Consider the following 41,262-nt stretch of genomic DNA (forward strand, 5'->3'; position numbering starts at 1 on the left):
AGCGGTGTTCCACTGCAAGGTCCTTGATGGCGATTTCCGTTGGCTCCTTCGGCAGGATGCCGTGTCTCAGCGCCCCAATTACAGCCGCTGCAGAGGGGCCTCCGAAGCTCAAGTAGTACCCCCATGGCATTCGACTGAAGGAATCAAGCGCCATGGTCAGAGTAGGTCTCCCTAAGGGCAACCAGGTGCGCTCGTCGACGAGAAACAGGTCCATAGGCGTGTGATCGATCTCGATCCGCTCCAGGATGCGCGTGGTCTTGACGCCTGCCTTGCCGACCCGAAAGCGCCGATCCGCACTGGCCTTGCCCTCCTTGAGCACGGTCATCTCATAGAGGTCGGCTCTGGCCAACATCCGATACGCGGTTCGTTCGCAGGGTGGAACGCACGGTGTGGCTGACAGCGACTGCCGGTTCTCGATCTCGATCTTTGCCAGCAAGCGCGAATAGATGTTCTTTACCGTTGCCAAGGGCGAGGTGTTGTATGCCTCTGCTGTTGCCTCTGACAACAGCTCATGCACCCTTGTGCCTTGGCGTGGCCTCTTGCTGCCACGCAGATCGAACCTGGGAACGAGAGCTCGCGAATCTTTCGCCGCCATGAATCGCTTGTGCCAACGGTAGATCGTGATCACGCTGGGAGGCTTTGCGTCGCTGATCCTTTCCGCGACTTGCTCAATGATCGGCACCAGGTAGTCGGGCGTGAACACCGGCTTGCCCTCGGCGCAGATGGCCTCCAGGTAGCTGCGGCGGCGTTTGGCCTCCTTTTGCACCTCCGCAGGGAGTTGGTCCAGTGGTCTGGAGTAGGTCGGTATCGACTTGGGGGACCGTTCCTCGGTAGTCGAGGCAGAGATCAACCCTTGTGCAAAGTCATCCAGCAACTGCTGTCGCTGCACAAGGGATAGGGAGCCATCGGGGATGGTTTCCAGAAGTACTTCGCCGTTGGGCTGCAACCTGTCGATCCGAAAGGTCCCGCCTTGCCACTCAAAAACCATGTTCTTGCGCAAGCCAAAACCAGCCATCGTCTGCCTCCGTTGTGTGAGTCAATAGGGTCTCGGGCGAAAGGGGTGCATCAAGGCGGCAACGCAGCAGCCCGGCCATGAGCAAGCTGTAGGGATCAGCGCCGTGTGCTGCCAATACCTGGGTAGCCCGGGCCAGGCTCGCGGGAAGGTCCATCGCGCATCGGTGCAAGGCAGACTGTGCAAACGCGCTGGTCAGGCGAACGCGCATCGCCTGGTGGCAAATCGCTCGCACGTTGGTCTGTCTGGGTTCTTGCCGCAGCACTTCATCGGTCAGGACGACGAAGGCCTGGCCGCTGCGTTTGAGGTGCGCGGCCACGCATTGCAGCTTGTGCCGAATGTCTTCCCTCGCAAGAAAAACGGCAGGCTTCACTTCGACCCAGATGCTTGTGCCGCATTGCAGAGTCACTTCCAGATCGGGGGTATATCTGCGCACACGACCCCCATCGGGGAAGGTGATGGTGGTCGGCTGCTCCCGATACCTGACCACTTGAGGTGAGGCTTCCAGAAGGTAGATGGCGTCAAGTTCGAGCAGACCCTCGTGGTGCACCAGGCGCCCGTTTTTTCTGCTGGGAAACTTGCCCCGCATGATCCCGCCGGAAGGGCTGATCACCTGCCGCGCGCGACGGTGGTTGTCGCCCACGGGCGTTCGCCCGTTCCAATGACCGCTCCACAGGTTTGTGGTCATGGGTGTTCTCCTGGCCATGGAGCGGGCAGCACCGCGCCCTCCGCCATGGCAATGACAGTTGGATATGACTGTTTTTGGGCGTAGCTACGCCCGCATCGGGCTATCTCAGCCGATGAAAACAGTGGTTTGGGGAGGGGAGCGGTCTTGACGCTGGGAAATGCGTCCGCGATACTGAAGGTGTCATCCGAGGTATCGACAGATGCTTCACCCAACGGGGCAAGCCGCAAGGTTTGTCCCGTTTTCTACATGGGCGCCTCCATGCTGGTTCGGCGCTTCAGTCGGCGCGCTGGTTCGCGGGATTCGTGCATGGTGCCGCGCAACGCCAGCACCTCTCGGATCATTCGCACTTGCGCGGGCGTGAGGTGCTCAATCTCGCCGCGTAGATCGCTGAGGAGCCGGTAGATGTCGGCGGGGGCATCCGGCTCGATCACAAGCTTGCGGTGTGACTCCTGGGCTGCGGCGCGCAAGGCTTCCTGTTCTTCCTTGGTCAGCGGGATTGCCGCTGTCAGGCGCTCCACGAACTCATCGGTGGGCGGTCCCTTCAGTCCAACTTCGAGCGCGGATATGTAACTTTGCTCGTAGCCGACGAGCTTTGCTAATTCGACTTGGCGAAGGCCATGCCTAACTCGGATGGAATGCAGGGACTCAGAGAACGGGCTCATGACCCGAAATTCTGGACCGAACTCTCGGTCGTGTAAATATAAAAAAGTCGTTATAGATCAGTGAGGTACGGAGCTTGGAGGCAAAAAGTTGAGTATTTGCAAATTTCGTCATTTCAGCATTTTTACATTTAATCATTGGTGCGTTTGATGCGATCTTTTGATTGCTGCGGCTGCGCTTTTCCTATTGCTATAGAAATGTGAACACAAGAACTGAGACTCGCACGAAGTTTCATAATGTAAAAGTCTCTGTTTTGCCGTAATTTCAGAAGAGCTGTCAATCCGGGGGGTGTTGGCGGATCGCCATGAGCAGAGCAGGTCAGTCCCTGCAGCGATGACCTGATGTGTCTCCGCACTAGTTCACAGCGCCACCCTTCGCCTTGACATTGGTCCTCGCTGGGTGGATTGGTGACGTCCACTCCTTCGGCTGCTGTCATGCCTGGACCTGTAGGTGCATGCTAGTTCGGCGGACGGCGCACTGAGCTATGCCGCAAACGTTTAAAGACCGCAGCCACCTGCGCTCGCTACGCCTAAACCAAGAAGACGGTTCTTACCGAAGGAAGATGTCCGCTTGGTCATCTAGGCGCGCTTTGACGCGCTCCCAGTCCGGCATGTACAGCGTCAAGGTTCGGTAGAAGGCGCTGCTATGGTTGTAATGCTTCAGGTGGCACATCTCGTGAAGCAGCACATAGTCAATGGCCTCACGCTGCGCAGCCACCAGCCGCGGATTGAGTGTCAGTCGACCCGATGGGGAGCAGCTGCCCCATTGGCGGGTCATGAACTGCAAGCGAAACGACGGCACCTCGCGAACCCACCTCAACGGCTCGGAAATAACGTTGAGGCGTATCGCGAAAACTTCCCGAGCCCGTTCGCGATACCAAGTGTCGATACACGCGCGGATCTGATCGACGTCGTGGCAAGGCACATTCACCACCACAAACGCTCCACGCAACTTTGCCTCGGCAGCGCTCGCCGGCTCAACCACAACCTTGAGCCGATATCGCTTGCCAAGGTAGTGGATGGACTCTCCGCTCACGTACTCGCGCGGCAGCACATGCACCATCCGCGCCTTGGCAGCAGCGACATGCTGACTGATCCAGCGCGAGCGCTTGCGGACCGCCGCCAGGACGTCGGCTAACGGGGTTGACGGTGGCGCGTCGACCTGCACGCGGCCATCTGGCTCAACGTGGATCGCTACCCGCGGAACAACGCGTGTGGTTTGCCGCCGCAACGTGAAAGCAATCTGCTCATCACCGTACGCCACTCGGTGCTGACCATCGAAACCCAACGTCTCCATGGTCAAGCCTTGCTGAGGCCGATGCGGGTGATCTGGATGACTTGTTCCACCACCTGCTTGGCGTTGTCCAGCCCCAGGCTGCCAAAGAGCAGTGGCAGCAGCCCCTTGCGAATCGCTGCCTCGATGTTCTGGGGGTTGAGTGAGTTCTCAGCGACTGCATCCTTGACCACGGTGTCGATGGCCAGGGACTGCTGCACCAAGCGCTCAAGGGCCTGGGATTCCAGAGCGGCAAAGCTGTCTTCACCCAGCACCAAGCGGATGGCACCAAAGTAGGCCTTGGCATGTGGGTTGGCTGCCAGCTCATCCGGCGTACCGGGCGTCGCCCGCGACGCCACCTGTTCCTCGAAAGACTTGAACAAGGCGTACTGTTTCAGCGGGTGGTCGAACATTGCCTCCGCCTCGGCAATCGCCTGGCGCAGCAACTCACCGAACACCTTCTGTGCGTACGGATCCTCAGCGAGTTCTTGCTCGATGGTCTTCCGCAGCCGGGTCCGGATCATGTCCGTCTCATTGCGGGTCTTCTCTTCCGACCAGTCCTCAGGCTTCTCGGCCTGGCCTAACTGATGCACCAGATAGACGCCCTCGGGGTCGCGCACCTCGGTACCGATGACCTGCTTGTCGACCAGCTTGCGGATCTGCTCTTCGTAGACGCTGTAGTCCACCGTCTCCATGGCATCTCGGCGAGCCGTTTGGCGCAGTTCTGTGAAGAAGCGCAGATCACTCTTGTACCGTGTAATCAGTTCCTCTGCAAAGCTCTTGTCCTCGAAGAAGCTCCGCGAAGACAGTGCCGTCTGAAGGCACAGGCCGAAAGCGGTGAGCGCATCGTAGAAGTCGTCGCGCAGCTTCTGCCGCTCGTCGTACTCGGTGCCGTCGGCGTCCTTCACGAAGCGAGGGGCGAGCACCTGCCGATACTGCTCGCGGTCCAGCTTGTTGGTGACCGACCTGAAGAAGGACCACAGCTGCTCGTGAAGCGCCGGCAGGCGCTTGTACTCGGTGCTGAACTGGTGGTACAGCCCTTCGAGGTCCTGAACATCGAACCCACCTTGCGTCCGCGACTCCAAGTCTTGATAGGCGCGAATGGCAGTGTCCAGTTCCTTCAGGATGCCGCGATAGTCCACCAGCACGCCATAGCGCTTGGCATCGTGCAAGCGGTTCACCCGCGCGACCGCCTGGATCAGGTTGTGCCCCTTGAGCGGCTTGTCGATGTACAGCACCGTGTTGCGTGGTTCATCGAAGCCCGTCAGCAGCTTGTCCACGACGATCAGCAGGTCTGGCGCTCCGTCAGTGCCAAAGTCACCGATCACCTGCTTCTCGTAGGCTTCAGGGTCGTTGCCGCAGGTGGCCATGGCCTGCTTCCACCACTTCTGGACTTCAGGCAGCGTGTCCTCGTCGACTTCCGAGTTGCCCTCGCGGGTGTCGGGTGCCGAGATCACGATCGCGCTCGTCACCAGGCCTGTCTCGTCCAACGCCTTCTTGTAGCGAATCGCATCCAGCTTGCTGTCGGTTGCGACTTGGGCCTTCAGACCTAGGCCCAGCTTCTTGATGTTCTCGTTGAAGTGGGTCGCGATGTCCCAGGCGATCAGCTCGATGCGGTTGGCCGCCCCATAGATAGCGCCCTTCTTTGCGAACTTGCGCTTCAGATCACTGCGCTGCGCATCGCTGAGGTTGCTGGTGATCTTGTCGAACCAGCGGTTGACGGCCTCTTCGTTGATGTCCAGTTCCGGCACGCGCTCTTCGTAGAGCAGTGGAGCCACGGTTTCGTCCTCCACCGCGCGTTGCATGGTGTAGGCGTGGACGATGGGGCCGAACTTGTTGGAAGTCTTCTCGTCCTTGAGTAGCGGCGTTCCCGTGAAGGCGATGTAAGCAGCCTTCGGCAATGCCTTCTTCATCCGCTCATGGGTCTCGCCGCCATGGCTCCGGTGGCCTTCGTCGACCAGCACGATCATGTCCGCCGAGTCATTGCGGCACTCAGGCAACTTGGACGCCGTGTTGAATTTGTGGACAAGCGTGAAGGTGATCCGCTCGGTCCCTTTGCCGATGCGCTGGGCCAGGTCACGACCGGACAGGGTGCGGCTGCGCTCACCATCCTTCTGCGTGGCGATGCTCGACCCGAAGGCCCCGCCCGTCATGAAATTGCGCGAGAGCTGGGTTTCAAGATCCACGCGATCGGTGACCACCACGATGCGGCATTCCTTGAGGCTTTCGACCAGCAGCAGGGCCTTGGTCAAGAACACCATGGTGAAGCTCTTGCCGGAGCCCGTGGTGTGCCAGACAACACCACCCTCGCGGCCACCGCCCTGCGAATCAGGCTTCTTCTGGCTGATGCGCGACAGCAGTGCGCGGATACCGAAGAACTGCTGGTAGCGAGCGACGATCTTGCCGACCTTGCGGTCGAAGAGCACGTAGCCGCGCAGGAACTCCAACAGGCGGGACGGCGTTAGCAGGCTGACCAGCAACCGATCTTGCTCAGTGGCCTGCATCGGCGCGCTCCAGAGCGTGTCGAAGTAGGTGGCGAGCGATGCAGGCTTGCCTTCAAACAACGCGGCACGGACGTCCGGAGGCAAAGGCGCGTTCTTGACGGCCAGCAGGTGAGCGTCGTCGAACTCTTCCTCTCGCCATTTGGCCCAGAACTTGGCGGCGGTGTGGGTGGTGCCGTAGCGCCCCTCGGTCTGGCTGATGGACAGCAGCAGTTGGGCGTAAGCGAACAGATTGGGGATCTCGTCTGGCCGCTGGTTGCGCAGATGCTGGCTGATGCCTTCTTGCACCATGGCCTTAGAGGGGTAGCTGCCGCCCCCCGACTCCGGACGCTTGGACTCGATCACCACCAACGGGATGCCGTTCACGTAAGCCACCGCGTCTGGAGTCCGGTGGTGTGTGCCTTGCGCAGACAACACCTCCAGTTCCTCGGTCACGTCCCAGCGGTTCGCAGAAGCATCCCTCCAGTCGATCACCGCAATGGTGGGCTGGTGCTTCTTGCCATCCGGCATGAACTCCGTAACCGTGATGCCCAATGCCAGCTTGCCGTAAAGCCGCTCGTTGGCCGGCATGAGGCCTTCCGCCAAGCTGAGCGCCGACAACTCCCGCACGATCTGCTCGATGCCACTGGGCGATAGCGGGTACCACTCGCCCTTGTATTCGTAGCGGCGGGTCTGCAGCACCTCGATCAGCCGCCCCTTGAGCAACACTTCACGCGTGCTGCCGCGCAGGCTCAGCGCCTGCGCCGTCGTCTGGAAGTTCCAGCCCAGATTGCATAGCAGGTGCAGCGCTGGCAGGTGGGCGCTGTACCGCTCGCGGGAGTTGGGCGTGGTGTTCATGCTTGGGCTTCCGTCTCGGCAGCGGGTACCTTGACGCGGCGCTTACCGGCCAGGAGCTGGGACATCAGAGCAGCTTTCTCGCGTTTGAGGAGATCGAGATCGCGCTCACGCAATTCAACGTACCTCGCAGCTGTTGTCAGCACCGCGGCAATTCGGTTCTGAGCCGCCATCGGTGGCACTGGAACCCGGCAGGCAAGGAAGTCTGCCGGTCGAATGTTCAGCAGTCCGTTGTTCCGTACTCCTGTGTTGACGATTGCCCCGAGTTGGTCGTGCAAGTAGTCAGCGCGAAACAGGTGCTCGTAGAAGGTCGCGTTCAGGCTGGGCAGCAGTTTGAAGCAGACATAGACATTGGGCACCAGGCCGCGCTCGTAGCCCCTTAGGGCGAATACACAGCCGAATTCGTACAGCTTGGAGTTGCCCTTGTTGTAGGCAAACTCGCCACGATCGAGAGCGATGTAGTTCTCAACGCTCTTGCCAGCCATGAAGCGACTGTACTTCTCGTCCTGGCGTACAAAGCCGCTGCCGGACGAGATCATCAGAACCGGTAGGACCTCTTCCTCATTCGCACGCCGCTGAATCCTCTCGGAGACTTCGCTCAATGCGCTCAGATCCCACTCGCCGGACATCACAGGTTTAATGAGCAACTGCCGTTGCAACGCCTTCAACTGCCGGTGGCCAGCGGAAACCAGTTGCTCAGCAGTCCCAATGGCGTGGTCCCAAGTGGACAAAGTATCGCCAATGCGCCTCTGCTCCTTGGTGGGCGGTTTGGCTATCCGGAGCGGTTTCAACACCTCGAGGTTGATGTTTTTCTGGGCGTTCTGACCGGCCTGTGCCTCAAGGTCTTCCTTTCTGGACGCAAGCGCGTACTTGAGCCAAAGCAGGTCTGTTGCCGCTGACAGCGGTCTGATTCCGACGACGCTGTCCGGGCATGCAGTAGGTATCCTGGTGATCGCCGTAGCGCCGATGTTTGCAGCAATTGTGAGAAGGATCGTTCCTTCTTCGAACACCTTGCTGACGGTCAGACCTAATGCATTCAGTGTCTGGCTGTGTGTACGCAGGTACAACTGCGCACCTGCGACATCCCCAGTTTGAACAAACGGTGTCTCACCACCGAAGTACTTCGGGTCGTTTCGCGGACGCGCAGAGAATCTCCCTCGCTCGACAGTTGCTATGGAATCAAGACGCTCGAGTGTCCAGCCATCAGGAAGCATCTCTACCCCTCGTCGTTTTACTCAACGAGCTGATCGTCGTAACGGGTCCGCTGGGATTTATCTGCCAAGAAGGACTCTTGCTTGAGAAGCAGCGCTCGTAACCTTCACTCATAGCCCAACTCCTTCAGGTACTCAGCCATCCTTGCATCTAGGCTGGCAAGCTCGGCCTTAAGCTGCTCGCGCTCCCTACGGACGGCCATGAGGTCGATCTCGTTCTCGTCCTCAAAGGTGTCCACATAGCGCGGGATGTTGAGGTTGAAATCGTTCTCCGCGATCTCTGCCCTAGTGGCGAGGTAGGCGTATTTGGTGACGCCATGTCGCGAGTGCACCGTATCCACAATGCGCTGAAGGTCGATTTCGCGCAGCACGTTCTGATTCTTGCCGGCCTCGAAGTCACGGCTGGCATCGATGAACAGCACCTTTTCGTCGGTCTTGTTTTTGCGGAACACCAGCACGGCGGCAGGAATGCTTGTTCCGTAAAAGAGCTTCTCTGGCAGGCCGATCACCACATCCAGCAGGTTCTCCTCAATCAGCTTCTGGCGAATACGCCCCTCAGCCGCGCCGCGGAACAGCACGCCATGCGGCACGACGACGGCCATGCGGCCGGTGCCGGGCTTCATGGTCTCGATCATGTGCAGGATGAAGGCGTAATCGCCCTTGGTGCGTGGTGGCACGCCGCGGCGGAAGCGGCTGAACTTGTCGGCGTCAGCGCCTTCAAAGCCCCACTTCTCCAGGCTGAAGGGCGGATTGGCAACGACGATGTCGAAGTGCTTCAGGCTTGCCGTGCCGTCCAGCAGCTTGGGGTTGCGGATGGTGTCACCCCACTCGATGCGGTGGTTGTCCTCGCCGTGCAGAAACATGTTCATCTTGGCAAGGGCCCAAGTGCTGCCGATCGCTTCCTGGCCATAGAGTGCGTACTTGCGCGAGCCGGTGCTCTCGCGGACGAGGCGTCCGCACTTCATCAGCAGTGAGCCAGAGCCACAGGTCGGGTCGCAGATCTCGTCGCCCTCTTGCGGCGCCATCAGTCGGGCCATCAGGGTCGAGACCTCGGGCGGCGTATAGAACTCGCCCGCCTTCTTGCCGCTGGTGGATGCGAAGTTCTTGATCAGAAACTCGTAGGCGTTGCCGATCACGTCGAGCTGGCCGACGCGGCTGGGGCGCAGGTCGAGTTCGGGCTTGGCAAAGTCCTCCAGAAGGTGGCGGAGGATGTCGTTCTTCTGCTGCTCGTCGCCCAGCTTGTTGGAGTTGAAGCTGATGTCCTGAAACACATCGCGCAGCTTGGTGATGTTGGCTTCTTCGATCGCGTGCAGGGCCTTGTCGATGCGCTCGCCATTGCCAGGGCTGTGCCGCTTGTTGTGCAGGGCGTAGAAGCTCGCGTCCGAAGGCAGGACGAAGCGTTCGCTCTTGAGCATCTCGGCGATCAGCTCCGGGTGATCACCGTACTGCTGCTTGTAGCCGTCGTAGTGGTCTTGCCAGACGTCCGAGACGTACTTCAAGAACAACATCGTCAACACAAAGTCTTTGTAGATGCTGGGGTCGACTGTTCCACGGAAGGTGTCGCAGGCGTTCCAGACGGCGGCGTTGATGTCGTCTTGGCTGACGTTCGTAATTTCAGTCATCTGTGCTCTCAGGTGAGATTCATGGGTTGCCCGGCGGCCAGGGCGGAGGCGAGCGCTTCAAGCTGAAGCTCGCGGTTTTGGATCAGGGCCGTCAGAACGGCGCGCTCACGCGCAGCCGCGGCAGCCAAATCTGTGACGACCCGTTGCGTCGCAAGCGATGGCAGCGGGATCTCGAGGGCCTCGAGCGCTTGCCGGGTCACGCTGAGTTGCAGCGATCCAGAGGCTGCCTGCTGGAGCTGACGTTGCACCGGCCCCTGCCCAACGACCCAGGCAAGGAATTCCGGCATCAACAGCTCGCGAGCCTTGACCGTCAGGTGGAACAGGTGAGGCCCGCAGACCGCAGGCGCCGGGGGCGAATCAACGCACACAGCGAAGTACCGACTGCCCCTCGACACAAAGAGGAGGTCGCCACCGCTCAGCCAGTCCGGCTCCTTACGCCCCGCCAGTTCCGTACGGACCGCTGACGACCAGTCGACACCTTCGCCAGGCAGGATGTCCTTCATCTGGACAACGGGGACCGCCCCCTCAGGAACCGCTTCAACCGCGCCCCGAAAGGGGTGTCCGGCACGGATGTGCGCCAGATCACCCAGCTTCATTTTTAGTGCGGCATCATTCATGTTGCACATTTTAGCGTGATCATGCTAAGATGCCAACATCAATTTCGTTCGCAGCATAAGCGATGATGCAATAATAGTGATTCTTGCAACAACACAAGGAGGCAATCAACGTGAAAAAGGGAACTCTTGACACTTCCCCATTTGGGAAGTAACAATTCAACCATGCCGGGGGGCCAAAGCGAGGCCTATGCAACTACTCAACATACCCATCTTGGAGGAGCTGAAGGCGGCCCATGCAGATGCTCGGGGAGCGCTGGATGCCTGGCGCAAGGAAGTGGGGGGCGCGGTTTGGACTTCCCCGCAGGACATCAAGGACCGCTACGCCTCAGCAAGTTTTTTGGGTGACAACCGGATCATCTTCAACATCAAGGGCAACAGCTACCGGCTGGTTGTCAAAGTCCGTTTTAAGAACGGCATCGTCATCATCGAGTGGGGCGGCACACACGCCGAGTACGACAAGAAGAACTTCGGCCAGTGAGCCCCCACGACCCTCGACACCAGGAGAAGAACATGAGCACGCAGATTCGAGTACTGAAGACGGACGGCGATCACGCCGTTGCCGTGGCTCGGCTGTCTGAGCTGATGGACATGGATCCCGCAGTGGGGTCTGCCGAAGAGGCTGAGTTGGAGCTGTTGGCCCTGCTCATCCAGTCGTACGAACAGACCAAGTTCCCCCCTACGCCGCCGGACCCGATCGACGCCATCCTGTTCCGGATGGATCAGCAGCGGCTGGCACACAAGGACCTCGTGCCATACATCGGCTCGATGTCCAAGGTCTCCGAGGTACTGAGCCGCAAGCGTCCATTGAGCCTAGCGATGATCCGGCGGCTGCACGCAGGCCTGGGCATCCCGGCTGACGTGTTGATTGGCGAAGGGCAAGAGCTGTCGGTTGACTCGACGGTGGACTACACGAAGTTCCCGTTGGCCGAGATGCAGGAACGCGGCCTCTTCGGGCCGAACAAGCGGCCGCTACAGTCCTTGAAGGAATACGCAGAAGAACTGGTGACGGGCTTCTTTCGATGTGCGTCAGGCCTGGGTGGACAGCCGGTCATGATGCGTGCGACGCTTCATCAAACCGGGGCCCGCACCATGGACGAGTACGCGTTCAAGGTCTGGCAAGCCTGCGTGCTGCGAAAGGCACGCGCCATGGCTCTCAAAGGTGCGTATCAACACGGCGTCATCACGTCAGAGTGGATCCGCAACCTGACTCGGCTGTCGACCTTCGAGTCCGGCCCTCTGCTGGCTCAGGAGTACCTCTCCAACCATGGCATCGCGTTGGTCTTTGAGCGGCACTTCGACAAGACCTACCTTGACGGGGCAGCCATGCTGGACGGCGAAGCACCGATCGTTGCGCTGACGCTTCGGCACGACCGCATCGACAACTTCTGGTTCGCCCTGCTGCACGAACTCATCCACGTCCAGCGGCATTTAACTGCGTCGGATCCGTGCATCGCGGACAACCTGGACGACAAGACTCGAACCAGCGATCAAGAGCTGGAGGCCGATCGAGAGGCCGGAGAGGCCTTGATTCCGGAGGCCGCTTGGGTCCACGCCCCAGTCAGGATCAGCCACTCCACCGAGGACGCGGTCGACCTGGCGCGGCAACTACAGATTCATCCGGCCATCATTGCCGGGAGAGTTCGCAAAGAGACTGAGAACTGGCGCTTGCTGTCAAACCTGATCAGCTCTGCTGGCAAGGTCTCCGACTTGTTCAACAACCAACTGGCCTGCCAGTGAGAAAGGAGGCGCAACAAATGCTGCCGTACAAATAGGAAAGGGCAAGCTTGAGAGCTTGCCCTTAGGGGTGAATCTGACGCGAACGCCCGACTCGGTTTGGCGATTGAGAGTGTGTTTGCGTCGGAGCCCCCAGTCAAGGCTCCCAAGCGATGTCTGTGGTCTTTCGTGGCTGAACAGTCACGGAAAAACGTTCGTTTCGCTTTACGAAAGGGGCAACCATGCCCAACGCAAACACCTTCCCTCCTGCCCAAGATGGGCACTTCATCGAGGTCGCTGGCCTCGACCTTGTGTTCAAGCCCGTTCCTCTGGCTGACCACACCCCCACCGGGGCGCAGATTGCCAGCGCAGCTGGCTACAGCGATGCCCAGGTGGTCACCGTTCTCCACCTGCTGGCCAACGGCGAACTGGAAGACATTCGCCCGACCGAAGTGGTGAGCGTTCCGCAACCCGGCGGCCGGTTCGTTGTGGTCGTCACCGACCGCTCGTATCGGATGACGATCGATGGCAAGCGCATCGATTGGCCTGTGCAGCGGATCTCCGGGAGCATCCTGCGCCACCTCGGCGGCGTTCAGGCGGACAAACTGCTGTACTTGGAGCGTCAGGACAAGGCTGACGTTGTCATCGAAGACCACGACTTGGTCGATCTCGGCCATGCAGGGGTCGAAGCCTTCTACAGCCGAGCCCCCGTCTGGATCCTCAACATTCAGGGCGTCCGCCTCGAGGTTCCGACGCCAACGATCGTTGTCAGTGATGCGATGCGCCAGGCAGGCTTTGACACCAATCAAGGCTGGCACATTTTCCTCAAGGTGGCCGGACAACCGAAGCAGGAGCTCGAACTCACCTCGGTCGTTGACTTGCGGGCGCCCGGCATCGAGAAGATCCGGTTGACCCCAAAAGACGTGAGCAACGGTGAAGCTGCGCAAGCTCTTCGCCGTGACTTCCCGTTGCTGGACGTCGACGAATGCTTCCTCGACGAGCACTTTGCCCAGTGGGAGACGGTGCTCGACAACCAGCGGCGCTGGCTGCTGATCTTTGGATATTCGGTTCCCGCGGGCTACAACCAACAGAAGATCACCTTGGCCCTCGAAGTGCCGCCGACCTACCCCGGGGCGCAAATCGACATGTTCTATGTCTTCCCGGGTCTCGCGCTCAACAGTGGTCAGACGATTGAGTGCACGCAGGTACAGGAGGCCATCTGTGGCCAGTCCTACCAGCGGTGGTCACGCCATCGGTCCGATGCCTGTCAGTGGCGACCGGACTCCGACAACGTCGTGACGCACCTTGCCCTGGTCGAGTCGGCGCTGGCCAAAGAGGTGCAGCAATGAACCCGTCCACCAACCTGACGATCACCAATGCAGACCACCGGAAACTGCAAGATCACCTCTTTCCAGGCGATGGTCTTGAGGCTGCCGCCATCTTGCTATGCGCTCGGACTCCTAGTCCACGAGTGCGCCTGCTCGTGAAGCAGGTGTTGTTGGTGCCGCATTCCGCTTGCAAGGAGCGGCGCTCGGACTACTTGGTTTGGCCCGGGTCGGCGATCGAAGAGGCCATTGACTTGGCGGAAGCTTATGGCCTCTCTTTGGTGCTGACCCACTCGCATCCAGGTGGTCTGTTTGGCTTCTCTCGGCACGACGACCGAAGCGATCTGTTGACGGTGCCCAGCCTCTTTCAAGCGCTTGGCGGTCTACACGGCACAGCGATCATGACCCCTGATGGCGCCATGTTGGCGCGTCTTTACCGGCAGGACTTGTCACCGATCTCGGTCGAGTCTGTGATGGTTGCCGGTGATGACCTCACCTGGCACTGGGCCGACAGGAAGTTCAGCCCTCGACCAACAGCATTCACCAGCGAGGCGACCCAAGAGCTCGGTCGCCTCAGTGCCTGCGTCATCGGTGTGTCTGGGACGGGCTCGCTCGTCGCGGAGCAACTCGCGCGGCTTGGATTCGGCCAAGTGATCCTCATCGACTTCGACAAGATCGAACCGCGCAACCTGAATCGAATCGTCAACTCGACGCTGGCGGACGCCAAGGCTCAGAGATCGAAGGTTGTCGCGTTTGCTGAAGCTGTGACCAGCTACAGGGGCGAGGGGGTCGCCGTGCCGGTGAACGCGTCCATCTCGACACGCGAAGCAGTGCTGTGCGCCAGCCAAACCGACGTGATGTTCTCGTGCGTCGACACCCTTGACGCTCGACAGATCGCAGATCTTTTAGCCGCCAGCTTCTTGATCCCGCTGTTCGACGTCGGGGTCTCGATTCCAACCAGAAGGACGACGGGAGGATCAGCCATCGCTGACGTCTGCGGGCGAATCGACTACGTCCACCCGGGCGGCCCGACGCTTCAAGATCGTGGGGTCTACGACCCCGCCTCGCTGCGCGCGGAGTACCTGCGGCGCACGGCACCGGATGCACACAGGGAAGAAATGCAGGCCGGCTATCTACGCGGCGTCACCGAAGAAGCGCCAGCAGTCATTGCGTTGAACATGAGGGCGGCATCCGCATGCGTGATGGAGTTCATCGCGCGGGCCCACCCGTTTCGCCATGAGTCCAACGCTGCGTACGCCAGAACGCAGTTCAGTCTCGCTGCGAACGAAGAGGAATTCTTCTCGATTGAGTCGTTCCCAACGACGACCACCCCGCAGTTCGCACGCGGCGACTTGGAGCCGCTCCTGGGGCTACCCGCCCTACGCGCGCCGAAGTCGGAGGTAATCGCATGAAGGCCAAGAGGATGTTGCTGAGGCTGTTCGACTTCGTGGCGCCGGCTCGCCGTCTCCAGGTGGTCAGTGGAGACAGCCTGCCTCCGAGGCTGCCGTTCAGGGCCCTCGTGCTGGCGCGGGACGGCGATGAAGATTGGTGTGTAGGGATGCGGTGTCCTTGCGGTTGCGGCAGGAAGATCGAGTTGCTACTGATCAACGAGGCGGAACCGCGCTGGGATCTGCTCCTGGACGAGGAGGGTCGCCCATCCCTAGCCCCTTCAGTGTGGCTCCGAGACGGCTGTCATTCGCACTTCTGGATTCGCAAAGGTAAGGTTAGATGGTGTCCCTAGCCCGCAGCTTTGGTGAGGCCCACGCAACAGCAAAGTCAAGGAGTCGCAAGGCGGCGCCACCGGGCTGGATCAGTCAGCCTAACCGAAGCCGCTAAGGGGAACGAGGGACTTGCTGAGTAAGTCCTTCAGCATTACGACCCGCTTTCGTAACGGCGCCACCCTCAACCGGGAGACCGACAGGCCTCAGTCCGTCGGATCCCGGTGTCCAGACATTAATGCCAGGTCTCGTGGCTTTAATGCCGCGTCTCCGACATTGATGGCAAAGAACAGCGATGTATGGCGCCAGCGTGTGCCGTTTGCTCACCACCAGCCATTGTCAGGTTCCAGGGCAGACCTGACTTCCAGCTGAGGAGGCCACCAAAGTCAGCTTCAGATATCCGCCGACATTCGGTGTCGATTCCTGTGCGACTGCACCCAGCCTTTCACGGTCATCCAATCGCTGGGCAAGTGACCTGCAGCAGCGCCTTCGCAACGACTGATCTGGAAACAACTGGGAACAAAAGGGCACTTGTGGACCTGTAGGTCCGTCAAGGCCACCCCAACAGGATTTCCAGTAGCCCAGCTTGTGCCGGCTCATGAGGAGAGCTGGGGGACGCAGCCGGGTTTTTGCAATAACTCTGTCAGTAGTTTTTCACTAACTTGGCAAAGTTTTCACTTTCTCTGTCATCCGACAACATTAAACGTCAATGTTGCCGGCTCTGAGCGCGTTGGTTTCGATGAAATCCCGCCGCGGCTCCACCTCATCCCCCATCAACATGGTGAACACGCGGTCGGCTTCGATCGCGTCGTCGATCTGCACGCGCAGCAGGCGGCGCACCTGCGGGTCCATGGTGGTTTCCCACAGCTGCTCGGGGTTCATTTCGCCCAGGCCTTTGTAGCGCTGGCGGCTGGTGGTGCGTTCGGCTTCGCTGATGAGCCACTGCATGGCCTGGCGGAAGTCGCCGACCTTTTCTTCCTTCTGCTTGTCGCCTTCGCCGCGCTGCGCCTTGGCGCCTTCGCCCAGCAGGCCGCGGAAGGTGTCGGCCGCGGTGGCCAGGGCGGCGTAGTCGGCGCCGTGCACGAAGTCCTGCGTGAGGATGCTGCTCTTGACGTTGCCGTGGTGGCGGCGGCTGATGCGCAGGATGGGTTTGTCGCTGCGCGCATCGAATTCGCCGGCCACTTCGGGCGGCACGCCGGTGGTGCTCAGCTCGGCCAGCTTGGCCTGCATGGCGACGGCGCTGGCTTCGGCCTCTTCCACGGTGTCGAGCTTGACGCTCACGCCGTCGGCAATCGCACGCAGCGCTTCGGCGTCCATGAAGTTGGAGAGGCGCTCGATCACGCGCTCGGCCGCCTGGTGCTTGCGCGCCAGCTCGGCCAGGGTGTCGCCTTCGAGCACGGTGTTGGCGGCGCCACCGGTCTGCACCTTGGCGCCGTTCAGGGCGATGCGCAGCAGGTACTGGTCCAGCGCGGGCGCGTCCTTCAGGTACAGCTCTTCCTTGCCGTTCTTCACCTTGTACAGCGGCGGTTGCGCGATGTAGATGTGGCCGCGTTCGACCAGTTCGGGCATCTGGCGGTAGAAGAAGGTCAGCAGCAGGGTGCGGATGTGGGCGCCGTCGACGTCGGCGTCGGTCATGATGATGATGCGGTGGTAGCGCAGCTTGGCGACGTCGAAGTCGTCCTTGCCTTCACCGCCCGAACCCTCGCCGCCGGCCTTGCCGATGCCGGTGCCCAGCGCGGTGATGAGGGTCAGGATTTCGTTGGAGGACAGCAGCTTTTCGTAGCGCGCCTTCTCCACGTTCAGGATCTTGCCGCGCAGCGGCAGGATCGCCTGGAACTTGCGGTCGCGTCCCTGCTTGGCCGAGCCACCGGCGGAGTCGCCCTCGACGATGTAGATCTCGCACAGGGCGGGGTCTTTCTCCTGGCAGTCGGCCAGCTTGCCCGGCAGGCCCATGCCGTCGAGCACGCCCTTGCGGCGTGTCATCTCACGGGCCTTGCGGGCGGCTTCGCGGGCGCGGGCGGCTTCGACGATCTTGCCGCAGATGATCTTGGCGTCGTTGGGCTTTTCCTGCAGGTAGTCGGTCAGCAGGCGGGCCACCACGTCTTCCACCGGGCCACGCACTTCGCTGGACACCAGCTTGTCCTTGGTCTGGCTGCTGAACTTGGGTTCGGGCACCTTGACGGAGAGCACGCAGCACAGGCCTTCGCGCATGTCGTCACCAGTCACTTCGACCTTGGCCTTCTTCGCGAAGTCGTTCTCTTCGATGTACTTGTTGATGACGCGCGTCATCGCGGCGCGCAGGCCGGTCAGGTGGGTGCCGCCGTCGCGCTGCGGGATGTTGTTGGTGAAGCAGAGCACCTGCTCGTTGTAGCCGCTGTTCCACTGCATGGCCACCTCGACACCGATGTTGGTGCCCTGGTCGCTCTGGCGGTCGCCGATGGCGTGGAAGCAGTTGGGGTGCAGGACCTGCTTGCCCTTGTTGATGAACTCCACAAAGCCCTTGACGCCGCCGGCACCGGAAAAGTCGTCTTCCTTGCCGCTGCGCTCGTCCTTCAGGCGGATGCGCACGCCGTTGTTCAGGAACGAGAGTTCGCGCAGGCGCTTGGCCAGGATGTCGTAGTGGAAGTCGTTGTTCTCTTTGAAGATCTCGGTGTCGGGCAGGAAGTGCACCTCGGTGCCGCGCTTCTCGGTCGCGCCGATCACCTTCATCGGCGAGACCTCGACGCCGTCGCGCATCTCGACGATGCGGTTCTGCACGAAACCGCGCGCGAACTCGATCTGGTGGACCTGGCCTTCGCGGCGCACCGTCAGGCGCAGCCACACCGACAGTGCGTTCACGCAGGACACGCCCACGCCGTGCAGGCCGCCCGAGACCTTGTAGCTGTTCTGGTTGAACTTGCCGCCCGCGTGCAGCTCGGTCAGCGCGATTTCGGCGGCCGAGCGCCTGGGCTCGTGCTTGTCGTCCATCTTCACACCGGTCGGGATGCCGCGGCCGTTGTCGGTCACGCTGATCGAGTTGTCGGTGTGGATGGTGACGACGATGTCGTCGCAGTGGCCGGCCAGGGCTTCGTCGATGGAGTTGTCCACCACTTCGAAGACGAGGTGGTGCAGGCCGGTGCCGTCGGACGTGTCGCCGATGTACATGCCCGGGCGCTTGCGAACGGCCTCCAGGCCTTCCAGGATCTGGATCGCCCCCTCGCCATAGCCTTCACTGGCGCCGGCCTGGTTCGCGTCGATCTTGGGCTGGAAATTGGAGCTGTCGGCGCCTGCTTCACCGGTGTGAACGGCGTCTTTTCCGGAATCGGCGGGCTTGTTGGCTTCGGACATGGTGAATTTCTCTGACTTCTAGAAACGCCAAACCCGCTGATCAGCGGGTTGGCATGCAAGGTGGCTGCGGGTGTTGCGGATCAGATCCGCATGGGCATGACCACGTACTTGAACGCGTTGTCTTCGGGGTTGGTGATCAGCGCGGAGCTGTTGCCGTCCTGCAGTTCGATGCGGACCATTTCCTGGCCCATGTTCTGCAGCGCATCGATCAGGTAGGTGACGTTGAAGCCGATTTCGATGGCGTCGCCGCCGTAGTCGATGTCGAGCTCGTCGACCGCCTCTTCCTGTTCGGCGTTGCTGGACGCCACGCGCAGCGTGCCCGGCTCGACGTTCAGGCGCACGCCCTTGAACTTCTCGCTGGTCATGATCGCGGTGCGCTGCAGGCTGGCCAGCAGCGGCTGGCGGCCCAGCGTGACGATGTTCTTGTGGTTCTTTGGGATGACGCGGTTGTAGTCGGGGAACTTGCCCTCGACCAGCTTGGTGACGAACTCCATGCCGTCGAAGCTGAACTTGGCCTGGTTGGCCGCGAACTGCATCTCGATCGCGCCTTCCTTGTCGGACAGCAGGCGCTGCAGCTCCAGCACGGTCTTGCGCGGCAGGATGACTTCCTGCTTGGGCACTTCCACGTCCAGCTCGGCGCTGGCAAACGCGAGGCGGTGGCCATCGGTGGCGACCAGCGAGAGCTTCGTACCCTCGGCCACGAACAGGATGCCGTTGAGGTAGTAGCGGATGTCGTGCACCGCCATCGCAAACGACACCTGGCCCAGCAGGCTCTTGAGCGTCTTTTGCGGCACCGAGAACACGGGGCCGAAGCTGGCCGATTCCTGCACCAGTGGGAAGTCTTCGGGCGGCATGCTCTGCAGCGTGAAGCGGCTCTTGCCACCCTTGAGAATGGTCTTGCCACCGGTGTGCTCCAGGCTCACAGCCTGGTCGGCCGGCATGGTGCGCAGGATGTCGATCAGCTTGCGCGCGCCGATCGTGGTGGCGAAGCTGCCGTCGTCGCCACCCAGTTCGGCCGTGGTGCGGATCTGGATTTCCAGGTCGCTGGTGGTCAGCTGCACCTGGCCTCCGGTCTTGCGCAGCAGCACGTTGGCCAGGATGGGCAGCGTGTGGCGCCGCTCGACGATGCCGGCGACCGACTGCAGCGCGGCCAGCACCTGGGCCTGGGAAGACTTCAAAACGATCATGTCAGACTCTTTCGTCACTGGTTGACTGGCGCTCTGTCGCGGCGCTCTCCTCGGGCATGCCTCTCAGCCCCCTCGAAACCCAAAACGTAGCTATTTTCACCTGTTTTTACAGACCGCTCCGGGCGCCCCCGGTCAGCCTTTCAGGGTCTGCTCCAGCACGTGCAGCTGCTGGTTCAGCTCCGTGTTGGTCTGGCGCTCGGCCGCGATCTTGCGCACTGCGTGCAGCACCGTCGTGTGGTCCCGGCCGCCGAACAGCTCGCCGATCTCGGGCAGGCTTTTCTGGGTCAGCTCCTTGGCCAGGAACATCGCGATCTGGCGCGGCCGGGCGATGCTGGCCGGGCGCTTCTTGCTGTACATGTCCGCGACCTTGATCTTGTAGTAGTCGGCCACCGTCTTCTGGATGTTCTCGACCGAGATCTGGCGGTTCTGGATCGACAGCAGGTCCTTGAGTGCATCGCGAGCCAGCTGGATCGATATCTCTTTCTGGTTGAAGCGGCTGTAGGCCAGGATCTTGCGCAGCGCGCCTTCGAGTTCGCGCACGTTCGAGCGCACGTTCTTGGCGACGAAGAAGGCGACCTCCTCGGGCATCACGGCATTCTCGGCCGCGGCCTTGTTGATCAGGATCGCCACGCGCATTTCCAGTTCGGGCGGTTCGATGGCCACCGTCAGGCCCGAATCGAAGCGAGAAACCAGGCGCTCGTGGATGTCGGCCAGACCCTTGGGATAGGTGTCGCTGGTCAGCACGATGTGGCTCTTGCGGGCCAGCAGCGCCTCGAACGCGTTGAAGAACTCTTCCTGCGTGCGTTCCTTGTTGGCGAAGAACTGCACGTCGTCGATCAGCAGCAGATCGAGCGAGTGGTACCGCTCCTTGAACTCGTCAAACGTCTTGCGCTGGTAGGACTTGACCACATCCGAGACGAACTGCTCGGCGTGGATGTACAGAACCTTGGCCTGCGGCTTGTCGGCCAGCAACTGGTTGCCGATGGCGTGCACCAGGTGGGTCTTGCCCAGACCGACGCCGCCATAGATGAACAGCGGGTTGTAGAGCTGACCCAGGCTGCCGGCCACGTGCATCGCGGCGGCGCGCGCCATGCGGTTGGCCGAGCCTTCAACCAGCGTGGCGAAGGTCAGCGCCGGGTTCAGGCGGCTGCGCGGTCCGGTGGCTGCGGTGGGCTCGGCGGGCGCCACATCGGGCAGCTCGGCCAGCACCTGTTCCTGCACGGTGCGCGTCGACGGGGTGCTTCGGATGGTGGTTTCGCGAGGAGCAAGCGCTAACTCCAGTACCACGGGAGCACCCTGGATGCCCTCCAGCAAGGCGGTGATCCGGGCCGCGTACTGCGCCCGGATCCAGTCCATCTTGAAGCGGTTGGCGACCGCCACGGTGACGCGCGACCCGTCGGGCGCGACCGTGGCCGAGAGCGGACGGATCCAGGTGTTGAACTGCTGCTCGGGGATTTCCTGGGCGAGACGGTCGACGCAGGACAGCCAGAGCGACGAGGCGTCGCTGGCAGCAGAAAGGGGGGAATGGCCCTCGATCATGAAACGGGAAGGAAAGATTGTTCTTGTGGACAAACGGCTCGGGGCTGGATCGGCATTGTAGGCCCGCCGAAAAGTTATCCACACCCCTCGGGTGACTGTTACATGTTCATCGACCGGGCCGGCGGATCGGCCTCAAATCCGGGTTTGCGACAACCGCGCTTGCTGCTTTCGGTCTTTCTCGGCGATAATTGCGGGTTTCCCTCCAACTTGAATCGCCCTGGCCTTGCCTGGGCCGCACTGCCATGGCAATGAAACGCACCTACCAGCCTTCGAAGATCAAGCGCGCCCGTACCCACGGTTTCCTCGTGCGCATGAAGACCCGCGGTGGCCGCGCCGTCATCAACGCACGCCGCGCCAAGGGCCGCAAGCGTCTGGCCGTCTGAGCCTGATCCGCCCTGCCGCATCGATCAGTCCTTGGTCGGCCGGGCCCACGCTCTCCAGCGCGCCTGTGACTCCGGTCGTCTGATGCAGCGCATCCGGACCCGGCCCCAGTTCCAGGCTGCCATGGCGGGTGCCATCGTGGCCAAAACCCCTCATTTCGCCCTGCACCGGTTGGCACTGCCAGGCACGGAGCACGGGCGTTTGCTGTTTCCGGTGTCTGACACCTGGGTTGGCGTCGTGTTGCCCAAGCGCTGGGCCAAGCGGGCCGTCACCCGCAACGCCATCCGGCGCCAGGTGTACGAGGCCACCCGCCTGGCCGCGAGCCAGTTGCCGCCGGCGGCGCTGGTCGTGCGGCTGCGCAGCGGGTTCAGCCGCGAGCAGTTCGTGAGCGCCACCTCGGACGTGCTCAAACGGGCGGTGCGCGCCGAACTGACCCAGTTGCTGGGACGCATCGCCGCACGGCCGGAGCTTGCGGCATGATGCGCGACTGGCCGCGCCAGGCCCTCATCGGACTGGTCAAGGGCTACCGCCTGTTGCTCAGTCCCTGGCTGGGCGGCAGTTGCCGTTTCGAGCCCACCTGCTCGGTCTACGCGCTGGGGGCCTTGCAGCGCCACGGCGCTCTGGCCGGTGGGTATCTGATGCTCAGGCGCATCGGGCGCTGTGGTCCCTGGTGCGAGGGCGGTTGCGACCCGGTGCCCGACGCGGCGCCCGCACTGTTCTCTCACCTGATTCCTGTTTCCTCAGAAAAGAAGAACCCTTCATGAACGACATCCGCCGTTCCATCCTCTGGGTGGTTTTTGGTTTTTCGATGGTCCTGATCTGGGACAAGTGGCAGATCCACAACGGCAAGGCACCGACGTTCTTCCCGTCGTCGGCCGCGACCGCGCCGGCTGAGCAGAAAGCGGCGCCGGCGGCCGATGCCAGCGTGCCGGCCGCCACCTCCGCCAGTGCTTCCGCCGCTTCCGGAGCGGCGGCGCCTGATGCGGGTGCGCCCGCTCCGGCGGCTGTGCGCCACGAGGTGACCACCGATGTGTTCAAGCTGACCTTCAACAGCGAAGGCGGTTCGCTGATCGGCGCGACGCTGCTGAAGCACGCCAGCAAGCAGCTGGGCTCCGAGCCGTTCCAGCTGCTGGCCCAGAACGACCAGCACACCTACATCGCGCAGACCGGCCTGATCGGCGGCAGCTTCCCGACGCACAAGACGCCGATGGCGCTGGTGCCCGGACCCAACTCGCTGGCCGATGGTCAGGACACGCTGGCGGTGAAGTTCGAGTCGGCCGACGTCGGCGGCGTCAAGCTGGTCAAGACCTACACGCTCAAGCGTGGCAGCTACACCATCGACGTCGCGCACGAGGTGGTCAACACCGGCGCCGCGCCGGTGACACCGCAGCTCTACGTGCAGCTGGTGCGAGACGGCAACAAGACCGACAGCGAGACGCCGTTCTATTCGACCTTCACCGGTCCGGCGGTCTACACCTCGGCCCAGAAGTACCAGAAGATCGAATTCGGCCAGATCACCGATAACAAGGCCACCTTCGAGAAGAGCGCCACGGACGGCTACGTGGCCATGGTGCAGCACTATTTCACCTCCGCCTGGCTGCTGCCCGAGGGCGCGGCGCGCGAGAACTTCGCCCGCCGAATCGACAACAACCTGTTCTCCATCGGCGCGATCAGCACCCTGCCCGCCATCGCCCCCGGCCAGAGCCAGAAGCTCGACGCGCGTCTGTTCGTGGGCCCGCAACTGGAGAAGGTGCTGGAGACCACGGCCCCCGGTCTGGAGCTGGTCAAGGACTACGGCTGGCTGACCATCATTGCCAAGCCGCTGTACTGGCTGCTGGAGAAGATCCACGGCTTCGTGGGCAACTGGGGCTGGGCGATCGTGCTGCTGGTGGTGCTGCTCAAGGCGGCGTTCTACTGGCTCAACGCCAGCGCATACCGCTCGATGGCCAAGATGAAGGCCATCAACCCGCGCATCACGGAAATGCGTGAGCGCCTGAAGGGCAACCCGCAGCTGATGCAGCAGGAGATGATGAAGATCTACCGGGAGGAGAAGGTCAACCCGCTGGGTGGTTGTTTCCCCATCCTGATCCAGATTCCGGTGTTCATCGCGCTGTACTGGGTGCTGCTGTCGTCGGTGGAGATGCGCAACGCGCCGTGGATGGGCTGGATCACCGACCTCTCGACCAAGGACCCGTTCTACGTGCTGCCGTTCGTGATGACGCTGACCACGATCGTGCAGACCGCGCTGAACCCGCTGCCGCCCGATCCGCTGCAGGCCAAGATGATGTGGCTGATGCCGCTGATGTTCTCGGTCATGTTCTTCTTCTTCCCGGCCGGTCTGGTGCTGTACTGGATCACGAACAACCTGCTGACCATCGCCCAGCAGGCGTACATCAACAGCAAGATGGGCGTGCCGCTGAAGATCACCAATCCGATCACCCTGTTCAAGAGCTGAACAACGGGTTGAACCATCCGATGGGCCTGCGATGCAGGCCCATTGTTTTTCCGCCTATCCTTTTGCCCATGCTCGCTGCGTCCCGTGACCCCATCGCCGCCATCGCCACCGCACCCGGTCGCGGGGCGGTGGGCATCGTGCGGGTGTCGGGCCAGGGGCTGGCAGCGTTCGTGCGGGCGCTGCTCGGGCGCTCGCTGAAAGCCCGTGAGGCGACCTATCTGCCGTTTGCCGACGCCGCCGGCCAGCCCATCGACCACGGGCTGGCACTGTGGTTTCCGGGGCCGCACTCGTACACCGGCGAGGACGTGCTGGAACTGCAGGGCCACGGCGGGCCGGTGGTGCTGCAGCTGCTGCTGGCGCGCTGCCTGCAGGTGGCGCAGTCTCCGGGAGACGATGGCCAGCCGCTGCTGCGCGGCCTGCGCCCGGCGCGCGCGGGCGAGTTCACCGAGCGCGCGTTCCTGAACGACAAGCTCGATCTGGCGCAGGCCGAGGCGGTGGCCGACCTGATCGACGCCAGCACCGAGGCTGCGGCGCGCAGCGCCAGCCGGTCGCTGGCGGGTGTGTTCTCCGAGCGCATCCACGCGCTGCGCGACGCGCTGGTGAACCTGCGCATGCTGGTCGAGGCGACGCTGGACTTTCCCGAGGAAGAAATCGATTTCCTGCAGAAGGCCGACGCCAGCGGCCAACTGCACCGGCTGCGCGCCGGGCTGGACGCGGTGCTGGCCGAGGCGCGCCAGGGTGCGCTGCTGCGCGACGGCCTGAAGGTGGTGATCGCCGGTCAGCCCAACGCGGGCAAGAGTTCGCTGCTCAATGCACTGGCCGGGGCCGAGCTGGCCATCGTGACCCCCATTGCCGGCACCACGCGCGACCTGGTGCAGCAGACCATCCAGATCGAAGGCGTGCCGCTGCACGTGATCGACACCGCGGGCCTGCGCCACGGCGCCGACGTGGACGAGGTGGAGCAGATCGGCATCCAGCGCGCCTGGGGCCAGATCGAACAGGCCGATGCGGTGCTGTTTCTGCACGACCTCAGCCGCGCCGACCAGGCCGACTACCAGGCGGCCGACGCGGCCATCGCTGCCGACTTGCCCGCGGGTGTGACGCTGCTGCCGGTGTGGAACAAGCGGGACCAGTGCAGCGCGGGCGCGATGCCCTTGAAGGCGCGCGCCGAGGCGGTCGGCGAACTGGTCATCTCGGCCAAGCAGGGCGAAGGCCTGGAGGCGCTGCGCCAGCGCCTGCTCGATCTGGCCGGCTGGCAGCACGCGGGCGACGGCCTGTTCATGGCCCGCGAGCGGCACCTGCAGGCGTTGCGCCGCGTGGGCGAGCACCTGGCGCTGGCGCACGAGCACCTGGCGGCGCAGGCCGAGCACCTGGACCTGCTGGCCGAAGAGCTGCGGCTGGCGCAGGTGGCGCTGGGCGAGATCACTGGCGAGTTCAGCGCCGACGACCTGCTGGGCGAGATCTTTTCCAGGTTCTGCATTGGGAAGTGAGCACCGGCGGGCCGCTGGCTTGGGTACAAAATCTCACACTTGTACCCACCCCACCGGACAGGCCCGCGATGAGTGCTTCCGAGTTCGATACCGACGCGACGACCACGGCGCCCACGCTGGAGGCCGGGCGCCTGCCCGTCGTGCACGGACCCGGTGTGGCGTCTGCCCTGGCCGAGCTGGGCCGCACCGAGGACGTGCACCTGTCGCCTGACAACCGGCGGCTGGCCATTGCGGGTCACCTGAGCAATCGTGTGCTGGTCCTGGGCATCGACATCGACTGGGGCGCAAAGGGCCCCCATGTGCGCCTGCACAGTCCCCAGCCATTCGTCTCGCGCGAGTTTTCCTACCCCCATGGTCTGTTCTGGAGCAGCGACGACACCCTGCTGGTGGCCAATCGCCAGGGTGGTGTGCCGGTGTTCCACATTCCACCGCCCACCGGGGGCGCGACACCCCGTGAACTTCAACCGCTGCTGCGCCTTGAGACAGTCCATCCGGGGCTGGTGGAGACGCCGGGGTCCGTCAGCGCCCGCCCCATGGCGTGCGGTTGCCTGGATGTGCTGGTCTGCAACAACTATGCGCATCAGGTGACCCAGCACCTGGTGGACCTGGACGGTGCCCGGCCAGGCGCCGTCGCGGGGTCACCTCTGCTGGCCCGGGGGCTGGACATACCCGACGGGGTGGCCCACAGCCCCGACGGACGATGGATCGCTGTCAGCAACCACAACGAGCATTGCGTGCGCCTGTATGACACCAGCCGGCCGCTCGGGCCGGATGCCGAGCCCGATGCCCGCCTGCTGGGTGTCGACTATCCCCACGGCCTGCGCTTCGTGGAGAACTCGCGGCGCATCCTGGTGGCCGACGCTGGTGCGCCGTTCGTACACGTCTACACCTGTCCCGATGGTCGTTGGCGGGGTGAGCAGCGGCACGGCTGCCGGCTGCGGGTGCTGGACGAGCACACCTTTCTGCAGGGGCGCTCCAACCCACAGGAGGGAGGTCCCAAGGGGCTGGACCTGGACCGCTCGGGGCACCTGATGGTGATCACCAACGAGATGGTCCCGCTGGACTTCTTTGATCTTCGGTCGCTGCCCGGGCTTTCGCTGGAGGATGGGCGGGCGGGCCCGTGTCCGGCGGAGGTCCGGCCGATGCAGGATGCCCAAGTCTGGCGACGCCAGGTGCAGGGACTCGCGCGCACACTCGGGCGTCTGGAAGAGCGGTTGCAGTCGCAGGTCGCCTTGGCGGCGGACCTGGCGCGGAAGAACGCTCAGCTGTCGCAACGGGAAGACCACTGCCGGCTGGTGGAACGGGCCCTTGCACAGTCGCAGGCTGCATTGGCCGAAAGCCAGCGAGGGATGGCCGAGCTCTTGGCCAGCCGGTCGTGGCGGTTGATGGCGCCTTACCGCCTGGCCGGCCGCGTGTTCCGGCGCTGGTTCTCGGGCGCCAAAGTGTGACGGGGCGTTAACAGGCCCACCGCTGGCCTCCTTTAGGACGCCACCGGGAGCCAAAGCGTAAGCAACGGTAACCATGGCTTGTGGGGCCATGGCTCCCGCCGGTATGGTGCAGGGATGAATGCCCGAGTACCCACCGATCCGCGGTTCGACGTTCTGGCGCTGGCGCAAGCCATGCGCACCAGCAACGCGTTGGATGCGGTGCCGGTGAACCTTTCGGATGCGCAATGGCAGTTGCTGGGCGATTACCTGCAGCCGGTGACCCTCAGCCAGGGGCAGGTTCTCATTGAGCAGGGCGTCAAGGACCGGACGGTCTACTTTGTCGAAAGCGGCAGCCTCACCGTGCATTACGAAGACGACAAGGACCGTGTGCGCATCGCCATGGTCGGCGCGGGTTCGGTGCTGGGCGAAGGGGCGTTCTTCAGTCACCTGCCCCGCAGCGCGACGGTGAACGCCGGTGGCCACAGCCGGCTGTGGTGCCTGACCCCGTTGCGGTTCCGCGAGCTGTCCGCCCGCTTCCCTGTCATTGCACTGGAACTGACCGTGGCCATGGCGGCAGTGCTGGCCCGGCGCATGTACAACAAGCCCAAGCGCGTGGCCGTCACCTGATGCGGGTGCACGACTTCGGGCGACCGGTGCTGAGAGTCTGTCCCGCTGCAGCTGTCACAAGTCAACGTTCCTGAAGGCATACTTCGCCCATGTCCCTCCTGCGCTGGCTGCAAGCCAAAAAGTCCGATGCCGGAGCCACTGGCGGGCGCAAGCCCCGTCGCTCCTTCGGCCAGACCACATTGCCCCTGATCTCCCCGCGGCGGGGACGGCGCATCCTGCGCCGCGAGCAGCTGTTTTCGGTCGTGCGCGAGTCCCTGATCCGTGCGGGCGTGCTGTCCACCAGCTACGAGTTCAAAGTGCTGGCCCTGGACTCCACGGGCGACGGCTTCCTGGTGCTGATCAACCTTACGCTGCCAGCCGACGTGATGCCCGACGAGTACCTGCTGGAGATTGAGCGCTGGATCCAGGGCAGCGCCCGATCGCGCCATTCCATGCAGGTGCAGGCGGTGTACTGGCGCCGCCAGCCGGTGCACGATCTGCGGGGTGTTGCACTCAAGGCCTCGGTGGCGGCGCAGACCCGGCGCGAGAGCGCCGCGGCATCCGGTTCCGCCCGCCCGCTGGCTCCCGAACAGGTGGCGGCATTCCGCTCGGCCCTGGAGACCCCGGCGCTGCCTGCACACCGCATGGAGGCCCCGGCCGTGGCCCAGATGGAGCAACCGCCGGAAGTCCACAGCGATTTCGCCGGACTGAGCGAAACCCAGTACGGCAGGCTCTGACCAGGCCCGGCGGGCCGCGCTCAATGACCCTCGAAATGCACCAGCGTGAAGAGGGGCAGGCCGGAGTCGAGCAGTTTGCGTGAACCGCCGAGTTCCGGCAGATCCACGATGGCCGCCCCTTCGATCACCTCGGCCCCCAGCTTCTCCAGCAGGCGGCGACCAGCCATCATGGTGCCGCCGGTGGCGATCAGGTCGTCGATCAGCAGCACACGGTCGCCGGTCTTCACCGCATCGGTGTGCAGTTCGACCGTGGCGCTGCCGTACTCCAGCTCGTAGGTCTCCTCCACCGTGGTGAAGGGCAGCTTGCCCTTCTTGCGGATCGGCACGAAGCCGACACCCAGCTCGTAGGCCAGCACCGAACCGATGATGAAGCCGCGGGCATCAAGCCCCGCCACCACGGAGGGCCGCAGCGACGGGTCCATGTAGCGGTGCACGAAGGTGTCGATCAGCACCCGGAAGACCCGCGGGTTCTGCAGCAGCGGCGTGATGTCACGGAACTGCACGCCCGGCGCGGGCCAGTCGGGCACGGTGCGGATGTGGCTCTTGAGGAAGGCGGTGGTGTCCATGGAAGCCATTATGAAGACACCGCCGCCGCGCTCAGGCGACGGGTTTGAACTGGTAGCCGCTGCCCGCGGTCTCGATGGTGCCCAACGCCGGGAATGGGAAGTGGTAGCCGCCTGCCGTCACCTTGTCCTTGACCAGCATGTCGAACACGCGGCGGCGGGTCTGGCGGGCCAGTTCGGCGTCCATGTCGAACTGCACCGCCCAGTCGGGGCTGCGCGCGAACAGCGAGGGCACGTTGGTCAGGTCGGCCACGTACATGAACCTCTGACCCTCGGACTGCACCGACACCATGCTCATGCCCGGCGTGTGACCGAACGCCGCCTCGGCCCTGATGCCGGGCGCGAGTTCCTGGCCGGGCTCGTACTTCACCAGGATGTCGGCCGGCAGGCTGCCGATGACTTTGCGAGCGTTCTCGAAGGCGCCTTTGGCGGCAGGGGGCGCCGCGTTCATCTTCGCGTCGTCGAACCAGAAGGCGTGTTCCGGCGCCGGCACGTGCACCTTGGCCTTGGGAAAGGCCAGCGAACCGTCCTTCTTGCGCAGGCCGTTGATGTGGTCGCCGTGGTAGTGACTGATGACCACGTGGTCGACGTCTTCGGGCTTGAAGCCGGCGGCGACCAGCTGCGCCGCGAGCTTGCCGGTGGTCGGCGGTCCGTTGTCGGCAAAGCCGGTGTCCAGCAGGAAGCGCCCCGCCGGGCTGACCACCAGAAAGGGCGTGAACGGGATGTCGACGTAATCGGTGGGCAGGTTTTGCGAGGCCAGCAGCGACTTGACCTGCTCCAGCGGCACGTTGCGCACGAACTCCTCGCCCAGCGGGCGGCGCAGCGCACCGTCGTTGAGCGCAATCACCTCCATCGCGCCCAGCTTCATGCGCTTGACGCCATTGGCCGGCAGCATCGGCGGGCCAAAGTTCGGCGTGGTCTGTTGCGACCACACGGACGAGAAGGTCAAGGCAGCGGTGCCGGCGATGCCGGCGCCCAGAAAGGCGCGTCGATCCAACATTTCGGTCTCCAGTGGGGTGGGTGCAAAGACCGCATTAAAGACCGACCGGTTGCAAGCGAAACCGTATGGTCACAAAAACATTACCGTAATAAGGACTTTTGCGGTCGGCCGCCTCAGGCCTTGCCGGAGAGGAGCTTTTCCTCGGCCAGGGCGAGCGCGGGTGCCTTGCCGCTGAGCACCAGGGTGTCGCCGCCATCGAGCACGGTGGTGTCGTCAAACGGCGTGTTCTGGCCTCCGGCGCGACGCAGGCTGGCCACGCGCACGCCCATGGCCTCCAGCGCCACACTGCCCAGCGTTCGACCCACCTTGCGCCCGCCCGGCGGAATCGTCACCGTCGACAGCCGTTCGTGTTCGGCTTCCTCCGCACTGCTGTCATCGGCGCCGTGGAAGTAGCCCTTGAGCAGGCTGTAGCGGGCGTCGCGCTGGTCCTGCACCACCCGGATCACGCGCCGCATTGGAACGCCCACCAGCGCCAGCGCGTGGCTGGCCAGCATCAGGCTGGCCTCGATCGCTTCGGGCACCACCTCGGTGGCGCCGGCGGCGCGCAGCTTGCCGTCGTCGACATCATCGATGGTGCGCACCACCACCGGCACCTGCGGTGCGTGTTCGTGCGCGTGATGCAGGACCTTGAGCGCGCTGGCGGTCTCGATGTAGGTGATGACCACCGCGCTGGCGCGGTGCAGGCCGGCGGCCATGAGCGCCTGCAGCCGTGCCGCGTCACCGAACACCACGGAATGGCCGGCGGCGGCGGCCTGGCGCACCCGGTCCGGGTCCAGGTCCAGTGCCATGTAGGGGATGCCTTCGGCCTCCAGCAGCCGCGCCAGGTTCTGGCCGCAGCGGCCGTAGCCGCAGATGATCACGTGCTTGTCGGCGTTGATCGAGCGGCGCGCGATGCTGGTCATCTGCACCGACTGCATCAGCCAGTCGCTGCCCACCACGCGGGTGACGATGTCGTTGGTGTACTGGATGATGAAGGGCGTGGCGAGCATGGAGATCACCATGCTCGCCAGGATGGGGTTGAACAGCGCGGGCGGCACCAGCTGGTGCTGCCCGGCCAGCGACAGCAGCACCAGGCCGAACTCGCCGGCCTGGCACAGGTAGAGGCCGGTGCGCAGGGCGGTGCCCATGGGTGCGCCGAACAGCCGCGTCAGGCTGGTGATCATGCCGATCTTGAACGCCAGCGAGAGCGAGAGCAGCAACAACACGAGCGGCCAGCGCTCCAGCACCAGACGCCAGTCCAGCAGCATGCCGATGGTGATGAAGAACAGGCCCAGCAGCACGTCGTGGAAGGGCCGGATGTCGGTCTCCACCTGGTGCTTGTATTCGGTCTCCGAGATCAGCATGCCGGCGACGAAGGCACCCAGCGCCAGCGACAGGCCCGCGTGTTCGGTCATCCATGCCAGGCCCAGCGTGATCAGCAGCAGGTTGAGCATGAACAGCTCGTCGCTCTTGCGCCGCGCCACCAGGGTCAGCCACCAGCGCATCAGCTTCTGTCCGCCGGTCAGCAGGATGCCCAGCAGCACAGTGGCCTTGAGCAGGGCGATGCCCAGCGCCTTGAACAGCTCGTCGGGCGGCGAACCCAGGGCCGGGATCAGCACCAGCAGAGGTACCACGGCCAGGTCCTGGAACAGCAGGATGCCGACCACGCGCTTGCCATGCTCGGACTCCAGCTCCAGCCGCTCGGCCACCAGCTTGATCACGATGGCGGTGCTGCTCATGGCCATCACGCCGCCCAGGGCCAGCGCCATCTGCCATTCCATCTTCCACCAGGTCGGCAGGAACCAGCCCAGCGCCAGCGAGGCCAGGGTGGTCAGCAGCACGGTCAGCACCACCTGGGACAGGCCCAGCCCGAACACGTGGCGCTTCATGGCGCGCAGCTTGGGCAGGCTGAACTCCAGTCCGATCACGAACATCAGGAACACCACGCCGAACTCGGCCAGGTAGCGCAGGCCCTGCGAGTTCTGGGCCAGCGCCAGTGCATTCGGACCGATCACCACGCCGACCACCAGATAACCCAGCATGGGCGGCAGCCGCAGCATGCGGCAGCCGACCACGCCCAGCACGGCCGCCAGCAGGTACAGCAGGGTGATGTCCAGGGAATTCATGCGCCCTGATGGTAATGGGTGCCCCACGCGATAATCCGCCTATGAGCACGGCCCTTTCCCTAGAAGCCACGCGCCTGCTGGCGATGGCGCGCGAGACCCTTCAGATCGAGGCCGAGGCGGTGACGGCGCTGGCCGGCCGGCTCGACGAGCGATTCGCCGATGCGGTGCGCTGCCTGCTGGCCTGCACGGGCCGCGTGGTGGTCACCGGCATGGGCAAGAGCGGCCACATCGGCCGCAAGCTCGCCGCCACCCTGGCCTCGACCGGCACGCCCGCCATGTTCGTGCACCCGGCCGAAGCTAGCCACGGCGACCTGGGCATGATCACGCCCGCCGACGTGGTGCTGGGCATCAGCAACAGCGGCGAGAGCGACGAGCTGTCGGCCATCCTGCCGCTGATCAAGCGCATGGGTGTGCCCTTGGTCGCCTTCACCGGCCGGCCGGATTCGACCCTGGCCCGCCACGCCGATGTGGTGCTGGACACCGCGGTCGCGCGGGAGGCCTGTCCGCACAACCTCGCGCCCACGGCCAGCACCACCGCACAGCTGGCGCTGGGCGACGCGCTCGCGGTGGCGCTGCTGAACGCCCGGGGCTTCAAGGCCGACGACTTCGCCCGTTCCCACCCGGGCGGATCGCTGGGGCGCAAGCTGCTGACCCATGTCAGCGACGTGATGCGCAGCGGCGACGACGTGCCGCGTGTGACCCTTGATGTGCCGCTGATGGGCCTGATGCGCGAGATGAGCGCCAAGGGGCTGGGCATGAGCGCCGTGGTCGACGGGGACGGGCAGGTGCTGGGCATCTTCACCGACGGCGACCTGCGGCGGGTCATCGAGCGCACCGGCAACAGCACCGACCTGCGGGCGTTGAGCGCCGGGGACGTGATGCATCCGAACCCGCGCACCGTGCGTGCCGATGCGCTGGCGGTCGAAGCGGCCGACCTGATGGAAGCCAGCCGCATCACCAGCGTGCTGGTGGTCGACGACACCGGCGCCCTGGTGGGCGCCCTCAACAGCAACGACCTGATGCGGGCGAAAGTCATCTGAGCCGGCCACCCGTTAGCATTGCCGGATGTCCGAGAACCTGCCGCCCTTGCGCCCCGTGCTGAACATTGATCCCGAGTTGCTGCTGCGGGCGCAGCCGGTGCGCGTGGTGTTCTTCGATGTCGACGGGGTGCTCACCGACGGCGGCCTGTATTTCGGCGAGTCGGGCGAAGCGCTCAAGCGCTTTCACACGCTCGATGGCCACGGCATCAAGCTGCTGCAGCGCGCGGGCATCACGCCTGCCGTGGTCAGCGGCCGCGACTCCCTGGCGCTGCGGGCCCGGTTGTCCGCCCTGGGCGTGCGCCACACCCGCTTTGGCACCGAGGACAAGCGCCCCGCCGCCGAGGCCATCCTGGCCGAACTGGGCCTGGACTGGTCGGCCGCTGCCGCCATGGGGGACGACTGGCCGGACCTGCCCATGCTGCGCCGTGTGGCCTTCGCCTGCGTCCCGCCGACCGCCCATCCCGAGGTGCTGGCGCTGGCCCATCATGTGACGCAGCGCCTGCCCGGTGCCGGGGCCGTGCGCGAGCTGTGCGACCTGCTGCTGGTGGCGCGAGGTGCCTATGCGGTGGAGCTGGAGGCGGCGGCGCGATGAACACCGCAACCCTGCCGGGGGCCTCTTCTGGCCGCCACAGCTTCTCTCGCTGGTGGGACCGGATGTCCATCTACCTGCCCGTGCTGCTCATGATGCTGCTGGCGCTGGCCTCGTACTGGCTGTTGCGGGCGACCCCGATCCCCGAAGAGCCCGGGCCCAAGCCCGAGGTGACCCATGAGCCCGATTACTTCATGCAGCGCTTTTCGGTCAAGGTGTTCGAGCCGAGCGGGACACTGAAGACCGAGCTGTACGGCACGGCGGCGCGGCACCATCCCGACGTCGGGACCCTGGTGGTGGATGCCGCCCGCGTGCGCTCCTTCGGGCAGCAGCGCCAGCTCTCCACCGCCACGGCCCGGCAGATCACCAGCAACGACGAGGGCACGGTGTTTGTGCTGGAGGGCAACGCCGCCGTGGTCCGTCAGGCCGGCAAAGGCGTCAACGGGGAACCGTTGCCGCGGCTGGAATTTCACGGCGAGTACCTGCGGGTGAGCACCGAGCCGGAGCACATCATGTCCGACCAGCCAGTGCTGCTGGTGCGCGATCAGGACCAGATCACGGCCGACAACCTCGACTATGCGGGCGACGCCCGTGTGGCGGTGCTCACGGGCCACGTGCGCGCCTTGTTCGCCCCCCGCCCATGAGCAGCGTGCCAGGCACCAGCGCGCCGCTGGCCTTCATCACCGGCGCTTCCAGCGGTATCGGTCAGGCGCTTGCCTTGCGCTGTGCCCGCGCCGGTTACCGGCTGGCCCTGGTGGCCCGACGCAGCGAAGAGCTGCAGGCCTGGGTGGACGCGCAGGGCTGGGACGCCCAGCGCTGCCGCGTCTACCGGGCCGATGTGGCCGACATCGATGGCATCGTGCAGGCCGGCCTGAGCTGCCTCGAGCAGCAGGGCGTGCCCGAGGTGGTGGTGGCCAACGCCGGCATCAGCATCGGCATGGACACCACCGAGCGCGAGGATCTGGCGGTGATGGCGCGCACCTTTGCCACCAACAACACCGGGATGGCCGCCACCTTCCATCCCTTCGTGGCGGACATGCGCGCGCGCGGCAGCGGGCGGCTGGTCGGCATCGCCAGCGTGGCGGCGATCCGGGGCCTGCCGGGGCACGGGGCCTACTGCGCCAGCAAGGCCGCCGTGGTGGCCTATTGCGAAAGCCTGCGCGGTGAGCTGCGGGGCAGCGGTGTGCGTGTGGTGACCTTGCTGCCGGGCTATGTGGACACGCCGCTGACCCGCGAGAACCGCTATGCGATGCCGTTTCTGCTCAGCCCCGAGGTGTTTGCCGACCGGGCCTTCGCCGCGATCGAGGCCGGCAGCAGCTACCGCGTCATTCCCTGGCAGATGGGGATGGTGGCCAAGCTGTTGCGGCTGTTGCCCAACGCCTGGTTCGACCGGCTGCTGGCGGGGCGTGCGCGCAAGCACCGCCAGGGCCAGGGCAAGCCGGCGTCCTGACGCTGTTGGTTCACGGCGCCCCGGCATGAAAAAAGCCCCTCGTCGAGGGGCTTTTGTTCGGGGGCTTGCAGGCCTGTGTGGAGACCGGCCTGCCTGAGGGAAATCAGTAACCGCCGCGACCGCCACCGCCTTCACGACGGCCGCCGTTGCCGTAGGGGCTGCGGAAACCGCCGTCGCCACCGCCACCGCCGTAGCCGCCTTCACGACGGCCGCCGCCGAAACCACCGCCACCGGAGCGGGGGGGGCGCGGTTCCATGGGACGGGCTTCGTTGACCACCAGGCTGCGGCCGCCCAGCGACTGACCGTTCATGCCCTGGATGGCGGCCTGAGCTTCGGCATCGCTGCCCATCTCGACAAAGCCGAAACCCTTGGAGCGACCAGTGTCGCGCTCCATCATGACCTTGGCGCTGTTGACAGAGCCGAAGGCGCTGAAGGACTGTTGCAGGTCTTCGTCGCGCACGCTGTAGGGCAGGTTGCCCACGTACAGTTTGTTGCCCATGGTTGGGACTCCTAGAAACACAGAAAAAGATAGCGATGGAGCCCCGGCAGCAAACAATTCTGTAGCACGCGAAACCAACCGATCACTTGTTTTGCGCGCGTTTTGGACGCTCGCCGGGCCATTATGCGCCGTTTGTCTGAAAGCAAGTTCTTTTTTTGGGGGCGCCTCAAGCCGCCCTCCGCGCTGGTGCGCATTTGCAACACCGGATCTCCGCCAGGACCCTGTTGCGCGACAGAACATGGGTCGTGGCCTTCCCTCTATACTGCTTCCCAGCGCCGATTTGTCCGGATTGCGGGCGCTCTACAAATACCGCTAAAGGGGGGACTCCCGGTCTCGCACCTTGCGGCACCGGGATTTCTGTTTTTGGGGCTTTGCCAGCCCCCGAGGTGAACCACCGTGATCGTCACACCACAAACCCAGCGCTTCGATGAGCCCCTGCCGCTCCGGAGTGGCGCGGTCCTGCCGGCCTATGAGCTGGTCTATGAAACCTACGGCAGCCTCAACGCCGACCGCTCCAACGCGGTGCTGATATGCCACGCCCTGAACGCCAGCCACCACGTGGCCGGGCTGCACGCCGACGAGCGTGGCCAGCCGATCGCGCGCAGCGAAGGGTGGTGGCACAACATGATCGGCCCGGGCAAGTCGGTGGACACGAACCGCTGGTTCGTGATCGGCGTGAACAACATCGGCTCCTGCTTCGGCAGCACCGGCCCGACCCACACCAACCCGGCCACCGGCCAGCCCTGGGGCGCCGACTTTCCGGTGGTGACGGTCGAAGACTGGGTCGATGCCCAGGCCCGGCTGCTCGACATCCTGGGCATCGGGCAGCTCGCCGCGGTCATGGGCGGCAGCCTGGGGGGCATGCAGACGCTGTCCTGGACGCTGCAGTACCCCGAGCGTGTGCGCCACGCGGTGGTGGTGGCCAGCGCGCCCAACCTCACGGCCGAGAACATTGCCTTCAACGAAGTGGCGCGCCGCGCCATCGTCACCGACCCGGACTTCCATGACGGCCACTACCTGCGCGCCGGCACGCTGCCGCGCCGCGGCCTGCGCATCGCCCGCATGATCGGCCACATCACCTATCTGAGCGACGACGTGATGAACGAGAAGTTCGGTCGCACGTTGCGGGCCGCCGATGGCGAAGACCCAGCAGCTGCTGCCGAACTGGCCTACCGGTATTCCACCCAAGACGTGGAGTTCCAGATTGAGAGCTACCTGCGATACCAGGGCGACAAGTTCAGCGAGTACTTCGACGCCAACACCTACCTGCTCATCACACGCGCGCTGGACTACTTCGACCCGGCCCGCGAGTTTGACGGCAACCTCAGCGCGGCGCTGGCGCGGGCCCAGGCCAAGTTCCTGCTGGTGAGCTTCACCACCGACTGGCGCTTCTCGCCCGCGCGCTCGCGCGAGATCGTCAAGGCGCTGCTGGAGAACCGGCGCGACGTGAGCTACGCCGAGATCGACGCGCCGCACGGGCACGACGCTTTCCTGCTCGACGACCCGCGCTACCACGCGGCCGTGAAGGGCTACTTCGAACAGACCATCGCCGGAGGTGTGCAATGAGCGAGCGCCACCTGCTCGAATCCATCGCCCGGCTGGTGCCGCCGGGCTCGCGCGTGCTCGACCTCGGTTGCGGTGACGGCGCCCTGCTGGCCCACCTGCAGGCCACGCGCCAGTGCAGCGGCTATGGCGTCGAGATCGACGACGCCAAGGTGCACGCCTGCATCCGGCGAGGGGTCAACGTGCTGCAGCTCAACCTGGAGGACGGCCTCTCCATGTTCGGGGACGACGCCTTCGACGTGGTGCTGCAGATCGACACCCTGCAGCACCTGCGCAACGCCGAAACCATGCTGCGCGAGACCGCCCGCGTGGGCCGCATCGGCATCGTGGCCTTTCCCAACTTCGCCCACTGGCCCAACCGACTGGCGGTGCTGCAGGGCCGCATGCCCGTGACCCGGCGCCTGCCCTACCAGTGGTACGACACGCCCAACATCCGTGTCGGCACCTACGCCGATTTCGAGGTGCTGGCGCGCAGCTGTGGCCTGACCGTGGACGACAGCTTCGGTCTGCAGGAGGACCGCGAGGTGCGCTTTGCGCCCAACCTGCTGGCCAGCACGGCGGTCTTCAAGTTCTCCAACTGAGTCCCGGGCCGGCGCTCAGCCGGCTCAGGCGCCGCTTTCCCGGGCCGCATCCTGCGCAAAGTCGGCCGTGCCCACGTCCGGCGCCTGCGTCCAGAACGGATAGAGCTCGGCGAACGTGGCCCGGATGGCGGCCAGCGGCAGGTCGTCGAACTGCCCGCGCTCGTTCACGTATTCCATGTGCCGCTGCCCCGCGCGGTCGTAGGGGTGGTAGAGCGAGTCGCCGACGCCGTCGAACTCCAGCGGCAGCAGACCGAACTTCTCGCACAGCGAGAGGTTGAAGGCCGGCGTGGCCTTGCGCCAGGCGCCGTCGATCCAGAGCGCGGTGTAGCCGTGCCAGGCGAAGACGTCGGTCTTCATGGTCTGGCGCAGGCGTTCGGTGGACAGGTGGTTGCGCACGTCGGCAAACCCCAGCCGGGCCGGAATGCCCGCGGCGCGCGCCACCGCCGCCAGCGCCACCGCCTTGGGCACGCACCAGCCGAATCCTTGCGACAGCGCCGTGCTCGCCCGCATGCCCGCTGGTGACAGGTCGATGCGGTAGGGGTCGTAGCGCAGGCGGTCGCGCACCGCCAGGTACAGCGACACCGCCCGCTCGCGCTCGGTCTGGCCGGTGGCGTGTTCGCGCGCGAAGGCCAGGACCAGCGGGTGGTCGCTGTCGATGGCGGTGCTGGGCTGCAGGCAGGCAGCAGAAGGCGCTGAGGGAGGCGTGTGCGGGCTGGACATGGACCCAAGGTAGCAGACCCGCCGGTCGATGGCGATCACCGGCGCGACGGATGCGTGGGATCTGGGGTCGAATTGCACTCTTTTTTCGCACTTCAGCTTGTGCCCGGCGCGCCGATAGTGCTGGGGACACCGTGTGTCGCTGCAGATCCGGCACGCCATCCTGGCCCGGCAGGCGGTGTCCGTGTTCAGGCGCTTCGGTGCGGGCGTGCGCTGAAGAGGTCCCCCAAACTCAACGCGTCCATCCTCAGGCGAGGTGTTCATGAGCATTTTCAACAATCTCAAGCTGGGTCACCGGTTGGCCCTGGGCTTTGGCCTGGTGATGTCGCTGATGGCGGCGCTCACGCTTGCGGCCTATGTGGGCCTGAGCGACACGAACGACGACCTGCTCAGCATCGCGGACAACACGGTGCCGTCGCTGCAGGTGGCGGCCGATCTCAAGAGCACGTCCCTGAATCTGCGCCGCTTCGAATACAACCACCTGGTGTCCGAAGACCCGAGCCGGCTGCTGGCGCTGGAAGCCGACATCGCGAAACACCAGGCCGATCTGCTGCAGACATTCAAGGCGTATGAGCCGCTGATCAGCGGCGACGAGGAGCGCGCCCTGTGGCAGGAAGCCCAGGCCGATGCGCTGCGCTACGTGAGTCAGTGGGGCGCCATCCAGGCCCTGTCCGGGCAGATCGGTGGTGCCGGCAAGTCGGTGGCCGAAGAGCGCCTGACCGGCCCGTCGCGCGAGTACTTCGAGCAATTGCAGGCCAAGCTGGACAAGCTCTGGGCCTTCAATGTGAACCATGCGGACCAGGTCAAGAAGGAGTCGGCCGTTTCCTATCGGCAGGTCCTGCTGGCAGTGCTGGTGCTGGCCGCTGCAGCCATGGCCATCGGCCTGCTGGCGGCGGTGCTGATCACGCGTTCCATCGTGCGGCCGATCACCGATGCCGTGGGCATCGCCGATCACATCGCCAGCGGCGACCTCACGCAGAAGATCGTGGTCAGCGGTCGCGACGAGACCAGCCAGCTGCTGACCGCCATGCAAAAGATGCAGCAGGCCCTGAGCTCGCTGGTCAGCTCCGTGCGCCAGGGCGCCGAGGGCGTGGCCACGGCCAGCGCGCAGATCGCCCAGGGCAACCAGGACCTGTCCAGCCGCACCGAGCAGCAGGCCTCGGCGCTGGAGCAAACCTCCGCGTCCATGGAAGAGATGGGCTCGACCGCGCAACAGAACGCCGACAACGCCCGCGCCGCCAGCCAGCTGGCCGCCAGTGCCAGCAGCGTGGCTGTGCAGGGCGGCGAGGTGGTGGGCCAGGTGGTGTCGACCATGCGCGAGATCCAGCACAGCAGCCAGAAGATCAGCGACATCATCGGCGTGATCGACGGCATTGCCTTTCAGACCAACATCCTGGCGCTCAACGCGGCGGTGGAAGCCGCGCGCGCGGGCGAGCAGGGTCGAGGCTTTGCCGTGGTGGCCGGCGAGGTGCGCACGCTGGCGCAGCGCAGCGCCGAGGCGGCCAAGGAGATCAAGCAGCTGATCAACGCCAGTGTCGAACGCGTCGAGCAGGGCACGACCCTGGTGGACCGGGCCGGATCGACCATGCAGGAGGTGGTGCAGTCGATCCAGCGCGTGACCGACATCGTGGGCGAGATCAGCAGTGCCAGCCAGGAGCAGAACGCCGGCGTGAACCAGGTGGCCGAGGCCGTGACCAGCATGGACCAGACCACGCAGCAGAACGCCGCGCTGGTGGAAGAAAGCGCCTCGGCCGCGGCCTCGCTGCAGCAGCAGGCCGACCAGCTGCTGAAGTCGGTGAGCGTGTTCCGGGTGAACGGCGGGGCTTCGATGCCGGTGCACAAGCCCGCGTCCGTGTCCAAGGCCGCCGCTCCGGCCAGAGCGCCTGCCCACCAGCCGACGCCCCCGTCGCCTGCCAGGGCCCTGCGCCCGGCACCGGCGAACCCGCCGGCTCCAATCCCCAAGACCCTGACCACCGGCGCTGGCGCCAGCGACGACTGGGAAAGCTTCTGAACCCGCCTCCGAGGACCCGACCATGGACATGCACTCTCCCTCCACCGCTGCCGGCGATGCCCGCCACGTCGCAGGCCAGCAAGGCGCCCATGCCGAATTCCTGACCTTCCGCCTGGGTGCGGAGGAATACGGGATCGACATCCTGCGGGTGCAGGAGATCCGCTCCTACGAGGAGCCTACGCGGATCGCGAACGCACCGCACTTCATCAAGGGCGTGGTGAACCTGCGCGGGGTGATCGTGCCGGTGGTGGACCTGCGCATCAAGCTGGGCTGCGAGAAGGTGGAATACAACGGCTTCACGGTGGTGATCGTGCTCAACGTGCGCGGCCGGGTGGTCGGTGCGGTGGTCGATTCGGTCTCGGACGTGCTGGAGCTGGCCAGCGAGCTGATCAAGCCGGCGCCGGAGATGAACACCTCGATGGACACGAGCTTCATCACGGGCATCGCCAGCGTGGGCGAGCGCATGCTGATCCTGATGGACATCGAGGCGCTGATGAGCAGTCCCGACATGGGGCTGATGGACAGCAGCTCGCAGAACCTGCAGTAGGTCCCGGGAAAACCAGGTCTGTGTTCAAGGGCGCCCGTCGGGCGCCCTTCTCTTTGGACCCATGGTGGGCGGTCATTCGGTCATTTGCCCGGGTCCAGTGGCTCTTTTTCCGCCTTCAGTACCGGGCGGACCGGCCGATAGTTCATGAATCCCCATTTGTGTTTCAAGGACGGCCTACATGGACATGCACTCTCCCTCCACCGCTGCCGGCGATGCCCGCCACGTCGCAGGCCAGCAAGGCGCCCATGCCGAATTCCTGACCTTCCGCCTGGGTG

The 41,262-nt window shown here is 64.4% G+C and carries 37 protein-coding genes; 21 read left to right on the forward strand and 16 right to left on the reverse strand.

What is annotated here, in order from left to right; translation table 11 throughout:
- The 8 genes from HPS01S_RS20470 to HPS01S_RS20505 all read right to left on the reverse strand — a co-directional run.
- Positions 1-1,015, reverse strand: a 1,015-nt coding sequence (locus HPS01S_RS20470) for a TnsB C-terminal domain-containing protein (protein ID WP_218016614.1), incomplete at its 3' end; no start/stop codon positions are given.
- Positions 978-1,700 carry a TnsA endonuclease N-terminal domain-containing protein gene (locus tag HPS01S_RS20475; RefSeq protein WP_066160700.1) on the reverse strand — a complete coding sequence of 241 codons (723 nt, stop codon included), beginning with the start codon at positions 1,698-1,700 and terminating at the stop codon, positions 978-980. The genes HPS01S_RS20470 and HPS01S_RS20475, both read right to left, overlap by 38 nt.
- A gap of 242 nt (positions 1,701-1,942) precedes the next feature.
- Entirely contained in the window at positions 1,943-2,362 is a 420-nt protein-coding gene (locus HPS01S_RS20480; protein ID WP_066160703.1) for a helix-turn-helix domain-containing protein, read from the reverse strand.
- Positions 2,363-2,909: 547 nt separating this feature from the next.
- The gene (locus tag HPS01S_RS20485) at positions 2,910-3,656 is read right to left on the reverse strand and encodes a M48 family metallopeptidase (protein WP_066160705.1); all 747 of its coding nucleotides are present in this window, start codon (positions 3,654-3,656) and stop codon (positions 2,910-2,912) included.
- A 2-nt stretch (positions 3,657-3,658) separates the two neighbouring features.
- On the reverse strand, positions 3,659-6,970 hold the full coding sequence (locus HPS01S_RS20490; protein WP_066160708.1) for a type I restriction endonuclease subunit R: 3,312 nt from the start codon (positions 6,968-6,970) through the stop codon (positions 3,659-3,661).
- A complete protein-coding gene (locus HPS01S_RS20495; RefSeq protein ID WP_084397595.1) occupies positions 6,967-8,181 on the reverse strand; it encodes a restriction endonuclease subunit S in 1,215 nt (404 codons plus the stop codon). The genes HPS01S_RS20490 and HPS01S_RS20495 overlap by 4 nt, the downstream gene beginning before the upstream one ends.
- A gap of 104 nt (positions 8,182-8,285) precedes the next feature.
- Entirely contained in the window at positions 8,286-9,800 is a 1,515-nt protein-coding gene (locus HPS01S_RS20500; protein WP_066160710.1) for a type I restriction-modification system subunit M, read from the reverse strand.
- Between the two features lie 8 nt (positions 9,801-9,808).
- Complete coding sequence (locus tag HPS01S_RS20505; protein WP_066160796.1) at positions 9,809-10,417, reverse strand: restriction endonuclease subunit S; 609 nt, start codon at positions 10,415-10,417, stop codon at positions 9,809-9,811.
- A 187-nt stretch (positions 10,418-10,604) separates the two neighbouring features.
- On the opposite strand from HPS01S_RS20505, the gene HPS01S_RS20510 reads away from it, so the two are divergent.
- The 5 genes from HPS01S_RS20510 to HPS01S_RS22505 all read left to right on the forward strand — a co-directional run bounded on the left by HPS01S_RS20510 (position 10,605) and on the right by HPS01S_RS22505 (position 15,196).
- On the forward strand, positions 10,605-10,895 hold the full coding sequence (locus tag HPS01S_RS20510; RefSeq protein ID WP_066160713.1) for a type II toxin-antitoxin system HigB family toxin: 291 nt from the start codon (positions 10,605-10,607) through the stop codon (positions 10,893-10,895).
- Between the two features lie 32 nt (positions 10,896-10,927).
- Complete coding sequence (locus tag HPS01S_RS20515) at positions 10,928-12,154, forward strand: transcriptional regulator (protein WP_066160716.1); 1,227 nt, start codon at positions 10,928-10,930, stop codon at positions 12,152-12,154.
- 218 nt (positions 12,155-12,372) lie between these two features.
- Positions 12,373-13,479, forward strand: coding sequence for a multiubiquitin domain-containing protein (locus HPS01S_RS20520; RefSeq protein ID WP_066160719.1), 1,107 nt, complete (start codon positions 12,373-12,375; stop codon positions 13,477-13,479).
- Positions 13,476-14,867, forward strand: a complete 1,392-nt coding sequence (locus tag HPS01S_RS20525; protein WP_066160722.1) for a ThiF family adenylyltransferase — start codon at positions 13,476-13,478, stop codon at positions 14,865-14,867. Before HPS01S_RS20520 ends, HPS01S_RS20525 begins: the two co-directional genes overlap by 4 nt.
- 11 nt (positions 14,868-14,878) lie before the next feature.
- Positions 14,879-15,196, forward strand: coding sequence for a ubiquitination-like system serine protease family protein (locus HPS01S_RS22505; protein WP_255284270.1), 318 nt, complete (start codon positions 14,879-14,881; stop codon positions 15,194-15,196).
- A gap of 676 nt (positions 15,197-15,872) precedes the next feature.
- Here HPS01S_RS22505 and gyrB read toward each other — a convergent pair.
- The 3 genes from gyrB to dnaA all read right to left on the reverse strand — a co-directional run bounded on the left by gyrB (position 15,873) and on the right by dnaA (position 21,226).
- Positions 15,873-18,500, reverse strand: a complete 2,628-nt coding sequence (gyrB, locus tag HPS01S_RS20535; protein ID WP_066160729.1) for a DNA topoisomerase (ATP-hydrolyzing) subunit B — start codon at positions 18,498-18,500, stop codon at positions 15,873-15,875.
- A gap of 80 nt (positions 18,501-18,580) precedes the next feature.
- Positions 18,581-19,687: a DNA polymerase III subunit beta gene (gene dnaN, locus HPS01S_RS20540; protein ID WP_066160732.1), complete on the reverse strand. Its 1,107-nt coding sequence runs from the start codon at positions 19,685-19,687 to the stop codon at positions 18,581-18,583.
- Positions 19,688-19,819: 132 nt separating this feature from the next.
- On the reverse strand, positions 19,820-21,226 hold the full coding sequence (gene dnaA / locus HPS01S_RS20545; protein WP_066160735.1) for a chromosomal replication initiator protein DnaA: 1,407 nt from the start codon (positions 21,224-21,226) through the stop codon (positions 19,820-19,822).
- A 248-nt stretch (positions 21,227-21,474) separates the two neighbouring features.
- Between dnaA and rpmH the strand changes: the two genes are divergently transcribed.
- From rpmH to HPS01S_RS20585, 8 genes are all read left to right on the forward strand, one after another.
- A complete protein-coding gene (gene rpmH, locus HPS01S_RS20550; RefSeq protein WP_066096666.1) occupies positions 21,475-21,609 on the forward strand; it encodes a 50S ribosomal protein L34 in 135 nt (44 codons plus the stop codon).
- An 82-nt stretch (positions 21,610-21,691) separates the two neighbouring features.
- Positions 21,692-22,087, forward strand: a complete 396-nt coding sequence (locus tag HPS01S_RS20555) for a ribonuclease P protein component (RefSeq protein WP_066160738.1) — start codon at positions 21,692-21,694, stop codon at positions 22,085-22,087.
- Complete coding sequence (yidD, locus tag HPS01S_RS20560) at positions 22,084-22,371, forward strand: membrane protein insertion efficiency factor YidD (protein ID WP_066160741.1); 288 nt, start codon at positions 22,084-22,086, stop codon at positions 22,369-22,371. The genes HPS01S_RS20555 and yidD overlap by 4 nt, the downstream gene beginning before the upstream one ends.
- Positions 22,368-24,062: a membrane protein insertase YidC gene (gene yidC, locus HPS01S_RS20565; protein WP_066160744.1), complete on the forward strand. Its 1,695-nt coding sequence runs from the start codon at positions 22,368-22,370 to the stop codon at positions 24,060-24,062. Before yidD ends, yidC begins: the two co-directional genes overlap by 4 nt.
- Before the next feature lie 68 nt (positions 24,063-24,130).
- On the forward strand, positions 24,131-25,552 hold the full coding sequence (gene mnmE, locus HPS01S_RS20570; RefSeq protein ID WP_066160747.1) for a tRNA uridine-5-carboxymethylaminomethyl(34) synthesis GTPase MnmE: 1,422 nt from the start codon (positions 24,131-24,133) through the stop codon (positions 25,550-25,552).
- Positions 25,553-25,620: 68 nt separating this feature from the next.
- Complete coding sequence (locus tag HPS01S_RS20575) at positions 25,621-27,000, forward strand: LpqB family beta-propeller domain-containing protein (protein ID WP_066160749.1); 1,380 nt, start codon at positions 25,621-25,623, stop codon at positions 26,998-27,000.
- Positions 27,001-27,114: 114 nt separating this feature from the next.
- Positions 27,115-27,606 (forward strand): Crp/Fnr family transcriptional regulator, encoded by a 492-nt coding sequence (locus tag HPS01S_RS20580; RefSeq protein ID WP_066160753.1) that lies wholly within the window; start codon positions 27,115-27,117, stop codon positions 27,604-27,606.
- An 89-nt stretch (positions 27,607-27,695) separates the two neighbouring features.
- The gene (locus HPS01S_RS20585) at positions 27,696-28,322 is read left to right on the forward strand and encodes a hypothetical protein (protein ID WP_066160755.1); all 627 of its coding nucleotides are present in this window, start codon (positions 27,696-27,698) and stop codon (positions 28,320-28,322) included.
- A 20-nt stretch (positions 28,323-28,342) separates the two neighbouring features.
- Here HPS01S_RS20585 and HPS01S_RS20590 read toward each other — a convergent pair whose 3' ends face one another.
- The 3 genes from HPS01S_RS20590 to HPS01S_RS20600 all read right to left on the reverse strand — a co-directional run bounded on the left by HPS01S_RS20590 (position 28,343) and on the right by HPS01S_RS20600 (position 31,990).
- Complete coding sequence (locus HPS01S_RS20590; protein ID WP_218016615.1) at positions 28,343-28,888, reverse strand: adenine phosphoribosyltransferase; 546 nt, start codon at positions 28,886-28,888, stop codon at positions 28,343-28,345.
- Positions 28,889-28,919: 31 nt separating this feature from the next.
- Positions 28,920-29,885 carry an MBL fold metallo-hydrolase gene (locus tag HPS01S_RS20595; protein ID WP_066160760.1) on the reverse strand — a complete coding sequence of 322 codons (966 nt, stop codon included), beginning with the start codon at positions 29,883-29,885 and terminating at the stop codon, positions 28,920-28,922.
- A 113-nt stretch (positions 29,886-29,998) separates the two neighbouring features.
- Positions 29,999-31,990 carry a monovalent cation:proton antiporter family protein gene (locus HPS01S_RS20600; RefSeq protein WP_066160762.1) on the reverse strand — a complete coding sequence of 664 codons (1,992 nt, stop codon included), beginning with the start codon at positions 31,988-31,990 and terminating at the stop codon, positions 29,999-30,001.
- Positions 31,991-32,031: 41 nt separating this feature from the next.
- On the opposite strand from HPS01S_RS20600, the gene HPS01S_RS20605 reads away from it, so the two are divergent.
- Genes HPS01S_RS20605 through HPS01S_RS20620 form a run of 4 tightly spaced genes read left to right on the forward strand, consistent with a single transcriptional unit; the run spans position 32,032 to position 35,069 of the window.
- Positions 32,032-33,030 carry a KpsF/GutQ family sugar-phosphate isomerase gene (locus HPS01S_RS20605; protein ID WP_066160764.1) on the forward strand — a complete coding sequence of 333 codons (999 nt, stop codon included), beginning with the start codon at positions 32,032-32,034 and terminating at the stop codon, positions 33,028-33,030.
- 25 nt (positions 33,031-33,055) lie between these two features.
- On the forward strand, positions 33,056-33,622 hold the full coding sequence (locus HPS01S_RS20610; RefSeq protein ID WP_066160767.1) for a KdsC family phosphatase: 567 nt from the start codon (positions 33,056-33,058) through the stop codon (positions 33,620-33,622).
- Positions 33,619-34,263 carry an LPS export ABC transporter periplasmic protein LptC gene (gene lptC, locus HPS01S_RS20615; protein ID WP_066160770.1) on the forward strand — a complete coding sequence of 215 codons (645 nt, stop codon included), beginning with the start codon at positions 33,619-33,621 and terminating at the stop codon, positions 34,261-34,263. The genes HPS01S_RS20610 and lptC overlap by 4 nt, the downstream gene beginning before the upstream one ends.
- Entirely contained in the window at positions 34,260-35,069 is an 810-nt protein-coding gene (locus tag HPS01S_RS20620; protein ID WP_066160773.1) for an SDR family oxidoreductase, read from the forward strand. The genes lptC and HPS01S_RS20620 overlap by 4 nt, the downstream gene beginning before the upstream one ends.
- A gap of 103 nt (positions 35,070-35,172) precedes the next feature.
- Here HPS01S_RS20620 and rbp read toward each other — a convergent pair whose 3' ends face one another.
- Positions 35,173-35,568, reverse strand: coding sequence for an RNA-binding regulator (rbp, locus tag HPS01S_RS20625; protein WP_066160776.1), 396 nt, complete (start codon positions 35,566-35,568; stop codon positions 35,173-35,175).
- Positions 35,569-35,964: 396 nt separating this feature from the next.
- On the opposite strand from rbp, the gene metX reads away from it, so the two are divergent.
- Both metX and metW read left to right on the forward strand, forming a co-directional pair.
- Entirely contained in the window at positions 35,965-37,134 is a 1,170-nt protein-coding gene (metX, locus tag HPS01S_RS20630; RefSeq protein ID WP_066160778.1) for a homoserine O-succinyltransferase MetX, read from the forward strand.
- Complete coding sequence (metW, locus tag HPS01S_RS20635; RefSeq protein WP_066160783.1) at positions 37,131-37,712, forward strand: methionine biosynthesis protein MetW; 582 nt, start codon at positions 37,131-37,133, stop codon at positions 37,710-37,712. Before metX ends, metW begins: the two co-directional genes overlap by 4 nt.
- 24 nt (positions 37,713-37,736) lie before the next feature.
- Here the strand turns inward: metW and HPS01S_RS20640 are convergent, their stop codons facing one another.
- Positions 37,737-38,432: a transglutaminase domain-containing protein gene (locus HPS01S_RS20640; RefSeq protein WP_066160785.1), complete on the reverse strand. Its 696-nt coding sequence runs from the start codon at positions 38,430-38,432 to the stop codon at positions 37,737-37,739.
- 259 nt (positions 38,433-38,691) lie between these two features.
- Between HPS01S_RS20640 and HPS01S_RS22390 the strand changes: the two genes are divergently transcribed.
- Together HPS01S_RS22390 and HPS01S_RS20650 are read left to right on the forward strand one after the other, a co-directional pair.
- Positions 38,692-40,440: a methyl-accepting chemotaxis protein gene (locus HPS01S_RS22390; protein WP_066160788.1), complete on the forward strand. Its 1,749-nt coding sequence runs from the start codon at positions 38,692-38,694 to the stop codon at positions 40,438-40,440.
- Between the two features lie 28 nt (positions 40,441-40,468).
- The gene (locus tag HPS01S_RS20650; protein ID WP_127807360.1) at positions 40,469-40,987 is read left to right on the forward strand and encodes a chemotaxis protein CheW; all 519 of its coding nucleotides are present in this window, start codon (positions 40,469-40,471) and stop codon (positions 40,985-40,987) included.
- Positions 40,988-41,262 lie beyond the last annotated feature (275 nt).

The organism is Hydrogenophaga pseudoflava NBRC 102511 (genome assembly GCF_001592285.1).
Lineage (GTDB): Bacteria > Pseudomonadota > Gammaproteobacteria > Burkholderiales > Burkholderiaceae_C > Hydrogenophaga > Hydrogenophaga pseudoflava.

What these genes read in the sequence shown, in the direction of transcription:
- HPS01S_RS20480 (WP_066160703.1), bottom strand. Translation starts at nt 2,362, where the DNA reads ATGAGCCCGTTCTCTGAGTCCCTGCATTCCATCCGAGTTAGGCATGGC.
- HPS01S_RS20600 (WP_066160762.1), bottom strand. Translation starts at nt 31,990, where the DNA reads ATGAATTCCCTGGACATCACCCTGCTGTACCTGCTGGCGGCCGTGCTG.
- HPS01S_RS20475 (WP_066160700.1), bottom strand. Translation starts at nt 1,700, where the DNA reads ATGACCACAAACCTGTGGAGCGGTCATTGGAACGGGCGAACGCCCGTG.
- HPS01S_RS20500 (WP_066160710.1), bottom strand. Translation starts at nt 9,800, where the DNA reads ATGACTGAAATTACGAACGTCAGCCAAGACGACATCAACGCCGCCGTC.
- HPS01S_RS20585 (WP_066160755.1), top strand. Translation starts at nt 27,696, where the DNA reads ATGTCCCTCCTGCGCTGGCTGCAAGCCAAAAAGTCCGATGCCGGAGCC.
- dnaA (WP_066160735.1), bottom strand. Translation starts at nt 21,226, where the DNA reads ATGATCGAGGGCCATTCCCCCCTTTCTGCTGCCAGCGACGCCTCGTCG.
- HPS01S_RS20610 (WP_066160767.1), top strand. Translation starts at nt 33,056, where the DNA reads ATGTCCGAGAACCTGCCGCCCTTGCGCCCCGTGCTGAACATTGATCCC.
- HPS01S_RS20595 (WP_066160760.1), bottom strand. Translation starts at nt 29,885, where the DNA reads ATGTTGGATCGACGCGCCTTTCTGGGCGCCGGCATCGCCGGCACCGCT.
- HPS01S_RS20555 (WP_066160738.1), top strand. Translation starts at nt 21,692, where the DNA reads ATGCAGCGCATCCGGACCCGGCCCCAGTTCCAGGCTGCCATGGCGGGT.
- metW (WP_066160783.1), top strand. Translation starts at nt 37,131, where the DNA reads ATGAGCGAGCGCCACCTGCTCGAATCCATCGCCCGGCTGGTGCCGCCG.
- mnmE (WP_066160747.1), top strand. Translation starts at nt 24,131, where the DNA reads ATGCTCGCTGCGTCCCGTGACCCCATCGCCGCCATCGCCACCGCACCC.
- gyrB (WP_066160729.1), bottom strand. Translation starts at nt 18,500, where the DNA reads ATGTCCGAAGCCAACAAGCCCGCCGATTCCGGAAAAGACGCCGTTCAC.
- HPS01S_RS20490 (WP_066160708.1), bottom strand. Translation starts at nt 6,970, where the DNA reads ATGAACACCACGCCCAACTCCCGCGAGCGGTACAGCGCCCACCTGCCA.
- HPS01S_RS20580 (WP_066160753.1), top strand. Translation starts at nt 27,115, where the DNA reads ATGAATGCCCGAGTACCCACCGATCCGCGGTTCGACGTTCTGGCGCTG.
- yidC (WP_066160744.1), top strand. Translation starts at nt 22,368, where the DNA reads ATGAACGACATCCGCCGTTCCATCCTCTGGGTGGTTTTTGGTTTTTCG.
- HPS01S_RS20640 (WP_066160785.1), bottom strand. Translation starts at nt 38,432, where the DNA reads ATGTCCAGCCCGCACACGCCTCCCTCAGCGCCTTCTGCTGCCTGCCTG.
- HPS01S_RS20520 (WP_066160719.1), top strand. Translation starts at nt 12,373, where the DNA reads ATGCCCAACGCAAACACCTTCCCTCCTGCCCAAGATGGGCACTTCATC.
- HPS01S_RS20575 (WP_066160749.1), top strand. Translation starts at nt 25,621, where the DNA reads ATGAGTGCTTCCGAGTTCGATACCGACGCGACGACCACGGCGCCCACG.
- HPS01S_RS20590 (WP_218016615.1), bottom strand. Translation starts at nt 28,888, where the DNA reads ATGGACACCACCGCCTTCCTCAAGAGCCACATCCGCACCGTGCCCGAC.
- HPS01S_RS20505 (WP_066160796.1), bottom strand. Translation starts at nt 10,417, where the DNA reads ATGAATGATGCCGCACTAAAAATGAAGCTGGGTGATCTGGCGCACATC.
- dnaN (WP_066160732.1), bottom strand. Translation starts at nt 19,687, where the DNA reads ATGATCGTTTTGAAGTCTTCCCAGGCCCAGGTGCTGGCCGCGCTGCAG.
- HPS01S_RS22505 (WP_255284270.1), top strand. Translation starts at nt 14,879, where the DNA reads ATGTTGCTGAGGCTGTTCGACTTCGTGGCGCCGGCTCGCCGTCTCCAG.
- rpmH (WP_066096666.1), top strand. Translation starts at nt 21,475, where the DNA reads ATGAAACGCACCTACCAGCCTTCGAAGATCAAGCGCGCCCGTACCCAC.
- HPS01S_RS20515 (WP_066160716.1), top strand. Translation starts at nt 10,928, where the DNA reads ATGAGCACGCAGATTCGAGTACTGAAGACGGACGGCGATCACGCCGTT.
- rbp (WP_066160776.1), bottom strand. Translation starts at nt 35,568, where the DNA reads ATGGGCAACAAACTGTACGTGGGCAACCTGCCCTACAGCGTGCGCGAC.
- lptC (WP_066160770.1), top strand. Translation starts at nt 33,619, where the DNA reads ATGAACACCGCAACCCTGCCGGGGGCCTCTTCTGGCCGCCACAGCTTC.
- HPS01S_RS20495 (WP_084397595.1), bottom strand. Translation starts at nt 8,181, where the DNA reads ATGCTTCCTGATGGCTGGACACTCGAGCGTCTTGATTCCATAGCAACT.
- HPS01S_RS20605 (WP_066160764.1), top strand. Translation starts at nt 32,032, where the DNA reads ATGAGCACGGCCCTTTCCCTAGAAGCCACGCGCCTGCTGGCGATGGCG.
- HPS01S_RS20510 (WP_066160713.1), top strand. Translation starts at nt 10,605, where the DNA reads ATGCAACTACTCAACATACCCATCTTGGAGGAGCTGAAGGCGGCCCAT.
- HPS01S_RS20650 (WP_127807360.1), top strand. Translation starts at nt 40,469, where the DNA reads ATGCACTCTCCCTCCACCGCTGCCGGCGATGCCCGCCACGTCGCAGGC.
- HPS01S_RS22390 (WP_066160788.1), top strand. Translation starts at nt 38,692, where the DNA reads ATGAGCATTTTCAACAATCTCAAGCTGGGTCACCGGTTGGCCCTGGGC.
- HPS01S_RS20485 (WP_066160705.1), bottom strand. Translation starts at nt 3,656, where the DNA reads ATGGAGACGTTGGGTTTCGATGGTCAGCACCGAGTGGCGTACGGTGAT.
- HPS01S_RS20525 (WP_066160722.1), top strand. Translation starts at nt 13,476, where the DNA reads ATGAACCCGTCCACCAACCTGACGATCACCAATGCAGACCACCGGAAA.
- HPS01S_RS20620 (WP_066160773.1), top strand. Translation starts at nt 34,260, where the DNA reads ATGAGCAGCGTGCCAGGCACCAGCGCGCCGCTGGCCTTCATCACCGGC.
- yidD (WP_066160741.1), top strand. Translation starts at nt 22,084, where the DNA reads ATGATGCGCGACTGGCCGCGCCAGGCCCTCATCGGACTGGTCAAGGGC.